Annotated in this window: 43 protein-coding genes (1 of these 43 running past the window's edge); 20 read left to right on the top strand and 23 right to left on the bottom strand. The window is 46.5% G+C overall.

Going from position 1 to position 57,671, the window contains the following annotated elements:
• From QUB26_RS10105 to QUB26_RS10095, 3 genes are all read right to left on the bottom strand, one after another.
• On the bottom strand, positions 1–398 hold the start of the coding sequence (locus tag QUB26_RS10105; protein WP_333241486.1) for an ABC transporter permease. It extends 823 nt beyond the left edge of the window; 398 of the gene's 1,221 nt are visible here — the first part of the coding sequence; the start codon lies at positions 396–398; its stop codon lies off the left edge, out of view.
• A gap of 245 nt (positions 399–643) precedes the next feature.
• The gene (locus QUB26_RS10100) at positions 644–1,861 is read right to left on the bottom strand and encodes an ABC transporter permease (RefSeq protein WP_333056064.1); all 1,218 of its coding nucleotides are present in this window, start codon (positions 1,859–1,861) and stop codon (positions 644–646) included.
• A gap of 386 nt (positions 1,862–2,247) precedes the next feature.
• Positions 2,248–4,134 (bottom strand): efflux RND transporter periplasmic adaptor subunit, encoded by a 1,887-nt coding sequence (locus tag QUB26_RS10095; protein ID WP_333241426.1) that lies wholly within the window; start codon positions 4,132–4,134, stop codon positions 2,248–2,250.
• 518 nt (positions 4,135–4,652) lie between these two features.
• Here QUB26_RS10095 and QUB26_RS10090 point away from each other — a divergent pair.
• A complete protein-coding gene (locus QUB26_RS10090; RefSeq protein ID WP_333241423.1) occupies positions 4,653–5,063 on the top strand; it encodes a hypothetical protein in 411 nt (136 codons plus the stop codon).
• 11 nt (positions 5,064–5,074) lie between these two features.
• Here QUB26_RS10090 and QUB26_RS10085 read toward each other — a convergent pair whose 3' ends face one another.
• The 3 genes from QUB26_RS10085 to QUB26_RS10075 all read right to left on the bottom strand — a co-directional run bounded on the left by QUB26_RS10085 (position 5,075) and on the right by QUB26_RS10075 (position 8,512).
• Positions 5,075–6,085: an ABC transporter permease gene (locus QUB26_RS10085; protein ID WP_333241420.1), complete on the bottom strand. Its 1,011-nt coding sequence runs from the start codon at positions 6,083–6,085 to the stop codon at positions 5,075–5,077.
• 54 nt (positions 6,086–6,139) lie between these two features.
• Positions 6,140–6,751, bottom strand: coding sequence for a Uma2 family endonuclease (locus QUB26_RS10080; RefSeq protein ID WP_333241417.1), 612 nt, complete (start codon positions 6,749–6,751; stop codon positions 6,140–6,142).
• Between the two features lie 105 nt (positions 6,752–6,856).
• Positions 6,857–8,512, bottom strand: a complete 1,656-nt coding sequence (locus QUB26_RS10075; protein WP_333241415.1) for an ABC transporter substrate-binding protein — start codon at positions 8,510–8,512, stop codon at positions 6,857–6,859.
• Positions 8,513–9,160: 648 nt separating this feature from the next.
• Between QUB26_RS10075 and QUB26_RS10065 the strand changes: the two genes are divergently transcribed.
• Positions 9,161–9,334: a hypothetical protein gene (locus QUB26_RS10065; protein ID WP_333241411.1), complete on the top strand. Its 174-nt coding sequence runs from the start codon at positions 9,161–9,163 to the stop codon at positions 9,332–9,334.
• 131 nt (positions 9,335–9,465) lie between these two features.
• Here the strand turns inward: QUB26_RS10065 and QUB26_RS10060 are convergent, their stop codons facing one another.
• A complete protein-coding gene (locus QUB26_RS10060) occupies positions 9,466–10,080 on the bottom strand; it encodes a hypothetical protein (RefSeq protein WP_333042238.1) in 615 nt (204 codons plus the stop codon).
• 759 nt (positions 10,081–10,839) lie between these two features.
• Here QUB26_RS10060 and QUB26_RS10055 point away from each other — a divergent pair.
• From QUB26_RS10055 to QUB26_RS10030, 6 genes are all read left to right on the top strand, one after another.
• Complete coding sequence (locus QUB26_RS10055; RefSeq protein ID WP_333241408.1) at positions 10,840–12,408, top strand: serine/threonine-protein kinase; 1,569 nt, start codon at positions 10,840–10,842, stop codon at positions 12,406–12,408.
• A gap of 885 nt (positions 12,409–13,293) precedes the next feature.
• Positions 13,294–13,626 carry a DUF6825 family protein gene (locus tag QUB26_RS10050; RefSeq protein ID WP_190660406.1) on the top strand — a complete coding sequence of 111 codons (333 nt, stop codon included), beginning with the start codon at positions 13,294–13,296 and terminating at the stop codon, positions 13,624–13,626.
• A gap of 111 nt (positions 13,627–13,737) precedes the next feature.
• A complete protein-coding gene (locus QUB26_RS10045; protein ID WP_333234158.1) occupies positions 13,738–15,504 on the top strand; it encodes an AarF/ABC1/UbiB kinase family protein in 1,767 nt (588 codons plus the stop codon).
• Positions 15,505–16,286: 782 nt separating this feature from the next.
• Complete coding sequence (locus tag QUB26_RS10040; protein ID WP_333224993.1) at positions 16,287–17,018, top strand: PP2C family serine/threonine-protein phosphatase; 732 nt, start codon at positions 16,287–16,289, stop codon at positions 17,016–17,018.
• 90 nt (positions 17,019–17,108) lie between these two features.
• Positions 17,109–18,311 carry an anhydro-N-acetylmuramic acid kinase gene (locus QUB26_RS10035; RefSeq protein WP_333241402.1) on the top strand — a complete coding sequence of 401 codons (1,203 nt, stop codon included), beginning with the start codon at positions 17,109–17,111 and terminating at the stop codon, positions 18,309–18,311.
• A gap of 80 nt (positions 18,312–18,391) precedes the next feature.
• Positions 18,392–18,841, top strand: a complete 450-nt coding sequence (locus QUB26_RS10030) for a hypothetical protein (RefSeq protein ID WP_333056052.1) — start codon at positions 18,392–18,394, stop codon at positions 18,839–18,841.
• Between the two features lie 436 nt (positions 18,842–19,277).
• On the opposite strand, the gene QUB26_RS10025 is transcribed toward QUB26_RS10030, so the two are convergent.
• The 10 genes from QUB26_RS10025 to grpE all read right to left on the bottom strand — a co-directional run bounded on the left by QUB26_RS10025 (position 19,278) and on the right by grpE (position 30,048).
• A complete protein-coding gene (locus QUB26_RS10025; RefSeq protein ID WP_006635253.1) occupies positions 19,278–19,475 on the bottom strand; it encodes an NblA/ycf18 family protein in 198 nt (65 codons plus the stop codon).
• A 542-nt stretch (positions 19,476–20,017) separates the two neighbouring features.
• Positions 20,018–21,094, bottom strand: coding sequence for an RNA-guided endonuclease TnpB family protein (locus QUB26_RS10020; RefSeq protein ID WP_333317759.1), 1,077 nt, complete (start codon positions 21,092–21,094; stop codon positions 20,018–20,020).
• A gap of 9 nt (positions 21,095–21,103) precedes the next feature.
• A complete protein-coding gene (locus QUB26_RS10015) occupies positions 21,104–21,772 on the bottom strand; it encodes an IS607 family transposase (protein ID WP_333246706.1) in 669 nt (222 codons plus the stop codon).
• A gap of 147 nt (positions 21,773–21,919) precedes the next feature.
• Positions 21,920–22,648 carry a biopolymer transporter ExbD gene (locus QUB26_RS10010; protein WP_333246693.1) on the bottom strand — a complete coding sequence of 243 codons (729 nt, stop codon included), beginning with the start codon at positions 22,646–22,648 and terminating at the stop codon, positions 21,920–21,922.
• A 15-nt stretch (positions 22,649–22,663) separates the two neighbouring features.
• The gene (locus tag QUB26_RS10005) at positions 22,664–23,449 is read right to left on the bottom strand and encodes a MotA/TolQ/ExbB proton channel family protein (RefSeq protein WP_333246695.1); all 786 of its coding nucleotides are present in this window, start codon (positions 23,447–23,449) and stop codon (positions 22,664–22,666) included.
• A 241-nt stretch (positions 23,450–23,690) separates the two neighbouring features.
• Positions 23,691–24,941 carry a ribosome small subunit-dependent GTPase A gene (rsgA, locus tag QUB26_RS10000; RefSeq protein WP_333246697.1) on the bottom strand — a complete coding sequence of 417 codons (1,251 nt, stop codon included), beginning with the start codon at positions 24,939–24,941 and terminating at the stop codon, positions 23,691–23,693.
• Complete coding sequence (locus tag QUB26_RS09995) at positions 24,938–25,228, bottom strand: sulfurtransferase TusA family protein (RefSeq protein ID WP_333246699.1); 291 nt, start codon at positions 25,226–25,228, stop codon at positions 24,938–24,940. Before QUB26_RS09995 ends, rsgA begins: the two co-directional genes overlap by 4 nt.
• Positions 25,229–25,519: 291 nt before the next feature.
• A complete protein-coding gene (gene dnaJ, locus QUB26_RS09990) occupies positions 25,520–26,650 on the bottom strand; it encodes a molecular chaperone DnaJ (RefSeq protein ID WP_333212567.1) in 1,131 nt (376 codons plus the stop codon).
• A 132-nt stretch (positions 26,651–26,782) separates the two neighbouring features.
• Complete coding sequence (gene dnaK / locus QUB26_RS09985; RefSeq protein ID WP_333317757.1) at positions 26,783–28,960, bottom strand: molecular chaperone DnaK; 2,178 nt, start codon at positions 28,958–28,960, stop codon at positions 26,783–26,785.
• Positions 28,961–29,253: 293 nt separating this feature from the next.
• Entirely contained in the window at positions 29,254–30,048 is a 795-nt protein-coding gene (gene grpE, locus QUB26_RS09980) for a nucleotide exchange factor GrpE (RefSeq protein ID WP_333153502.1), read from the bottom strand.
• 1,294 nt (positions 30,049–31,342) lie between these two features.
• Here grpE and QUB26_RS09975 point away from each other — a divergent pair.
• The 3 genes from QUB26_RS09975 to QUB26_RS09965 all read left to right on the top strand — a co-directional run bounded on the left by QUB26_RS09975 (position 31,343) and on the right by QUB26_RS09965 (position 35,763).
• Positions 31,343–33,349 (top strand): GspE/PulE family protein, encoded by a 2,007-nt coding sequence (locus QUB26_RS09975; RefSeq protein WP_333212562.1) that lies wholly within the window; start codon positions 31,343–31,345, stop codon positions 33,347–33,349.
• 94 nt (positions 33,350–33,443) lie between these two features.
• On the top strand, positions 33,444–34,541 hold the full coding sequence (locus tag QUB26_RS09970; protein ID WP_333317755.1) for a type IV pilus twitching motility protein PilT: 1,098 nt from the start codon (positions 33,444–33,446) through the stop codon (positions 34,539–34,541).
• Positions 34,542–34,635: 94 nt separating this feature from the next.
• Positions 34,636–35,763 (top strand): type II secretion system F family protein, encoded by a 1,128-nt coding sequence (locus tag QUB26_RS09965; RefSeq protein ID WP_333056038.1) that lies wholly within the window; start codon positions 34,636–34,638, stop codon positions 35,761–35,763.
• Between the two features lie 706 nt (positions 35,764–36,469).
• Here the strand turns inward: QUB26_RS09965 and QUB26_RS31970 are convergent.
• The gene (locus QUB26_RS31970) at positions 36,470–36,628 is read right to left on the bottom strand and encodes a transposase (RefSeq protein ID WP_445243020.1); all 159 of its coding nucleotides are present in this window, start codon (positions 36,626–36,628) and stop codon (positions 36,470–36,472) included.
• A 171-nt stretch (positions 36,629–36,799) separates the two neighbouring features.
• On the opposite strand from QUB26_RS31970, the gene QUB26_RS09960 reads away from it, so the two are divergent.
• Positions 36,800–37,921 carry a glycosyltransferase family 4 protein gene (locus QUB26_RS09960; protein WP_333246337.1) on the top strand — a complete coding sequence of 374 codons (1,122 nt, stop codon included), beginning with the start codon at positions 36,800–36,802 and terminating at the stop codon, positions 37,919–37,921.
• 11 nt (positions 37,922–37,932) lie between these two features.
• Entirely contained in the window at positions 37,933–38,166 is a 234-nt protein-coding gene (locus QUB26_RS09955; protein ID WP_333056036.1) for a hypothetical protein, read from the top strand.
• A 123-nt stretch (positions 38,167–38,289) separates the two neighbouring features.
• On the opposite strand, the gene QUB26_RS09950 is transcribed toward QUB26_RS09955, so the two are convergent.
• Complete coding sequence (locus QUB26_RS09950; protein WP_333246335.1) at positions 38,290–39,225, bottom strand: exopolyphosphatase; 936 nt, start codon at positions 39,223–39,225, stop codon at positions 38,290–38,292.
• Between the two features lie 66 nt (positions 39,226–39,291).
• On the opposite strand from QUB26_RS09950, the gene bioF reads away from it, so the two are divergent.
• Together bioF and pirA are read left to right on the top strand one after the other, a co-directional pair.
• Complete coding sequence (gene bioF, locus QUB26_RS09945) at positions 39,292–40,464, top strand: 8-amino-7-oxononanoate synthase (protein ID WP_333056034.1); 1,173 nt, start codon at positions 39,292–39,294, stop codon at positions 40,462–40,464.
• 284 nt (positions 40,465–40,748) lie between these two features.
• Positions 40,749–40,898 (top strand): arginine synthesis PII-interacting regulator PirA, encoded by a 150-nt coding sequence (gene pirA, locus QUB26_RS09940; protein WP_172185012.1) that lies wholly within the window; start codon positions 40,749–40,751, stop codon positions 40,896–40,898.
• 225 nt (positions 40,899–41,123) lie between these two features.
• On the opposite strand, the gene QUB26_RS09935 is transcribed toward pirA, so the two are convergent.
• Positions 41,124–42,491, bottom strand: coding sequence for a TldD/PmbA family protein (locus tag QUB26_RS09935; RefSeq protein ID WP_333317753.1), 1,368 nt, complete (start codon positions 42,489–42,491; stop codon positions 41,124–41,126).
• A gap of 454 nt (positions 42,492–42,945) precedes the next feature.
• Between QUB26_RS09935 and QUB26_RS09930 the strand changes: the two genes are divergently transcribed.
• The 4 genes from QUB26_RS09930 to QUB26_RS09915 all read left to right on the top strand — a co-directional run bounded on the left by QUB26_RS09930 (position 42,946) and on the right by QUB26_RS09915 (position 52,627).
• Positions 42,946–47,223 (top strand): PAS domain S-box protein, encoded by a 4,278-nt coding sequence (locus QUB26_RS09930; RefSeq protein WP_333317751.1) that lies wholly within the window; start codon positions 42,946–42,948, stop codon positions 47,221–47,223.
• A 260-nt stretch (positions 47,224–47,483) separates the two neighbouring features.
• Positions 47,484–48,323 (top strand): DUF1361 domain-containing protein, encoded by an 840-nt coding sequence (locus QUB26_RS09925; protein WP_333317749.1) that lies wholly within the window; start codon positions 47,484–47,486, stop codon positions 48,321–48,323.
• Positions 48,324–48,544: 221 nt separating this feature from the next.
• A complete protein-coding gene (locus tag QUB26_RS09920; protein WP_333317747.1) occupies positions 48,545–50,518 on the top strand; it encodes an ABC transporter ATP-binding protein/permease in 1,974 nt (657 codons plus the stop codon).
• Positions 50,519–50,962: 444 nt separating this feature from the next.
• Positions 50,963–52,627, top strand: a complete 1,665-nt coding sequence (locus QUB26_RS09915) for an NB-ARC domain-containing protein (protein ID WP_333246326.1) — start codon at positions 50,963–50,965, stop codon at positions 52,625–52,627.
• 67 nt (positions 52,628–52,694) lie between these two features.
• On the opposite strand, the gene QUB26_RS09910 is transcribed toward QUB26_RS09915, so the two are convergent.
• A complete protein-coding gene (locus QUB26_RS09910) occupies positions 52,695–54,425 on the bottom strand; it encodes an NAD(P)H-quinone oxidoreductase subunit 4 (RefSeq protein WP_333246324.1) in 1,731 nt (576 codons plus the stop codon).
• 781 nt (positions 54,426–55,206) lie between these two features.
• On the opposite strand from QUB26_RS09910, the gene QUB26_RS31965 reads away from it, so the two are divergent.
• Positions 55,207–55,974 (top strand): RNA-guided endonuclease InsQ/TnpB family protein, encoded by a 768-nt coding sequence (locus tag QUB26_RS31965; protein ID WP_445299599.1) that lies wholly within the window; start codon positions 55,207–55,209, stop codon positions 55,972–55,974.
• Position 55,975: 1 nt separating this feature from the next.
• Here QUB26_RS31965 and QUB26_RS09900 read toward each other — a convergent pair whose 3' ends face one another.
• Positions 55,976–56,986 (bottom strand): J domain-containing protein, encoded by a 1,011-nt coding sequence (locus QUB26_RS09900; protein ID WP_333057740.1) that lies wholly within the window; start codon positions 56,984–56,986, stop codon positions 55,976–55,978.
• Positions 56,987–57,397: 411 nt separating this feature from the next.
• On the bottom strand, positions 57,398–57,671 hold a 274-nt coding region (locus QUB26_RS09895; RefSeq protein ID WP_333317745.1), incomplete at its 5' end, for a hypothetical protein.

Genomic DNA, 57,671 nt, shown 5'->3' with positions numbered 1-57,671 from the left:
CTTCTAACTTCTAGAAACTCTGGAATTGTGCCAAAAATTAGAGACGAAACATTTTTGTTGCTGTAGCGAACTATTTCGGAACTGTTAAGTTCTGCTGACACGCCTTGAACGGATGGGACTTGAGTTGCGATCGCCTTTGCATCTGGCAGTACGAGAGTTTGAGGCGCACTTGAGATGGTACTTCGCCTCGCGTTGGGAACTCCAGGCCTCACGATTAATACATTTGTACCCAGGGATTGAACTTGTCCTGCTACAAATTTTTGAGCTCCTTCTCCAATTCCAATCATCGCAATTACTGAGGCATTGCCGACAATCATCCCGATCATTGTTAAACTGCTGCGAGTTTTGTTGGCTAGTAGCGTTTGACCGGCCATTTTGACGCTTTCAATAAAATTCATACTTAGTTATGAGTTATGAGTTATTAGTTATTAATTATGAGTTATAGGAATCCTAAATGAGTCGTAAATTTTTTACCCCACCCCAACCCTCCCCTTACTAAGGGGAGGGAGTAAGAAATTCACAAATGATTTAGGATTGCTATATGACTTATTAGTTATTTTTATAACAGTCAACAGTCAACAGTCAACCGTGAACACTCAACCATGAACAGTCAACCGTCAACCGTCAACCGTCAACAAACTAATTAAGCACTTCTCAATGCCACAATCGGGTCTAGTTTAGCCGCTTGTTTTGCAGGTACGATGCCGAAAAATAAGCCGATACTGCCGGAAACACCGACTGCAAGTGCGATCGCCATTGGGGAAACACTAGCTTGCAGAGGAGTAAAAGCAGCTACTAAAAGCACACCGCCGATACCGAATCCAGTGCCGATCGCCCCGCCTGCCGCTGACAAAATCACAGACTCGATCATAAACTGAATCAGGATATCTTGCTGAGAAGCTCCGATCGCCTTTCTCAGCCCAATTTCCTTCGTGCGTTCAGTAACCGAAACCAGCATGATATTCATAATCCCGATGCCGCCGACAAACAGCGAAATTGCCGCCACGAAAGCCAGCATCAACGTCAAAGCACCAGTAATACTGCCCAAAGTATTCATTAAATCTTTCTGGTTGCGAACAGTAAAATCATCTTCTTTTGTAATTTTATGACGCAACCTGAGCAAATTTTCTATTTGAAATTGGGCTGCTTGCATCATACTTTCATCTTTAATGGAAACCGAAATAAATGTTACTTTTGTACCGTATGGAGACGAGCGACCAACAATTCGGTTTGCCATTGTTGTCAGCGGCAAATAAACATTCATATCTTGATTGTCGCCAAAACTTGAGCCTTTAGCCTGCATGACACCAATCACTTGAAAAGTCGAGTTTTTGATGCGGATGTATTGACCAAGTGGCGGTGTATTACCAAACAATTGTTCGGCTGCTTCCGATCCTAAAGCAACCACATTTTCTTGTCTTTCTAAATCTAATTTGTTTAAAAATCGACCTTGGGCAACATCAAAGCTTCTGACTGTCAGAAACTCTGGGGTAGTTCCGACAATGGAAGATGAGACATTTTTGTTGCGGTAGGTAACGAGTTGACTATCATTGAGAGTTGGTGCGACTTCTTCGACAGAAGCAACTTGAGATGCGATCGCCTCTGCATCTTCCACTACTAAAGTCTGGGGCGGAATCACCGGGCGGCTTTGTGCTTCAGGACTTCCGGGAATAATAAATAGCAAGTTTGAACCCAGAGAGTTAACCTGTCCTTCGATAAATGTTTGAGCTCCTTCGCCGATACCGATCATCGAAATGACAGAAGCATTGCCGATGATAATTCCTAACATCGTCAAGGTGCTGCGAAGCTTGTTTGCCATCAAAGTTGTGACAGCCATTTTGACGCTTTCAACAATATCCATAATTCGATTTTAGATTTTAGATTTTAGATTTTCGATTGGGGATTATTCGATTTTAGATTTTAGATTTTAGATTTTCGATTGGGGATTGGATTATTCGATTTTAGATTTTAGATTTGGGATTTGGGATTTGGGATTGGGATTATTGGTGTCAACTTAATATTTAAACCCATAATAAACTCGCTTGTAGCCGAGTCTCGATCCCCCTAAATCCCCCTTAATAAGGGGAGTAGGGGTTGACTTTGAATACTCTTGTCCCCCCTTGTTAAGAGGGACTTTGACTGCTCTTGTCCCCCCCTTCTTAAGGGGGGTTAGGGGGGATCTCCGGGGAAAGAAAACACCCTAGAGCGATCGAGATAAATAATACCCCATGCCCTATGCCCCATGCCCTATTTCTGATTCTTGATAATATCCTCCAGCTTTTTACCTTGAGGAAGTTCGGTAAAAACGCGATCGCCCGCTTTTGCACCCTCCAAAATCTGAATCTTGTTGCCAATAGTCGATCCAACCGTAACAGGCTTAAACTGCGGCTGTTGTTTCTCATCAGGAACCAGCACACCAGTTTGACCTTTATTAGTCACAATTGCCACCGTCGGCACAACTAAAGCATTGCTCAGCTTTTGACCAACAAATCTCAAATCTACATTCATCCCCGATTGCAAGAAATCCTTGCCCGTATCAATGGCAACTCGCACTTGAAATAGCGTCACATCCCGTTCCTTAACAGCTTCCGGCGCAATTAATTTAACGCGACCTTTAAACACTTTATCTGGATAAGCATCAGCCACTATTTCAACTTCTTGACCCGATTTAATTTGACTGATATCAGCCTCCGGGACTTTCGCCAAAACCTCCACATCTCTAGCTAGAGCGACAATCGATGTCGAAGTTGCCGAAGTAGCTTCCGATGCCGAAGTGGCCGGAGTTACAAAAGCTCCTTGAATGGCGTATCTTTGGGTAATAATTCCAGCAAAAGGAGCGCGAACTTTCGTATCTTCTAACTGCACTTCTTGAAAGCGGACTTGAGCTTGAGCTTCCTCTAATTCAGCTTGAGCTTGAGCTATTTCTTCCGGGCGAGAACCGTTTTCTTGTGCCGCCAATTGGCTTTTGGCTTCAGCAACTGCTGCTTCGGCTTTGGCGATTTCTTCTGGACGGTTGCCGTTTTCTAGCTGCGCTAATTTGCTTCTAGCTTCGGCAACTTCTGCTTCGGCTCTCGCAATTTCTTCGGAGCGCGTGCCGTTTTGCAATTGGTTCAATGCTTGCTGCTCGACTTGCACAGCAGCTTGCAGTTGCTTAATTTGCGACTCCCGACTTTCTTGTAGTTGTTGCAGGCGTCTTTGAGATTCTATTAATTTAGCTTGGGCAGTGCGATTTTCTTTAATTAATTCATCCAGTTTATCTTTAGCCAGAGCACCTTCTTCAACTAAAGGTCGGTTGCGTTCCACCCGTTGAGCTGTTAGTTCGGCTTGGGCTTTACTCGAGTCAATTTGCGTTTGTGCTTGGGCAATTTCTTGTTTGACACTACCAGTTTGAGCGTCTGCTAAACGAGCTTGAGCTTGGGCTAAACGAGCTCGCCCTTGGCTGACTTCTTCAACACGGCTGCCGGCTCGCAGTCGTTGCAAGCCAGCTTGAGTTTGCTGCAAGCGGGCTCTGGCTCCTGCCACTTCTTCAACGCGGCTGCCGGCTTGGGCTTGCGCGAGACTGGCTTCGGCTTGATCTAAGCGCGCTCGGGCGCTGGCGATGTCTTCCGATCGATTCCCGGCTTCAATTTTGGCGAGTCTAGCTCGCACGCTAGCTTCGCGGGCTTTAGCTTGAGCGAGTTGAGCTTCTACATCGCGGCTTTCCATGCGGGCCACGATTTGTCCTGCTTCGACTTTATCGCCCTGTTCGACAAATAATTCTGCGATCCGGCCGGAGCCTTTAGGGCTGAGATTCACGCGCTGTACGGGCTGCACGGTGCCGCTCGACGTGATCCGCACCGTGAGGTTTTGCGCCTCCACCGGCACTGTCATAGTGGCGATCGCATCTACTTTCGGCTGCGATCGACTTTTTGCTATATATATTGTGGTCGGTACAGCTAGCAACCCGGCTGCAACCAACCCAATCGCCCACCGCTGCGGTTTGCGCGCGGGTTTCTTCGGAGACTGCTTTTGGGCGGTTTTTTTATCTGCAATTTTGGTCTCTGCGGCCTTGGTGTCTACAGTCTGATTGGTGTCTACAGTCTGAGTATCTTCCACCTTGACCTGAGCAGTTTCCTTTTTAGGGCTAACGATCATACCGACTCACCTAATTTAATCTCAGGATTACCTTAAAGGTAAAATTTTTGCTGATGCTTGGCATCGTCTTTCAGACTCATCCGATCGGGTGATTTATAAAAAGTTCCCCAACCAGCACCTGTAAACAATTATAGCTAATCTTTGCAAGTTATTAAAAAATGTTAAGTTTTTTCAGCCAAAAGAGGTGGATCTAAACAAAATCGCTCCTGGCTGCTGGCAAAAGAAAATATATTTTAATAAATAATATCATTTTTGGGAGATCGGGGCGCGCGCCTGAGCAGCAACAAAGGCGGATCTGGCAGCGGGCGATCGACTACAGTACGTCATTGCGGACTCGTGTTAGCTATCGCAGCGGGATCTGCCAGTGCTAAGCTCGTAACGACACAGTATGGACACACTTAATTCTCATAAACCCGGTTTCACGGTTAGCGGTGCGTAAGTCCTGAATACATATCCGCCCTGTCCCCACAACAGGTTAAAATATTTTTCAAATCCGTTAAAAATGGAAAATAAAAACAATGAATCGTCCTCAAAGCGTAACAGTTTTGGCAATATTGCAGCTAATTAGCGGCGTCTTCAGCCTCCTTGACGGCTTGTTCATCTTACTTTTTGCTGGCATTTTTGGCGGTATCGGTGCGGCTGTCGGCGGGGCGAAAGTTGGCACTGTAATCGGGGGCTTCATTGCAATTTTTGCGGGAATCAGTTTTATTTTAGGCCTCCTCTCCTTACTCTTAACTTGGGGTTTGTTTCAACTCAAAAATTGGGCTTGGACGGGAACGTTAATTGTCCATATCATCGCCACCCTCGCGCAAATTGCCAAAATGTTTGGCAGCGGCGGTACAGCAGTCAATTTTTTAACTCTGGGTTTTGCTGTGGCTAGCATTTACTACCTCTTGCGGCCGGATGTTAAACAAGCATTTCGTGTCTGATTTCCTTTAAATTAACGGTACTGAATTCTCGGATCGAAAAAAGCATAGGAAATATCAACCGCCAGATTAATCAGTACAAAAGTCACAGACACAAAAATTACTCCTCCTTGGACAATTGGGTAATCCCGCGTCAGAATACCGCTATAAATCCAAGAACCAATTCCCGGCCACGAGAAAATCGTTTCAGTCAGAATAGCGCCGCCTAAAAGAGTGCCGAACTGCAAACCGATAGTTGTGACGATCGGCAAAAACGCATTTTTCAAAGCGTGTTTCAAAATCACCCAATATTCCGGCAATCCCTTCGCCCTAGCAGTACGGATGTAATCTTGAGAAAGCACTTCCAGCATCGCAGAACGAGTGATGCGAGCTATAATCGCCAGAGGAATAGTTCCTAAAGTCAAAGCTGGCAAGATTAAATGGGCGATCGCATCCCGCAAAGCCGCCAAATCCCACCTCAGCAAAGAATCCAAAACATAAACACCCGTAATCGACTTAAAACCAAACCCCAAATCTACACTAATTCGCCCGCTAGGAGGCAGCCATTTCAGATAAACAGCAAACAAATAAATCAACATCAATCCCAACCAATACACTGGCAAAGATACGCCAATTAACGAACCACTCATAGCGAGATTGTCCAGCCAGCTATTTTTCCGAACAGCCGCCAAAATCCCCGCCGGAATTCCAATAATAAGTGCCACCAACATCGCCACCACAGACAGTTCAAAAGTAGCAGGCCAGCGACTTGTAATTTCATCAATTATGGGAATACCGCTAATAATACTATTTCCCAAATCCAAGCGCAGCAAACTCCATAAAAACACTAAATATTGCAAAGGCAAAGGCTGATTCAAACCTAATCTCGCTCTCAAAATTTCCACCTGTTCGGGAGTTCCCCGTTCTCCCAAAAGCACTGTAGCTGGATCTCCTGGTATCAAATGCAAAAATATAAATACTAGCAGAGTGATTCCGAAAAGGACTGGCAATAGTCCCAGCAAGCGTTTAGCAATATAATTAATCATTTGTTTTAATTAGACATAGCGCAAGTGGTTCGCTACTTCTTTTAGGAACAGAACTTAAACCTCTCCGACTTCTGGTGTTGTTTCTGCATCTACCTGCTCAAACTTGACTTTGTTGTATATATCTGCTATTGAAATTTGAAACGGTATTGAAGCGAGCGCGAGCGCCTCATCCAATTCATTGTACTCAGCAAACGACCATCGTTTATTATCCCTCTTAGAAAAATGTTCGATATATCTCCGAGTTTGGTCGAGCAATAAGTATTCCTCAACAGTGGGAATTGTGCGGTATCCTTCAAATTTTTTACTGCGATCGTATCCTTTAGTTGAAGCTGACAAAACCTCAATAATTACTCTGGGATTGGTAATCGTATCCGTGCGGTTATTATAATACTCCGGCTTTCCAATCACTACCATCACATCGGGATAGGTATAGATGCGCTTCTTGGGTATCCACAAGCGGACATCACTCATGAAAACATCATAATCCTCTGTTTTGAAAGCAAAATTTAACGCGGCATAGAAATTGCCAGCAATCCGATTATGATTGGTAGAGCCACCTGCCATAGGAAATATTTCACCATCAATGTATTCGCTTTTGCAGTCAGCAGCCTCTTCTAATGCTAGATATTCCTCGATCGAGTAGTATCGCTCTTCAGTAAGTTGCATAGTTCTCTGGGAGCATTTAACTGAGAATTTTGTCTAGTCTAACATTTTTGGGGCGGATTTTACAAATAATATTTAATACAATGACTAATGACTAATGACTGCTGACTAATGACTAACATCCTCAAAAGACTCAGACCCCAAAGGACTCGGAATCCAACCTTGAATATTCTTGCGTTTCCCTAAAAGTGGCTGCGAATGTACGATCGGCAAACGCACAGCTTCCCCATGCAAAATCTGGCTAACTTCCGCATAAATTTTCGCCCTAGCTGCTTTATCCCCACTCGCCCTCCCCCGATCCAAAAGTTCCAGAACTTTCGGATTTTTCCAATTTCCCAAATCCGCCGTCGAACCCGGCCCGAAGTGAGGATAATAAAAATTGTCTGGATCGCCATAATCGCCCGTCCAACCCAACATAAAAGCTTGAAAGCCGGGAGGTTTAAGCCGATCGGCTAAATAAGCAGACCAATCCTTTGTCAGCAATTTTACCCGAATCCCGATCGCGCTCAAATCCGCCGCCAAAGCCTCAGCGATCGGCTTCGGCGTGGGAAAATAGGGACGGCTGACCGGCATATACCACAAATCCAAATCAAAACCGTTCGGATAACCAGCTTTCGCCAGCATTGCTTTAGCTTGCTGCGGGTTAAATTCATAATCTTTAACTTGATCGGACACCGCCCAATTCAGCGCAGGCGGAAGAAATTGCGAATCATGTTTTCCGAGTTCTCCCCAGAAAGCTTGGACTATGGCGGGCTTGTTAATTGTTTGGGCGATCGCCCGCCTGACTTCCGGTTTTGACAAAGGTTCGTAACTCGGATTTAACCCTAAATAACCGACATTAAAAGAAGGTCGCACAACAGCTTCTAAATTAGGATCTCCTTGAACTTCTTGCAGTTGATCCGGCGTTAAATCCACAGTAAAATCAAGTTGTCCTGCTCGCAACTGAGCCAGTCTCGCCGCCGGATCATCAACAAAACGAACTACCAATTGATTGACTTTTGGCGTCCCAGTTTTCCAATAACTCGGATTTTTCTCCAAAACAATGCGATCGCCCGATCGCCATTCCTGAAACACAAAAGGCCCCGTACCCACCGCCAGCGACCCCGGAGTGCCGTACTTAGCACCCGCTTTTTTCACCGCCGCCGGACTCGCCATCCCGAAATAAGCGGAACCTATCGCCGAGGGAAAAGCCGCAAAAGGTCGATTCAAAACAAATTTAATTGTAGACTTATCAACAACCGCCACATCTTTTACTAAAGAATCTTTTTCTCCCTTAAACCCGCCAAATAAATTTTTCCAAATCGGATAAGTCTTGCCCGCTTCTCGAAAACCGTTAGGATTTTTGGCATCCCACCAGCGATCCACATTAAACTTAACAGCTTCCGCGTCAAAATCCGTACCGTCGTGAAACTTTACCCCGGAACGCAACTTAAAAGTCCAAGTTTTACCATCTTTAGAACTTGACCATTCAGTAGCGAGACTCGGCTCAACTTCCACAGTTCCCGGTTTGAAATCAGTCAATCGATTGTAAATTTGGTCGATAACAATCACCGAATTGCCATCAGTAATATTTCCCGGTTCCAGGTTGATCGGCGGCCCGCCCGCACCGTAAACTAAAGCCCCAGCCGGAACCGGAGCAGGAGTTGTCGGAGTTGAAGAATTATTGCTAACCGTGTTTGAGGTGGTGCTGCAATTTGATAAAATTACAGCCATCCCAAAAACTAGACCTAATAAAAATAAACGCCAAGATTTTAACAATCTCATCTCAATAGCTCCCGTTTAATAGTAAATTATACTCATATCAATAAATTCTAATTTGCTCTTTCTCTCCCCTCTGTGGTCTCTGCGTTCTCTGCGGTTCATTTAGTAAATTATATATTAAAATCAAATTCCATTAAATTAACAAACCAAATAGAACACGCTGATGATATCATGTTCCAGGGCAAAATCTCAACTCACACCTTTACTTTAGGTGACGCAACCAGCATGAAAGCCAACGTTTGCTGACCCGCTAGAGGCTATCTCGAAGCCGATGCAATGCTGCACAAAAAAGGCATTCACAATTTATTCACTATCACCGAAATCAGATCGCAATTTTCAGCTAACAGCTAAAATCAAGTCCGCGTCAATAAATACAAAACCTTTACGGCGGGATGGAGGGGGTATTTGTCAACCCGCCGCGACTCAATAGGCAAAAGTCATGCGGCTGCGAATAAACTGAGGCAGCTCAACTTCATGCAGCATTTCGATCAAACCATTCTAAAACGTTTTTAACTGCTAAATCGAGCGTTTCCGGGTCTTTATAAATTAGTACCTATTAGTACAGGTTCGGTGATCCACACCTGCGGTTAGTACCCAAATCCATTTACTAATGCTAGAATCGACTAAGAAAATTATTAAAAAGTATCACCAATGAATGAAAAGGAAAGACAGGAATGGCATGAGAATGTAAAAGAAGAATTGCGAGACTTGAGAGAGAGACTGAAGGATCCCAATCTCAGTGAAGAAAAGTGGAGAATACTTGATCGAAAAGAAGACAAGCTGATTGCACAGGAGCTGAGATTATCTCTAGATTTAGAAGACTGAGAGAGTAATTCAAAATTAGTAAGTCAAGTTAAATAGGATGTCAGTGTAATTTCTGATGCCTTAAAATATTGAAAGTCAGAGCTATTACACTGACTTTCTAGCGGGCTGCCAAAAACGGCTCATTGCGAAGGCTACAAATCAAAACTCTCTTCACCAATACTTCCCAGTTCCCCGCTACCGAGAAACTCTTCCTCCTCTACTTCCTCACTCCCAGACTCGAAACTTTCCACCACAAACGGCAAACCAGCCGCCATCAAACCCCGTTGAATCAGTTCCGGCGTTTCCTCAAACAAAACAAATAGCGGATGAACAGCCTCAGCTTCATCGCTGTAAATATGTCTGTAGCGCTGTGGCATCACCCATTCGTAACCTTTATCCAGCCAAACCTGAGACTGCCGCCAGCGGCCAAGCAACTCAGAAAACTCTTCGCCCGGACGATGAATGAAAATCAAAATTTCCACTCCAATTTTAACTTTCCATTCAGGATCGCACATCAAAATCGCCAAATCGCAGGGCAAACAAACTGCCTGTCCGGGCGATATGCTAGTGCCGCTGCTTCCGGCATAAGAGACCCCGTCCCGCAAGCGCGCAATTGGCAAAGGAATTGTGATTAAACTCTCATGGGCGCGGCGGATACTCGGAATCATTTCCATGTAAACCCGATATTTTTTCAGCAGGGCGATCGCGGCAGAAGATTCGCTGTACTCTGCTAGTAAAGTCTCGTAATGTGATTGTTTAACAGACATTTTCAAACCAAAGAATAAGTAATTACTAATTGCTGCTAATTGCTAATCGATCGCTTCTCGTTACTAGGAAGACCCCATTGGTGACAACTTAAGCTCAAGTTCCCCGAAGGGGGGAACTTGAGCTTGCCTCCAGGCCTTGCTGTGTAACGCGAACAGCGATTGAAGCATTGATGGCTGTGGGCTACAAATGTCGGGAGAATGCTTACAGCCTTTTTATTTACAAGGTTTGAGCCATGTGCAGTCTCAAGATTAAGCCCGATACGATGCCTCTTTGTTATTTTATGCCGCTCGCCTGAACTTCATCTGAGCCAAAAAGGTAATCTGGTCTGTAATGTTTGACTCTGGGAGCAACATCAGACGTGAGAGTGTCAATTCCCCAAGCTCAAGATCGCCATCCGGCAATCTTAGTGCTCATAAGATTGCTCATAAGTCAACATAAAACCTAAATTTTTACAAAAATCGGCTAATTTTAAAGACTTGCTAAAGCAATGAGGGGTTGTACCCCCCATAAGTTAGAGTCTGATCATTATAGATGCACCCTGATGGCTTTCCCGTTCCACAAGAGCGGGATTTTTATTATTGGAAAGCCGGAGCGTGAAGTTTCACGCTACTACAGATAAAATGACGTGGGGATGCCAAGATTAAAGATATAGCAGAGCTAAAGCTCAAACTAGGGTGCCGATCGATCGAACCTCACCCCTAACTCTGCGAAATAACCCAAAGGCGGTAGCATAGTTTGGGAAACGGCATCAACTGAAGATGAACTTAGCGCCAGCAACAGTCCTGCAACAGGGCAAATACACAATTAACGCCACTTTAGGCATAGGAGGGTTCGGCATCACTTACCGAGCTATCCACACCCATTTAAACCAAACCGTCGTACTCAAAACCCTCAACGAAAGTCTGCGCCAACACCCAGAATCTGCCCAATTTCAGCAGCAGTTTATTGCCGAAGCCCAACACCGATCGCGGTGTCAGCATCCCAACATAGTCAGGGTAATCGACTTTTTTGAAGAAGCCGGACAGTCTTTTATTGCAATGGACTACATTCCGGGCCAAACTCTCGCCCAAATAGTCGAAACCGATGGGCCGCTCCCAGAAGCCCAGGCCCTGCACTATATTCGGCAAATAGCCTCAGCCTTAAGTACAGTTCACCACAGCGGATTGCTGCACGGAGATATCAAGCCAGAAAATATTATCCGGCGAGCCGATTCTCACGTAGTAATGTTAATAGATTTCGGAATTGCCCGCGGCTTTACCGCCGGCACCAAGCAAACCCACACCAACTTGCTCTCCCCTGGGTACGCGCCGATCGAACAATACCTCCATGACGGTAAATGTACATCGGCCACTGACATCTACGCGATCTCCGCCACCCTCTACTACTTACTCTCCGGCGTGGCGCCCGTAGCAGCACCCCTGCGCGATCGCATTCCCTTGACTGACTTACGGCAATTTCAGCCCAACCTCAGCCCAGGAATCGAGCGAGCCATCCTTCAGGGACTCGAAATCGACCCCCACAACCGCCCTCAGACAGTGGAAAATTGGCTCACCATGCTGCAAGAAACAGAGCGAGTATCAGTAAAAAGAAAAGGCAAGCAAAGTCTAAGATTGCCCGCACCTCCCCCGCCGCAGTTGACTTTTGTGGCATTTGTGGTAACGGCTGCAATTGCAGGCTGGATGGGTTTTGACCTAGCATCGCACTACAACAGCACCAGTCTCAGTAATAGTCCCAAAATTGAATCCTTCCCATCTCTCGAAGATTTGCTCAAATCCCGCGATTTATCAGAGCCGATGTTCGGACAGCCGTCTGTCGAAAGCACCCCTCTCTACCCCATCGAACTCAACAAGCTCCCCAAACCCCCCTTAGACAGCAGCAACATTCCCGAACAAATCGAGTCCTCAGAAACTAGCGCCGAACTTTCTGAGTCTCCAAACGAGGAAACTCCCGCCCCAGATCCCGAAGCGGAATCTGAGCCATCCCCGGCGCCAGAACCCGCAGAGGAGCCTTCTGAGTCCCTCATTCCAGAGCCTCAAACCGAAATCGAGCCAGAGCCCGAACCAGAAGCCGCACCGGTACCGGAAGTTGCGCCCCTGCCTCCAGAACCGCCCGCCGCACCCGCCCCACCTGCCCCTGAGAGTGCTAGCGCTGAAACCTGGCCGTCGTCGGAATCCCCGTCACCAGTAATAGCCTCGCCGATCGAGCGATCGCCTGAGCCTGCAATACCAAGCGGCAGTGACAACTATTCAGATAGTTCGATCGCACCTGATTCACCACCCCCTGTTGCAGATCCCACAATGCCTTTTCCCGAACCTGCGACAAATTAGTATGGTTTTTGTTGGTTAAAAGTGCGGACAAATACTTGGTTTTATGAGTCAGCAAATATCCGCTCAGTAGTTGAGATAATAAGGCCCTACCTAGCCAACGACTATCTTCCAAAAACTTCCGTCGAATCTGAAAATCCCAACAGTCGCCGTCTGAGTTTATCGAATATTTCCTATTCCCTCGGCAATCTAAATGCCCGCAAAAAATTGCAGGACTGTTTTCTATTTGGATTTAAATTATGTTAGAATATGTGCGCGGCGCTGAGGTGGTGTGATGTCGCGTATTAATACTGCCAAGCTGCAAACATTTTGGTACAAAGCAACCCCAACCTCGAATTTGAGCCAGTGTAAGCGACGCTTTAGGGCTACGCCGTGGCGCGTTAGACTGTTCTAAATCTCAAGAATCCCATCTCCGACACTCGGGGTGGGAGTGTCAATTCCCCCAAAATTCCTTCCTTTGGGAGCAAGCATCATCGGGGACAAGCAAGTTATAATTTGTTGCGGAAGCGCACAGAGATTTTTTGTCAGGAACTCAGGGCTAAAGCCACTGAGCTTGTAAGAAATTACAAGCTGTTCTGACCAGACCCCTCTCAGGAGGAGGCGTTATTCAGGTCACGACACCGGAGAGTGCGACGCCAGTTTTCCGCTCTGTCATCTGCAATTAAACAGTTTTAAAGTCACTGAAACAGTGTTGCAGGTCTAACAAGCCTTTATAACCAGGTCGAGGCGAACATTACCCCGCAAGGGAGGAAGGAGACAACTGTATCTCCATTGGAGGGCAACCATACCCCTCTAACCCCGCAAGGGGATTCAAGGCGGTTGAAACCGCCGAGTCGTTTTCCTCTCAGGTCTAAAGACTCTGAGTTTCCCACTTACCGAATATTTTTTATGAGTAAACCCCCAGTTCATGCTTTTTTTGTAGGCAGAGCACTTGCCGAAGCACTGTACGAGCAATTAGAAAGCGCGGCCACCAACGCTTTCTCTGAACTCGGCAAATTTGACGCAGAACAAAGAGAACGCCTGCGGCAGTTCACCGATCGAGTTGTGGAACGGGCAAATCGAGCTTCGGATGAGGCGATGCAGACCAGAACTGGCACTGCAAGCACCACCACCATTCAAGACATCCATCCTGCAGATTTGCAAGCGACTATTGATGAGCTGCGCGCCGAAGTGGCTCTGGTGCGATCGGAATTGCAGCGTTACCGCAGCAGTTTGCCCTAGCGATCGACTCGACCACAACTATTATTTACAACGTGAGCGCACTGCTTTGCGCTCCTGCGCTCCTACTTTCAATCAAAGCAACAACATAAAATAAGCAATTTGGGAACCCAAGTGTCTGCTCTCCTTGATGACTCTGTTAATCGCCAGCGCTCCCCCAAGCACACTGGCGAAGCCGATGAGCAAAAAACTCCTAGTAAATCCTACAAAAGTAAAGCTTATCGCTGGAATCGCGAAAAATACTCCCGGAAGCGGCGCTTCTTCGACATTTGGGCCTTTGTCTTGCTCTGGCTGGCTTCGCTGTGGCTCGACAGCAAAAATTGGAGCTACTGGGGAGGCGTGACTGAAGAAAAGAAAGTTGCCAGACGGCGCTTTCAAGCTATCTGGGTTCGAGAAACACTCTTGGATTTGGGGCCAACTTTCATTAAAGTCGGCCAATTATTTTCCACCCGCGCCGACTTGTTCCCCGCAGAGTTTGTCGAGGAACTTTCTAAGCTGCAAGATAAAGTGCCTGCTTTCAGCTACGAGCAGTTAGAGGTAATTGTCGAGCAAGACTTGGGCAAGACTGTTCAAGAACTCTACCGCAGCTTTGACCCGGTGCCCCTGGCTGCTGCCAGTCTGGGTCAGGTACACAAAGCTCAACTGCATTCGGGCCCGGAAGTGGTTGTCAAGGTGCAGCGACCTGGACTGCGGAAACTGTTCGAGATCGATTTGCAAATTCTTAAGGGAATTGCCCGCTACTTTCAAAACCATCCTAAGTGGGGCCGCGGTCGAGATTGGATGGGGATTTATGAGGAATGCTGTCGCATTCTGTGGCTGGAAATTGACTATCTCCATGAAGGCCGCAATGCTGATACTTTTCGGCGCAATTTTAGCAACTGTGACTGGGTGCGGGTGCCGAGGGTTTATTGGCGGTACGCGGCTCCGCGAGTCCTGACTTTGGAATACCTGCCGGGGATTAAAATCAGCCACTACGAAGCTTTGGAAGCGGCCGGTATCGATCGTAAATTAATCGCTCAGTTGGGCGCAAAAGCTTATTTGCGCCAGTTGCTCAACGACGGCTTTTTCCACGCTGACCCACACCCCGGCAACATCGCAGTTAGTGCTGACGGTTGTCTGATTTTCTACGATTTTGGCATGATGGGGCAAATCCAGTCGAACGTCCGCGAAGGACTGATGGAGACGCTCTACGGCATTGCTTCCAAGGATGGACAGCGGATTATGGATTCTCTGATCAATTTGGGAGCTTTGGTGCCTACGGGTGATATGAGTCCGGTGCGCCGCAGCATCCAGTATATGCTGGATAACTTCATGGACAAGCCTTTTGAAAATCAGTCTGTGAGCGCGATTACCGACGACCTTTACGATATTGCCTACAATCAACCTTTTCGCTTCCCAGCTACTTTTACTTTTGTAATGCGAGCTTTTTCCACCATCGAAGGGGTGGGCCGAGGTTTAGATCCCGAGTTCAACTTTATGGAGGTGGCACAACCTTTTGCCATGCAGCTTATGACTAATGGAAATGGCCATGATACAAGTAGCAGCATTTTTAACGAAATCGGCCGTCAGGCGGCTCAGGTGAGTTCGAGTGCTTTGGGTTTGCCCCGCCGGATTGAGGAGACTATTGACAAACTCGAACAGGGAGATTTGCGGATTCGCGTCCGTTCTGCGGAAACAGAGCGCTTGCTCCGCCGGATGAGCAGCGCTCAAATGGGTACGAATTATGCTTTGCTGATGAGTGCTTTTACTTTGTCGGCGACAATTTTGTTTGTCAGCAATCAGGTCTGGCCGGCTGTCGCTGTTGCCGTGCTGGCTGCGGGTGCAGGGTTTGCTCTTATGCGTTTGTTCAAGCGGATCGATCGTTTAGACAGAATGTCATAATTGTGCAATTTGCGATTTGAAATTTCAGGTTTGAGATTTCTCGCCAGCCAAAATTTGACATGGAATGTTAAGTTTTGGCTGGCTGACCAGAGATTGCTGAAATTTACAACATTTAGGCCCTTTGAGGCTAAAAACCCGGTTGCTGCCTAGATTTCTCGCCAGCCAAACTTCTAATTTTGGGTAGAAATCCAGTTTTTTTTTGCAGGTGCTGCTGAATTTACTGGATTTACCGAAATTTTAAGATGGGATTACCATCATCAGAAAATTGGGTAGAAACCTCGTCGTTTTAGGACGGCTTTATATTACAATATAATTGGTCAACGACCCACCCGAGACGATGGATCAAACAGCCTATACGAGCGAAGTTCAGCCCGAGGTGCTGGCGGCGAAGCAAAATCGGTAGACCGGTTCAAGAGGATAGGGCAATGGTAAACATCCCTAGAATCAAAACGAAGAAGAATTCCGTTTGGTATTCGACACGTAAAAACCGCCTGGCTTGCGGGGTTAGTCTGTGGAGCGAACATAAGACCAAATCTCTTTTAGGGTGGAGGCAGTTGCGAAGAAGCAGAAATTCAAATCGTGAGGTTTGGGAATCCCCGTCCGCGACGGTCGGGGTGGAAGTCAAACGATCTACAATATGAGGTCAAGGAAGTGCAATTTTTCCAAAACTCGCGATCGCGGGCTGCAGAATTTCAAGCCCGTTCGGGATTTAAGTTTTGGAATAAAAAATCGCACCCCATTAAATTAAGCTTTCAAGTTCGATGAGTCCAATCACCCAATCTATGAAACGCTCTTTCGCAGGTAAGACAGACACAGGGCTAGTTCGTTCCGTAAATCAGGATTCGTACTACATAGACTCTGACGGGCGATTTTTCATAGTGGCCGATGGAATGGGAGGACACGCCGGAGGTCAAGAAGCCAGCCGGATTGCGACTCAGGCGATTCAATCTTATTTGCTCGAACATTGGGAAGGGCCAGAGGATTCTCCGGTGTTGTTGGAAAAGGCTTTTTTAATTGCCAATCAAGCAATTTTGACGGATCAGCTCGACCACCCAGAGCGTGCTGATATGGGAACTACGGCTGTGGTTCTCATGTTTAGGGATGAGGGCCGACCCTGGTGCGCTAATATCGGGGACTCTCGCTTGTACCGACTGCACGGCTCTCGCTTGGAACAGATTACTGAAGACCAGACTTGGGTGGCTCAGGCTGTGAAAAGAAAGGCCCTAACTCCTGACCAAGCTCGCAGTCATCCTTGGCGTCACGTTTTGTCGCAGTGTTTGGGCCGCGATGATTTGCGGGAGATAGATATTTTGCCGGTGGACGTGCAGCCTGGGGATCGCTTGCTGCTCTGCAGCGATGGCTTGACTGAAGAACTTTCCGATCCTTTGATAGCTTCGCCTCTGAAGTCGATTCGCGCCTGCGAGGGCGCTGCAAATGCTTTAATTCAAGCAGCGAAGGATAAAGGTGGACGCGATAATATTACTGTGGTGATCGTGACGATCGACCTCAAATAATATTCATCGCCCGATCGCACCCGACCATCTAAAATCGAAAAATCGAAAAATTGAACAATCTAAAATCTAAAATCTAAAATCTAAAATAGAATGACCCGCGTTATCGGTTTGATCAGCGGCACGTCGGTGGATGGCATTGATGCTGCTTTGGTGGATGTGGTCGGTTCCCAAACAGACTTGAAAGTGCAATTGGTGGCCGGCCACACTTTCCCTTATCCTGCTAATTTGCGATCGCAAATTCTCTCGGTTTGCAGTGGCTCAGCTTTGTCAATGGCTGAACTAGCCCAATTAGATGATGCCATCGCCCAAGAATTTGCGACGGCGGCATTGACAATTCAAGCAGAATATGATAAAGCCGAATTAATCGGCTCTCACGGTCAAACCGTCTACCACCGACCTGCTGGGAAAGCCCAGAAAGACAGCGCCGGTGCGTTAATGGGCTACAGCTTGCAAATCGGGCGGGGCGCGCTAATTGCGGAATTGACAGGAATTACTACGGTGAGTAACTTTCGATCGGCAGACATTGCGGCCGGGGGTCAAGGAGCACCCTTAGTGTCAATAGTTGATGCCTGCCTGCTGGCGGAACCCAACATCAGCCTCTGCATCCAAAATCTAGGGGGAATTGGCAATGTTACCTATCTTCCGGCCAGGGGAAAAGGGGGAAAGAATGACGAGTCTGAGATTTTCAGTCTTGGGGATGGCATATCGGGCTGGGATACAGGCCCGGCGAATTCCCTGTTAGATTTGGCAGTACAGCACTTCTCAGGTGGCACTAAGACGATCGACGAAGGTGGAGCTTGGGCGGCATCGGGCACTCCCTGTCAAGCTTTAGTCGAGGATTGGCTCGCATCAGAGTTCTTCCGCCAAGCACCTCCGAAATCAACGGGGCGAGAGCTATTTGGTGTAGACTATTTTGACAGGTGTTTGGTCGAGGCCGAAGGTTACAACCTCAGTCCTGCTGACGTGCTGGCTACTCTGACAGAACTGACTGTTGCCTCGATCGTTCACAGTTACCAAACTTTTTTACCGGCTATGCCCGATCGAGTTTTACTATGCGGGGGCGGCAGCCACAACCTCTACTTAAAACGCCGATTGCAATCTCAATTGCATCCAGTGCAAGTGTTGACTACTTCTGAGGCAGGCTTGAATGTAGATTTTAAAGAGGCGATCGCGTTCGCGGTTTTAGCCGCATGGCGGGTTCGGGGCATTCCCGGCAATCTGCCTCAAGTTACTGGTGCCCGGACATCGGTACTTTTAGGAGAAATTAACTCTTGTTGGCACAGTTGGGCGTGATAGCATAGAGTCTGAGGGACAACGGCTGTGCGTTGTTGCACCAGCATTGTAGCCAGCAGGAAAAGCATAGGAACAGCACTGTGGCTCACACGTTTTTAATGGAATCTGGCCAATGGACGCTCGAAGGAAGCTGGATTGAGCGCAATGGCGTGCCAATTACGGTTAAAGGCAAAACTTTAGTGAGCTGGAACCGAACAGATTGGTTCAGTATGGTGACAAAGCTCGTATTTCCTGGAGGCGATCGCGAAGAGATTATTTTGCAGTACCGAGGACACCTCAACAGTGATGAACGGCAGTATACTTTTGTACTCCAACACAGCGAACTCGCCCGCGTCGAGGGCGAAGGTTGGATTGCTCCCCAGTCGATCGTCCAGCGTTATTGGGTATTGGGAGACGAACGCCAGCGGCGGACGGGTTTTGATACCCTTCACCGGGTTGATGAGAACCGCTACTACCAATCTAGCGGCATTATGTCAGGTCATTACTTGACCAGTACAATGGAGGCGACTCTGGAACGTCAGCCGGAATAACTCTTTCTAGAGTCCACAGTTGCCAGTTCTAGGGATTGTGATGTGAAAACTGAAGGTTTTGCTAGTCGGAGGTCGCGCTCAGATGTCCGACTAGCGCCATTGTTGTCAAACCTCATCCGCTGCAAATAAACACAAATATATTGAATTTGTTAAAACTTTTAAGTGGTTAAAAAATTAACACTTTTTATTAATAGTTGTCCAATTTTCGAGTTGAGACGCGATAAATTATCTTTGCACTCTCCAGTGGTGTCGATCGACAAAATGCTGAGTTCGACTCCCCAATTCGAGTGAAATCCACAAAGAAACTTTCCAATTTTCCTCAAGTCTCGATACAGGTCTTCTAGCTTCTGCCTTCGAGTGACGCCCCATCACCCCCAACTCCTTTCCGCTTGAGGGAACAGAGTAAGAGACGGAGGTCGCCGACTGCGACTCTTGGTTATTCAACGCCTGGGTTAGGTTCTAAACCCCAGTGGTGTTTCAGAAAATGCCGGTACATGGTTTCTCGTAGCATCATTTGCTCGTAAAGCTTGACCAAAAACTCCTGAGCTTGTTCGCGGCTCATGTCACTTACCTGTGTTTTGAAGGAACACAGGCTAAATTGCTGTTCCAAAGACAATTCTGCTGGTTGGCTCATGACTTTGACTCCTCTGTAAGTAAAGGTGACTTAAAACTGAACACCTGGATTAACCAGATTTGTAAGTTGTTTCAGCGATCGACCATTGGTTTCGGGATGCCCGATTTCCCATCTGGCTTTAGTCTATATTACAAAAGGTAACAATGATTTGACAAAATTACCATATGTCCTAAGAAATAACTTACTTAGGGATAGAGATGCCGAGATGTCTGCAAAAGTTCCTTCCCCAGGCATATACAAGTGTATCTACTTGTCAAGAGAAAAAAGGCTCAGTACGAACCAAAAGAATTGAAGCCCTTTATACCAAATCCGGCGGAGATTCTCTCCGCGAGGGGGATAGCGGGAGATGAGGAGAGCGGGAGATGAGGAGAGCGGGAGATGAGGAGATTGAAAGATGAGGAGATGAGGAGCGGAAGAGCGGGAGAGCGGGAGATGAGGAGATTGGGAAAATTTCTATTTCTGCTACACAAATACTAGACAAGTCTAGACATTTGCTTCTTACTTCATCGGGAGCATGGGAGCGGTTATCCCTCAGTAAGCTTTCACGGTTTAGCCAACCGCGATAACATAATTGCTGCGTTTAAATCTCTGTCCATCGAATGACCACAACTTCCACAGTTATAAGTCCTTTCTTTGAGTGGCATATCTTGGATGTGTCCACAGTTTGAACAGGTCTTGCTCGACGGGAACCATCGGTCGGCAACGATTATTTCACAGCCAAACTTTTTAGCCTTGTACTCTAACTGGCGTTTGAATTCATGGAATCCACAATCAGCTATTACTTGAGCTAGTTTATAATTTGCCAACATCCCGGAAACGTTCAAATTTTCTACTACTATTTTTGCGTGGTTTTTGCATAAGTAAGTAGTGATTTGATGCCGAGTATTTTTTCTAAGATTTGCTACCTTAGCGTGATGCTTTGCTAATTGAATTTTGGCTTTGTATCTATTCTCGGAACCCTTGACTTTTCTGGCAAGAACCCTTGACAACCTCTTGAGTTTTGCGAGATGTGCTTTGTAGTGCTTTGGGTTCGGAAATACTACGCCAGTTGAAAGTGTAGCTAACTCTTTGACTCCCAAATCAACTCCTACAACATCATGACTTTTGATTGTAGGTTCATGATGTTGTTCGTAGGCAAATGCGATAAACCAACTATCGGCAGTGCGCGAAATGGTAATTGACTTGCAAGTTGTATGAGGCAATCCCTCGTGAGTTTTTACCCAGCCGATTGTCGGCAACTTTATAGATGTACCGCCCACAGGGATAGGCTTACCACTCGCATCAATAGTGAAAGAATCGTGATGCCCCTTCTTCTTGAATTTGGGATAGCCACCTTTTTTTGAGAAGAATCTAGAGAAAGAATCCCCAAGGTTATCAAACGCATACTGGGTAATTTTTTGGCAAATACCTGCCTCTTTAATCCACGTAAACTCAGGTTTTACATGGTTGTTAAAGAATTTCTTGAGGAGGTATTTATTTGGCTTCAGTCCATCTTGATAAAGATTACTCCAAGTAGCCAAGCCCCAATTATAAGTAAACCTTGCTATTCCAGCGTGCTTGCTCATTATTGTGGCTTGACTTTTGCTTAGCTTTAGCTTTGTTTTGATGGACAGAAGCATTGTTCGACCTCAACACTGTATTTCTTGATTGCTCAATTTTGCCAGTTCTTGTACGGGCTTGTCAATAGCATTTTTTAGGTTTTCTTTGAGCTCTTTGGAGTAATTTCGTAGACCGTATAGACGGCAAGAGAAGCAGTGGATTATCGCCATCAAATCTTCTACTAATTCATGCTGGGGGGACAACGATAATTGATTGGCGACTACAATTTCGCATCCAACCGACGTGGCAAGCTCTTGGATGAATTCAAAAGCAAAGCGACACATTCTGTCTTTGTGTGCAATTACAATTATTGATATTTCACCTTTGAGCATTGACAGCATGATTGCTAGAAACTTTTTCCTTTTAAAATTTAGTCCGCCCCCAATTTCTGACACCCAATCATCGACTGTTAATCCTCGACAAGGGCAGAAAGCTTCCATTGCCAGCATCTGATTTTTGAGTTCCGGTTTCTGTCCACTGGACGAAACTCGACAGTAGACGACCGTTTTTCGGTTGGCTTCTATGGGCTTCAATCCGTTGGCTATCAAGAGATCATCTTCGGTGTAGAACCGATGACCTGACAGGGTGCGCTTGGCTGGCAACTTCCCTGAAACGTCCCAACGTTGGAGTGTTTTTACTGACAATCCCAGCTTTTTTGCGAAAACGCGCGAGCTTAAACAAAATGGTACACCGCATATTTGTCTATAAGTGTATCATTTTGTCTATTTATTCGCTACCTAGGGACTAGCTCTGTTCTCCCTTCTTCCTTCTCCCTTCTTCCGACGGACATCGGACTGACATCCGTTACATCCCTTACACAATCCGTTGCCGAACCTTCTTCCTAACTAATTGGAGGGCCCGCCATCTTGCGGTGGAGTGGCGACTCCAGGACTGAAATTGGGAGCAGCGGGTGCAGGCGAAACAGGAGGAATGCCCTGATTTGCCCCAGAGTTGCTAGGCTGCCCAGGAGCCGGGAGAGGGGATTGAAACTGATTCGGATTGAACTGCTGCTGCCCGGGAGCGGGGAGAGGGGATTGAAACTGATTGGGGTTGAACTGTTGCTGCCCCGGAGGCACAGGAGACGGCAGAGGTTGACCTGAATTGCCGATCGCAGGTGATCCAGGAATGCCAGAATTGGGAAGCGAGGGATTGGGCAATGGGGAGGAAGCCGAACTAGGAAGAGTTGCCAGGGCAACTCGATCGCCCCCTACCTCTCTCAATTTGTCTAAAACCTCGACAACCTTGGCATATCTAGCATTTTGAGGAGCGTACAGCACCATCAACCCCGTAGGATTTTGGCTTTGGAAACTCTTTAAAACTCGATCTAGCTGTTGGTAATTAACAGGCAATTGGTCGATATAAGTTTGCCCGAAATCGTCAATGCTGACAATCAGCATCTCTCGCATCTGCGTTTGTCCAGTCTTCGCTTTAGGCAAATCGACATTAATGGCTTGCTGGCGAGTCAGTTGCAAAGCCGCCAGGAGAAAAAACGTCAGAATGCAAAATATCACGTCAATTAAAGGCACCAGTTCAATCCGAGCCTCTTCAGCAGGAGTATCTAGATTAATCTTCATTAGTTCTCAGGAGTTTTAATTATTAGAAGGAGAATCTTCAGCCGGATCGGAACCTTTCAATTTCGGCTCCCGATTCCGTTCTCCCGGTTCTTGAGAATTGAGAGAACGCCTGTTCAAACCATCTGCACCAAAAGAAGAATTGCTGTATTCTGCACCGGGTGCTCGACCTTTAGCATTAGCAGCCGGCCAGTATTGCCTGTAAAGCAATTCCAGTTCATTTCCAGCTTTGCGAAATATTTTTGCCTGGTTGAACAAAAAAGCTTGAAATATCCGATAAAACACCAAGGTAAAAATTGCTACTACCATCCCAGTAGCAGTCGTAATCAGCGATTCGCCAATGCCCGATGTCACGCCACTCGTGGCCGCCGTGCCGATGTCGCCCAGACGGATGGAACTGAGCGAGTTAATCAAGCCCAGAACTGTTCCCAGCAAGCCCAGCAAAGGCGCCAGAGCGATCGTAGCTTCTAAGATTTTGTCACCGCGACGCATCGAAGCCAACTCTTCATCGGCTGCAGCTTCGAGTGCGAGTCGAAATAAATCTGGTTCGGGATTGTAGAGCCGCAGGGGTGCAGAAAGAAATCGCCCGATCGGCTGTCTGTTAGCTTGTCTGGCCATCTCGTTAGCCACCCCCCAATCGCTGCGAGCGGCTTCCAGAATGCGGTTAACTATCTGCTTTTCTTTGCTCAGGAGGCTTGCCCAAAACCACAAGCGCTCGATAATTGTACTCAAAGATAAAATCGATAACACCAACAGGGGCCACATGGCGGGGCCGCCTTTTTGAAACAGTTCTTGAATATTCACAATATTTTTGCTCCTGCAGTACCCGCTAACTTTTGCTTCTGTTCTACTTTTTTTAACAAATCTAAGGCCATTTAATTTTAGCTATTAATGTACTCAGGACTTACGCACTTGCGAGTAAAGAAAGTCGGTTTTGCGAAGGCAGCCTTGGGGTGCAACTAAGTATTTTCGTTGAGGAAACCCGGTTTCTGGGTAAGTCTTGGTACGGTTTTCTAGTGCCTACGGGCGATGGGCGGCGACTTCCTCACAATTCCTCTAAGTCTTGACACATATCTTGGAGTGACTGGTGTTGAAGGCGGCGGGAAGAGCGGCGATATTTTTTAGTTTGCAGCTTCGGTTCGTAATGTTGCGTACCATCAGACTTGGTTTGCTGTTTCAAACTCGATTCGGCGCTACTAGAGTTTTGCTCTTGTTGCTGGCGGACGATCGCCTCTTCGAGAAACTGCAAGTAATACTCATAGCGCTCCCAACCCCCCCGCACGACACAGTTAGGCTCGTCTCGGTGCGAACAGTCGCTAAACTGGCAGCTACCCAAAGCCAGCCTCTGGCGCGCTTCTGGGAAATATTCCGCTAACTCGGACGGATCGCATTCGAGAGCCGGTTGATTAAAGCCCGGAGTATCGGCCAAAAGTCCGCCGCCGGGAAGTTCAAATAGTTCTACGTGGCGTGTCGTGTGGCGCCCGCGGCCGAGTTTGCCGGAAACAGCGTTCACTCGCAGATTCAGGGCCGGGATCAGTTGGTTGATTAAGCTGGACTTGCCAACCCCAGAAGGGCCACAAATTACCGTTATTTTTCCTTGCAAATGGCTCAGAAGGAAGTTCGGCAACGGGCTATGTACGGGCTTTAACGGATTTAACGGATTGACCGAATTTGGCAATTGGGGGTTATCCTCAGAACTCAGCATAGATGGTTCTATTTTCTCCACTAAGTCATGGAAAGCTGGTTCCGATGCAGAAACTTGATTTTTGTCATTAGCGGGGGCTTCATGAACTCCTAAACCGCTGCGGACGCTAATAAACATTGGTTCGTAGCCCCAGCCTGAAAGCCGATCGCGCCACTGTTCCAACTCATCGGGCGTGACCAAATCGCATTTGTTCAGGCACAAACTCACCTCTAAACCTGTAGATTCTGCCTTGACTAAAAACCGAGTTAATGATGCGGGATCTAAGTCTGGTTCGGCGAGGGCAAAAACCAGGAGAATGCGATCGGCATTAGCTACAGGCGGGCGGTTGAGTTCTGTTTGGCGGGGGAAGACTTCAGAAATTGCACCCCGGCGGTCAGTCCAGTCCGGTTCGTCTACCACCACGCGATCGCCCACCATCACCTGTTGGCCAATTTTTTTTAGTCGAGTGCGACGCGTGCACAGGAGAATCGGAGAATCAGCGAGGGGAGCCTTTTTCCCGTCAATGGAGACTTCGGGATCTAACCTCACTTGGTAGAAGTTAGCCTGAACAGCAATTACAGTACCGACGATCGAGGGTGAATTCAGGCTCATCCTGCTTCCTGGTGTTCGGGGCGCTGCACTTTCATGGAAAAATAGCCCGACTCCGGCCCATCCGCGACAAATTGCGTTTCCAGAATCTGGTACCCTTCCATTTTCAGACTATCGGGCACTTGTTCGATCGGCTCCCCAGCATCCAGCCACACCTCCAAAACTGCTCCCGGTGCCATTTGCTCCAAGCGCAGTTTAGTGCGGACAAAATTCAGAGGACACGGAGTACCACGCAGATCGATTTTGGCATCTGGGGATTTGGGACTTTCAATTTTCGATGTTGAATTCATAATGTTTTTGGCAATCTCAAATCCTGAAAGCCTTAGTTTTTTAAACAAGTTGCCTGGAAACTGGAAAATCTAAAATTTTGTGTCCAATTGGACACAGACTATTATTCTTTCTCAAAAAAATGAGCGCAATTGCGCTCACTTTTTTGAGCGCTGCTGAAACCGAATGCCTAGAAACCGTCCCACCTGAGATTTTTGTGAGCAATTGCAAACAATTTTTTGACAGATACTAAAACAAATTGCCGGGGAATCCTCAAAGAGGAAAATTTGACACCCATGGGTGTCAAATTTTGCTTATTTCTGAAACAAATTGCCCAAAAATCCTTCCAAACCGCCTTTACCAGTACGATCGCCCTTCAGCTTAGCAAGCTGCATCAGCAATTCCCGTTCCTCAGCCGTCACCTTAGTCGGAATGTCAATAGACACCGTAATCAAATGATCGCCGCGACTGACTGGATTTCCCAACCGAGGCACCCCTTTTTTCTCCAAAGTCAAAACAGTATTGGCCTGAGTTCCGCTAGGAATCAACAATTCCGTCGGCCCGTCTACGGTTTCCACTTCCAACCGGCACCCTAAAATTGCTTGCAAATAACTAATTTTAACTTCCGAGCTAACGTTAGTGCCGTCGCGCTTAAATAGCGGGTCTTCATTCACCGCCAAGAACACGTAAAGATCCCCGGGCGGCCCGCCCAGTTTGCCGGCATCCCCTTCATTGGAAACCCGCAAGCGAGTACCGTTGTCAACCCCAGCCGGAATTGTGATTTTCAGCTTTTTCATCACTTCTTTCTGGCCCCGGCCGCCGCAAGTTTCGCACTTATCCTCAATCACTTGCCCGGTGCCGCTGCAAGTGGGGCAAACTGAAACTTGAGTAAAGCTGCCGAAAGGAGTGCGGGTAGCGCGTCGGACTTGACCACTGCCGGTACAAGTCGAGCAGGTTTGTGGTCTGGTTCCCGGTTTCGCGCCAGTCCCGGTGCAAGTTTCGCAGGTTTCTAGATGCTTGATGCGGAGTTCTTTTTCCCCACCAAACACTGCTTCTCGAAAATCCAGCCGCAAATCGAGGCGCAAATCGTCTCCGCGCACCGGCCCGCTGCGCCTACGACCTTGCTGTTGTGGCCCACCGACGCCTCCCTGAAAGCCCTGAAAGAAGCTTTCAAAAATATCGGCAAAGCTGTCACCAAAGTCTTGGAACCCAGGCGCGCCTGCACCGCTGACGCCTGCTTCGCCGAAACGGTCGAAACGGGCGCGGGTTTCTGGTTCTGAGAGTACCTCGTAGGCGCGGTTAATTTCTTTAAACCGCTCCTCGGCACCGGATTCTTTGTTGACATCTGGATGGTACTTGCGAGCTAGGCGGCGGTAAGCACGCTTAATTTCTTCTTTGTCTGCGCTGCGAGAAACGCCTAATATTTCATAGTAATCACCGGCCATAGAGCTGCTTGCCTGGAGGTAAATAACAAAAAGTGTACGAAAAAGAAACGGGCTACCTTTCCTGAAATTACAGATTAAAAATCAAAAATTCTCATTGTTAATTTTTAACTTTTAATTTTTAGCTTTTCTGTTTTAAAGGAAAGGATTCATATCATCAACTTCTGGTTCGGGAACCTTCTGTTTTTGTTTTGACTGTGGATTTGACTGTGGACTTGGCTGTGGACTTGGCTGTGGACTTGGCTGTGGATTTGACTGTCGTTTTGACTGTCGCTCCGGCTTTGATTCCGGCTTTGATTCCAGCTTTGGTTCCGGCTTTGGTTCCGGCTTTGGTTCTGGCTTTGGTTCCGGCTTTGGTTCCGGCTTTGGTTCCGGCGCCACCAGCAACTCTTCTTTCAGCAAAATGCTGTCGTCGTCAGCTTTAACCTCTTCTGGTTCTGATGATTCTACTTCTGACATCATCTCGCTTTCAACAACAGCTCCTGACGGGGCTACCCCGCTGCGGGCTTGGTCGTAGACTGCTGTCCCCAGCGAGTATAGCAGTTGCTTGAAAGATTCGATTGCGGGGGTGAGTTCCTCGATTGTGATGTCGGGGTTACTCATCGCTGCCCGCAAGGCTGCTGCGGCTGTTTCCGCTTCGGCCTTAAGCTCGTCACTCAGCAGTTGCGCGTTGGTTTTTAAAGTTACACCACAATTATAGACGAGGGAGTCAGCTTGATTTTTGAGTTCGACGAGTAGAGCGCGCTTGATGTCCTCGTCGGCGTAAAGTTCGGCTTCTTGTCGCATCCGCTCGACTTCGGTTTCGCTCAATCCCCCTGTATTGGAAATTTGGATGCTTTGTTCTTTTCCGGTTCCCTTGTCTTCAGCAGCGACTTTGAGAATCCCGTTGGCATCGATTTCAAAGGTAACTTCGATTTGAGGTACGCCACGGGGGGCTGGGGGAATGCCTTTGAGCAGGAACTTGCCGAGACTTTTATTGTCTTTAACCAATGCCCGCTCGCCTTGGAGGACGTGAATTTCTACCGAGGTTTGCCCGTCTGTCGCCGTGCTGTACATTTGCGATCGGCTCGTGGGAATAGTTGTATTGCGCTCGATTACTTTGGTAAACACCCCGCCCAAGGTTTCGAGTCCCAGGGAAAGTGGAGTCACATCGAGCAGCAGCAAGTCTTTGACTTCACCACCCAACACTCCGGCTTGAATTGCCGCGCCTACCGCTACAGCTTCGTCGGGATTGACGGATTTATCGGGAGAAACGCCCCCAAAATACTTGCTAATTGCCTGTTGAACTGCCGGAATCCGGGTTGAGCCTCCCACTAAAATAATTCTGTCTATGTCTTTGGGGGTCAAACTTGCGTCTTTGAGGGCTTGAGTCACCGGATCGATCGTCGCTTGCACCAAATGAGCCACCAGTTTTTCAAACTGAGCTTTGGAGAGTTCCATTTCCAAATGCTTCGGCCCTTTCTCGTCAGAAGAGATGAAGGGCAAATTGATTGAGGTGGATTCCCGGTTGGAGAGTTCGATTTTTGCTTTTTCAGCAGCTTCTCGGAGGCGCTGCAAGGCCATTTTGTCTTGTGAAAGGTCACTGCCTTCTTGAGTGCGGAAAGCTTCTACCAGCCACTGTACAATGCAGTCGTCAAAGTCATCTCCTCCGAGATGGTTGTTACCGGAGGTAGCGTTGACTTCAAAAATTCCGTCTCCCAGTTGCAGGATCGAAACGTCGAAAGTACCGCCGCCGAGGTCAAAGACCAAGATTTTCTGTTCTATATTTTGCTTGTCCAGCCCGTAGGAAAGGGCTGCCGCTGTCGGTTCGTTGACGATCCGCAGGACTTCTAGGCCGGCGATCGTACCGGCGTCTTTAGTAGCTTGCCGTTGGGCGTCTGTGAAGTAAGCTGGCACTGTAATCACGGCTTGGGTAACAGTTTGTCCCAAATAAGCTTCAGCATCTTGCTTGAGCTTTTGGAGTACCATTGCCGAGATTTCTTGGGGAGTGTGAACCTTATTCCGAATTTGGACGTTAACGGTATCGTCTTTGCCTTTTATGCAGGTATAGGGAGTCCGCGCTCGTTCTTCTTCCGTGTCGTCCCACCGCCGTCCGATAAATCGTTTGATACTGTATACAGTATTTACAGCATTAGTTACAGCTTGCCGCTTGGCTAGTTGACCTACTAAGCGATCGCCCGCCTTGCCGAATCCTACTATACTCGGAGTTGTGCGACCGCCCTCGGAATTGGCGATCACGACGGGTTTACCGCCCTCTAACACAGCTACGCAACTGTTAGTTGTGCCTAAGTCAATTCCAATAATTTTTCCCATAGCGCCTCATAAAACTTTGTGGGATGTTTGGAAACCTCCAACTACAGGTTGGGGGAAGAAAAACGACTCAGCTTGTTTAAACAAGCATTACCAGACTAGATTTGTAGGAAATAAACTTGATGTCCTAAAGCAATATCAAAGACCGGTAAAAACATTTTTCAGAATTTTTGGATAAAGCGCTGACGTGCTTTTAGTCATCTTTAATTAATAAGTTGGTGAGTCTGCCACCTGGGAACCCCCGAATTCTATTCGGGGGTAAGTGACTTTAAGGAATGCAGTAGCTTGTATCCCGCTTAACCTTCCGAACTATCGGGATTTTCATCTGAGGCTACCACAGATAGCCCAGCCGCTGCAACTTTCACTTTGGCGTGCCGCAAGACGCGATCGCCCAGAATGTAGCCGCGTTCTAGTTCTTGGATAATTGTTCCTTCCTCGTGTTCGTCAGTTGGCTCGCTCAGCAGAGCTTCGTGGAGGTTGGGGTCAAACTGTTCGCCTTCGGGCCGCATCGGAGAAACCCCGATTTGCTTGAGGCCGTCTACCATTTGCTTGTAAACGCTTTGGTAGCTTTTGTGAATGTTCATTTCGCCATCGGTTTGCGGCTTGATGTGCGATCGAGCGCGCTCGAAATTGTCAATTACCGGCAACAGGGGTTTAATCGTGAGACACCTTGCCTGTAAATCTAGCTCTTCTTTTTCCTTTTGGGTACGCCTGCGGAAGTTCTCAAAATCTGCTGCTAGGCGGAGATTTTGATTTTTCAGTTCTTCTAGTTGAGCGGATGTGGCTTGCAACTGAGTTTTTAAAGCCTCTTTTTCATCGTTGGCCTGGGCCAGTTCCTTCTTCCAAGGCTCCGCCGCGTCTGCAGTCGGACTGTTGGTTGAACTGCCGGTGACGGTAGGCCCCGATGCGTTTGCTGGGGTGCGATCGCCCTGAGCACTTTGATAAGCTCGAGCAAGTTCGAGTTCCCAATCCGCCGATTCGTTCGAGTTTCCTGATGCCGCCGGATTTTCGCTTGCCATTGGCGAACCCTCTGGGGTGGTTTCCCCAGTTGAGTTAGGATCTTGATCTTGCTGTTTTTCCTCGTCAATCATAAAAGCTGCGCGACAGAACCCTATCAATTCTAGCAGATACAGTTAACCCGGTAAATCTATACGACTCGAATTTACTGTGTATGGCACAATGTGAAAAGAGGAAGTCTCGCCCGATCGGGAGACATTGCTCAAAGCTTTCCATAAAATATTCAAAGCCCCGTTTAAATATTGAGGTATAATTTATGGCATTAATGGGGCAAACCCAAGGTTTGTTGGTTCCTCATTTTTAATTAAAGCGATCGCATTTACAACAATTTTTATAAGTATATTTTGCGGTTAAGTCTACTACAATATTTCCCAATTAGGAGGCTTGATGTTTCAAGGTTTACTTAAAAGGATAGAAACTTAAAGTTATCATCGATCAGGCTGTTTTAGTCGCAAGCTGACGCTGCCATTTTTTACCATTTGCTGAGTTTGCCAAGTGGGGAGAAAAAGAAATTTGTATTGAGGAACTAAATAGTTAGCTGTGTGCTTGTGTAACTCAGACACTAGGTTTTTAATCTTGATGCGAATTGGGGGCGTGGTTTTTCAGAGTCAATAACGCCGAAGTTTCTTGAAGTCTGGAATTTTTGCCATTCAAATGATAGATATTAGCGGGTATGGCGACGCTACTCATCTGTAGATAATATGGATATCTAATGGGCATCTTTCCAACATTTCTGAACCGTAAAACTTAGATCACAAAGGTTCGGAAACCAGGGTATAATCAAAGTAATATTTACTGACCCAAAACTAGAGTTGCTCAAAATTGGCCCAGGGGGCTCATGCAGCCGACGATCGGGCAGTGACCGATCGCAGATAATTAATCAAAATATATTTCAAAAGGGCGATCGAGGCTTTCGTAAAAGCTATCATCACAGAACATAGCTCATATTTAATTTAGTAAAGCTAACCGCGCCACCACGGGCGCTGTAATTTGAGCAAACAATTTGGGAAAATAGAATTAGTCTGGGAGGGGGACACACCCCGCCCCGCTTTTCTCTCCCGGTACGGGGAACCCCCAAGTGATGTGCCCTGACGCTATAACGAGAGTATCCCGCAAGTTAATCAGGTAAATAAGCAACTTAGCACTCAACGAACAAGATTTGATTGCAAGCACCCGCAAATCCCTCCAACATCTCGTCAATTTGTGGACGCAGCTTAGAGGGGACTGCGAGCTTAAACTTGAGAGATAGGGATTGAGCCAGAAAATGATAGCTGATCCATAAGCAAAGAATACGGGGGTTAAAACCCCACGTTGGTTTTCCTCTCAGCACTTTTTGTGACTGAGTTTCCCACCTATTGAGTGTTTTTTATGACTAGCACATCCCCGCTTCGCTCCACATCCCTAGTTTCTGTGAGTCAATTTACTCCGGCTATCACCAAGATGATTCAGTCGGGTTACGTCAACGGCGAGCAAGTAAAACAAGCTCTAGTTGATAGCCGGAACTCCGGCAAGCGGTTGACGGAGGTATTAGAAGCACTTACTGGGCAACCGTTGCCTCCAGAATTGCTGCGACTTTACAAGAAGCAGCAGATGTTTGAACGGAAGATAGTCTACGGCGTTGAAGCATTTGACCCGGAGATGAGCGAAATGTCTAACGAGCAACTCGGAGTTATGCTCGATGCGTTGAAGATTTCGATCGACATTTGTCACCAAGGTCGGTTTTTACCCGTAGCGAAGACTGAAACTGAGCCTGCGGCGGTTTTAGTGGCAATGGTAGATCCCGACAACCTCAACGCCATAGAAGATTTGCGGCGGATTTTACAGCCTCACGGCTTGGCTTTGCAGCGGCGAGTGATTACGCCGGACGACTACCAGGACATTACTTCTGCTTATCAAGACGAACAAGTTAAGAGGGAAGCTAAAAAAGCTGAAATCGAAAAGCAGAGAAAGATGGATTTAGGGGAGGGAGATTTTGGCGAGCTCTCCCTAGTAGAGGAGAGCACCGACCAAGAAGACCTCGCTAACACCTTGGACGATGCAGAGGCTGCTCCCGTAATTAAGGCCGTCAATATCATTTTGGCTAAAGCTTTGTCGGAAAAAGTGTCTGACATCCACGTAGAACCTCAAGAAGAGTTCATGCGGATTCGGATGCGGAAAGACGGAGTGCTGCAAGAGTATTTCCGGTTTCCCAAGCAGGTAGTCCAATCGATTACCGCTCGTTTCAAGATTATTGCCAACCTGGATATTGCCGAACGCCGACAAGCTCAAGACGGGCGCATCCGCCGGGTGTTTGAGGGACGCACGGTGGATTTCCGGGTCAACAGCTTGCCTTCCCGGTACGGTGAAAAAATCGTGCTGCGGATTTTGGACAGTTCCAGCACTCAGTTGGGTTTGGGTTTGTTAATCTCCGACGAAGAAACTCTGGCTTTAGTGCGAGAGAGTGCTAGCCGTCCGTTCGGACTGATTTTGGTGACGGGGCCGACGGGTTCGGGCAAGTCAACTACTCTGTACTCGATTCTGGCGGAACGGAACGATCCGGGGGTTAATATCAGTACGGCGGAAGACCCGATCGAATATGCTTTGCCAGGAATTACCCAATGTCAAGTAATTCGGGAAAAAGACTTGACTTTTTCCAACATTCTGCGGGCTTTTTTGCGGCAAGACCCTGACGTGATGCTGGTGGGGGAAACGCGGGACAAGGAAACGGCAAAAACTGCTCTGGAAGCTGCTTTGACGGGACACTTGGTGCTGACGACGCTGCACACGAACGACGCGGCCGGGGCAGTGGCGCGTTTGGCCGAAATGGGCGTAGAACCGTTCATGGTTTCGGCCGCTCTGTTGGGCGTGTTGGCTCAACGTCTGATGCGGCGCGTTTGCGACAAATGCTGCATTCCTTACCAGCCTACTGCAGCAGAACTCGGCAAGTACGGTCTGTCGGCTTCTCAAGAAATTGATCTAACTGTTTACAGAGCCAACACTATACCCGTGGAGGAAAGGAAGGAACTCGCAGACAACGAGCAACTTTGTCGGAAGTGTGGCGGCCTAGGCTACAAAGGACGGGTAGGGGTTTACGAGTTCCTGAAAAATACTGAGCGGCTTCAAACTCTGATCACTCAAGGAGCTCCCACAGAGCAAATTAAGGAAGCAGCAGTAGAAGAAGGGATGAAAACGCTGCTTGCTTACAGCTTGCAGTTGGTGCGGGAAGGCGCGACTACCTTTGAAGAAGTCGAGCGGGTGACGTTTACAGACTCTGGGCTGGAGGCTGAAATGAAAGCCAAACGCAAGCAGGGACTTACCTGCAAGACTTGTCAGGCGGAATTGAAGCCGGAGATGCTGGATTGTCCGTACTGTTTGACTCCGCGCTTTTTGGATTGATTCAGCAGTTAACTGTTGACTATTAACTGTTGACTCTTAACTGAGCTAGATTGGTCAATAACTATCATATCAATTCGATCGAGGAGAGGTATCTATGGGTCTGATGATTGAAGACGTACTGGAGTCCCTGGTAGAGCAAGGGGGTTCGGACATACACATCCAAGCGGGCGCGCCTATATTCTTCCGAGTCAGCGGTAAACTAACTCCTCAGACGCAATACGGAGACATTCTGTCTGCTGAGGAAGTGCAGATCCTAATTTTCCAAATGCTCAACAATATGCAGCGCAAGCAGTTGGAAATGGAGTGGGAACTCGACTGCGCTTACGGCGTTCGGGGATTGGCTCGGTTCCGGGTAAATGTCTACCGGGAACGGGGTGCTTGGGCTGCTTGTATGCGGGCTCTGGCTTCTAAGATTCCTAACGCAGATGCTTTAGGCGTGCCGCAGGTTTTGCGGGATATGACGGAAAGACCCAGGGGTATGCTGTTGGTGACGGGACAAACGGGTTCCGGGAAAACTACTACGATGGCGGCTTTGTTGGATCTGGTCAACCGGACGCGGGCGGAACACATTCTAACCGTTGAAGACCCGATCGAATACGTGTTTCCCAATGTCAAGAGTTTGTTTCACCAGCGCCAAAAGGGCGAAGATACTAAGAGCTTTGCTAATGCTCTGAAAGCTGCTTTGCGCGAAGATCCTGATGTAATTCTCGTGGGGGAAATGCGGGACTTGGAAACGATCGGTCTGGCAATTTCGGCGGCAGAAACGGGTCACATGGTGATGGGAACGCTGCACACTAATTCGGCGGCTGCAACTATCGATCGGATTTTGGACGTGTTCCCGCCCATTCAACAACCCCAGGTTCGCGCCCAGGTGTCTAACTCTTTGGTGGGAATAGCCAGCCAAAATTTGGTAATAAAAATTGGCGGCGGCCGTTGCTGTGCTATGGAAATCATGGTGAATACTCCTGCTATGTCTAACTTGATCCGGGAGGGCAAAACTCCCATGATTTACTCCCAAATCCAAATGGGGGCAAAATTGGGTATGAGGACGATGGAAATGGCCCTCGCTGAACTTTACAAGAGCGGTAAAGTCACTTGGGAATCGGCAATGGCCAAGGCTTCTAAGGCTGACGAACTCGAACGCTTGATCGGCCCGGCACCTGTGGGTAGCGCCCCGGTAAAAGCTCATTAATTCCGTCAGCAGTCATTAGTCAGGAGTTCGCAGGCTGAATTAATGACTGATGACTGATGAGTCATAACTTTTAATAAATTTTCAGAGGTGAGCTGTGGCTACCAACGTTATCCGCCAAAAACCGAAAGGTGGCTTTGATTTCAGTAAGATTCAGGAGCAAATTGAATATAACCTTACCAGCCTTACTGTTAAGGATATGGCTATTTTTGCTCGTCAGTTTGCGGCTATGTTTAATGCAGGGGTGGCGATCGTGAGATGCCTTTCTGTGCTGCACGAGCAGTGTTCTAATGCTAAGCTGAAGCGAGCGCTCAGGAGCATGAATGCTGACGTGCAGGAGGGGATAAACTTGGCAGAGGCGATGGCTAAGTTTCCTGATGTGTTTGACCAACTGTTTATCAGTATGGTGGCGGCGGGAGAAGTCGGGGGGGTGCTAGATGAAACCCTAGACCGTCTGGCGGTGATGATGGAAAAAAATCACAAGACGGAATCCGAAATTAATTCGGCTATGTCTTATCCGAAGACGGTGCTTTCCATCGCGATCGTGATTTTTTTCGCAATGACCATATTCTTGCTACCAACTTTCGCTAAAATCTTTAAGGATATTGGTGCAGATTTGCCGGCTTTTACGGTGATGATGTTGGCAATTAGTTCATTTTGTACCGCTTGGCCTCCGATTCAACAGGTGACAGTTATTGGGGTAATTATAGCGCTAAAAATTGCCTTCGATATGTACTACAAAACTCCCATAGGTCGCCTACAAATTGATAGAATTGCGATGAAATTGCCGGTGTTTGGCGATTTGATCGAAAAATCTGCGGTGGCTAGGTTTTGCGTGATATTTGGGTCGCTGACGCGATCGGGCGTGCCGATTCTCAATTCTTTGGAAATTGTGCGAGATGTGGCGGGGAATCAGGCGATATCTAATGCGATCGAATATGCGAGACAGGAAATTCAAGGCGGCGGCATGATCAGTATTGCTTTGCAAGAACAAGCTGTTTTTCCGTCTTTGGCCATACAAATGATGGCAATTGGCGAGGAAACAGGGGAACTTGACAAGATGCTGATGAAAGTTGGCGCTTTCTACGAAACGGAAGTGGAAGAAGCAGTAAAAGGACTTACCAGTATGCTAGAACCTCTGATGATTGTGGTCGTCGGTGGTATCGTAGGTTCAATTTTGCTGTCGATGTATCTGCCGATGTTCGCAGTGTTCCAGAAGCTGTAAAAAAGTGCTAATTAGTTATTAGTTATTAGTTAGTAACAATTAACGCCTGACCAATGACTATTTCAATCTTTCCCAGGCTCTGCCTGGGCAGACTTTTGGAGGAGGCACATCCTCTATTAAAAGGAGAAAACAATTTGGAGGCTCTGCCTCCAAATCTTCATTACCAGGGTCTTCCCATTGGTGACAAATTACCAAAATGTCACAAAAGTAAAGTAGGATAGGTAGACCGATTTAACTGCTGCCTAATCCTGGCTTTACGCTCCAGGGTAAACGCATCTTAATTGGAACCCCAAATATGCTACAGTTAAATCCGAATAAATTTCAATGTAGTTATTGTAAGTTTATGGGTGCTATCAATGGCAAAAGGTTTTACTCAAACTTTAAATCACCAACCAAAACAAACAGATTCATTGGCTTCGGTGAATATATTAAATGCCAGTTTTTTAGAATATTTGGCCAATTTGAAGGCTCCCAGAAGATAAAGAATAAAAAAATATTCCGAGATATTACAGGGGAATCGCATCTTAATTAAGGTATAATGGTGAGGGAATTTTTTTAAACATTTGACAGCATCTTTCAAGCGCAGCTCGTAAACTAAGGAATGAAAATTGAGTGTGATGCTGATAGGCAGCTAAGCACGCTCGCTGGGGTTCTACCTAGTTGATTTATCTGCATCACGTAGTCTTACCTAGGGCGTGTTTTCAAACTATAACCACAACAGAATGCAGGCGATCGCGATCGTGGCTGTATAATTGGCAGGCAGCTTCTCATATCGAATAGCGCTCCGACTCCATTGCTTGAGTCGCTTGATAGCACGTTCAACAATGTTCCGTTGCCGATAGATTTCACGGCAGCCTTTTTCCATCTGCCTCAGTGAGAGATACCTGCCGGGAGTCCATTCCCAGTTTAACTACTTGTTGGTGGCCCATCCCGTCTCCACCGCAGCCCTGCCTCTGGCAGGTGCATTTTATGTCATTTGTCAAGTACAATTTATACCAAATTAGATGCGATCGCCCTGCACTAATAACCCATAAATATGGTTCACTTTAACGTTGCCTTTCAACACTTTAACTCCTTCACCGACATTACCCTATCCCTGGCCAAAACTTTAGACCAAATGGGAATTCCTATTTCGGTCGAACCTTCAACAATAGCCTCTCATCTCAGCCGCCATTCCACAGCAGAAGAAAACGACCTGCTAGAGAAGTGGATGAACACCACACCCTCAGATTTATTTCAGATCAAATGGTCTCATTATTGGAAACCTTATTTTTTAAAAGAACTCAACGGACATCTCAACTTAGAACTTTTTGCTATCAATTACGAATTCGCCAAAAACCATGATGATTATGATTACTGGATTTACGATGCTGTTAACACTTCATCTCACAAACTAGCCGTCAGCCAATATTCTAAAAACGTTTTAATAAAAGCTGGATGTCCGCCGGCTAACGTATCAGTCATGCCTCTAGGTTTCAATCCTTTAATCTCGCAACTCTATTTGCCCAGACCGCAAAAAACCCAAAAAGATGTAAAGTATATTCTGCACATGACCAATTCTTTTGATTGGTATAGATTTGGCACGGATCTGGCAATTCAAGCTTTTTGTGAAGAGTTTAAAGATGATTCTAACGTAGAGTTAATTATCAAAGATGGTGGCAAAAATCCTGATGTTATAGTGGAACACCTCGTAAATATCGAAAAACAATTCGGCAAGTTCAAGTCAAAAGTTCAGGTAAAGCCTAAATTTTGTACTAAAGCAGAACTAGCTGATTTATACTTGTCAGCAGATGCTTTTTTAGCACCGTTTCGCGGCGAGGGTTTTGCGATTAAAATTTTGGATGCCTTTGCAGCAGGTTTGCCCGTTGCTATGACTATGTACGGCGGCCCGACTGAGTACGCCAATGCTGATAACTGCTATCCCATTGCTTACGATCTAATTCCCGTGGGAAAGTGTTACGATACTGAGTATCTAAAAATCAGAAATGCTCCTCATTGGGCCGAGCCAAATGTTCAGTCGGTTCGCGAACAGTTGCGAAAAATTGTTGAAGACCCGATGCGTTTTCAGGTAGCTCAAAAAGCTAAAGAGACGGCAGATTTATTTAATTGGGAAGCTGCTGCTCAAAAATTGCTAGGATTAATGCGAAAGTTGTTTTAAGAGCAGAAATTATGGGACTCGAACGCAAAATGTTTAGGGGAATGTTTTCACCCGGGGAAGTGGTACGATTAAAACAGCCTTGTTTTACTCCCGGCCGATTGTTTGAGCCAGGAAAATATAACGCTGATGAGTTGCCGGATATCGCTTTTGATATGGGTTTGGTAGACCATTTGCCACCAGTCAAAGGTAAAAGTTCAGAAAATCTCAATGTTCAGAACCCGCCAGATCAAAACCTTGAGGAATAAACTCTCGTTGGCAGTAAGGACTTCAGTCCTAAAAATCCCTGTTGGTAGTAAGGACTTTAGTGCTGAAAATTAAAATAAATAATCAAAGACTCAAGTCCTGACTGCAAAAAAGATAAAGCCAAATTAACCATTTTGCTCTATCTGGGCAATTAACTGTTTCAAAACTTGACTAGCTTTATCGTTCTCAATCTGACAAGTTCCGGCATTCTGGTGTCCACCGCCGCCATACCTCAACATTAACTCCCCAATATTAGTTTTAGAAGTTTTGTTAAAGATTGACTTGCCAACTGCGAAAACAGTATTTTGTTGTTTCAGTCCCCAAAGTACGTGAATCGATATATTGCACTGAGGGAACAAAGCATAAATTACAAAACGATTTCCCGCATAAATCACATCTTCGTTACGCAAATCCAAAACAACTAAATTATTATAAACTTGGGCGCATCGCTGTATTTGCTCTTTAAATTTTTCTTCTTGCTCGAAGTAGAGGTCTACTCTTTCTTTTACATCAGGAAGCTGCAATATTTCATCGATAGTATGATATTTGCAGTAATCGATTAACTGCATCATTAACTGATAATTGGAAACGGTAAACTCTTTAAACCTTCCCAACCCGGTTCGTGCGTCCATTATGAAGTTTAACAGCACCCATTCTTGCGGATGCAGAACCTCTTCTTGGGCAAATTGAGCGGAATCTGATTTGTCAACTGCAGCCATCATTGCCTCAGAAATATCAGGAAACTTTGCTGCACCTCCATAATATTTGTACAGTACCCTAGCTGCAGAAGCTGCATAGGGATCGATGATGTGGTTGATTTTGATTTTCTCGTGTCTAAGAGTTTCGCTGAAATGGTGATCGAAAGCTAGATGAACTCCCTCAACATAGGGTAAATTGGTGCTAATATCGTTATTTGTTATTTCGATTTTCCCATCCTGCATATCTTTAGGATGCACGAATTTAATCTCGTCGATCATATCGAGTTCTTTGAGCAAAACTGCACAGACTAGACCGTCAAAATCGCTGCGGGTGACTAATCTGTATTTTTTAGTGAGTGGCATATGCTTCTGTGATAGGGAGGAACTGATCACCAGCTAATATAACGTATTACCCGATCGCTTTCCAATATGAACACAGACCCTTACGCTTGGATAGAGAAGGCCCTGGACACAGTTCGCCGTGCCAATTGGTATAGATCGCCAGAATCGATCGAAAGTTCCCCTGGGCCTGTGGTAAAGTTAGCAGGCCACAGCCTGATTAACTTTGCCAGCAACGATTATCTGGGACTTGCGGGCGATGACAGGTTAATTGAAGCTGCTATAGCTGCAACTAAGGAATTTGGTACGGGTGCGACGGGTTCGAGGTTGGTCAGCGGACACCGCGATTTGCACCGACAGTTAGAACAAGCTATTGCTAATTTAAAACAAACTGAAGATGCTTTAGTATTCAGTTCGGGATATTTGGCGAATCTAGGGGCGATCGCATCCGTTGTCGGCAAGCGCGATTTGATATTATCTGACAAGTACAACCATTCGAGCCTGAAAAACGGAGCCACACTCAGCGGTGCAACTGCCCTAGAGTACAGTCACTGCAATCTTGAGGATTTAAAAGCCAAGCTAGAGCAAAATCGCGCAAGGTATCGCAAGTGTTTAATTATTACCGATAGCGTCTTTAGTATGGATGGGGACTTGTGTCCGCTACCACAGTTGTTGGCTGTGGCCGAAACCTTTAACTGCATGGTATTAGTAGATGAAGCTCATGCTACGGGAGTTTTCGGTGCTAGCGGTGCCGGTTGTGCAGAACATTTCGGGTGTACGGGAACACCACTGATTCAAGTGGGGACACTCAGCAAAGCTTTGGGAAGTTTAGGTGGTTACGTTGCGGGCTCTGCTGCTTTAATTGATTTTCTGCGTAATCGAGCTGCGAGTTGGATTTATACTACAGCATTGACGCCTGCTGACGCGGCGGCTGCTTTAGAAGCTGTGAGGATTGTACAGCAAGAACCAGAACGCCGAGTTCGGTTGCGACAAAATATCGAAACTTTCAAATATTGCGCGATTACCAATTACCAATTACCAATTAGTAATTCCCTCTCCCCAATTTTCACTCTTCCGTTAAAAGATGCAGCCTCCGCTTTAACAGTCGGCAGCAAACTCAAGGAAATGGGTATTTTTGCTCCAGCGATTCGGCCTCCGACTGTCAGCGTGAGTCGAATTCGGATTTCGCTGATGGCAACTCACGAGCTCGCACACCTTCAGCAGTTGGTAGAGGCGCTGAAGCAAGTTTTGAGTTTTGACTAAATGTTGAGTGCGTACCGCGCACCGCTTGACTAAATGTAAATGTTGGGCATCGGGCATCGGGCATCGGGCATCGGGCATCAGCCTAATGACTAATGACTACTGACTAATGACTAATGACTTCTGATTGTCAAGATATCGCTATTGACTTATGACCAATCTTATACAGGAGTTTGGTCGATCGGTCAACAACTGTAAATTTTTTGTAAATTTAGATACTTTTTGGAATTTAGCGCTATATTAGAGAAGTAGCAGGTACACCAAATTTAATATAAGGAACGTCCACCATGAACACAAATCGTCAAAACGTAAAAAAAGTAGCAGAAACCCACCGCGCTAACATTCACAAGCAACTGATGCACCGCATAGAAGTAGCGAGATCCAGTGGCAATCAAGATTTGGTTCGGGTGCTTGAAGAGGAAATGAGACAGCTTTAAAGAAGCTGGAACTAGAATTTGCCGTAGTTTGGTTTAGAGGGTTGTGCGAGAAATGCAGAATTCCGGCAACCGCTACCTGTGAAGTTTTGACTCCTCTCTTAGTTGGTAGGAAAAACCCCGGTTTCTTGAAGAAACCGGGGTTTTTATTGAACTTTTGGGTGCGCCGCAGCGCACATTACCCAGGATAAAAAAGTGTTGAGTTCAAAACTCAAAACTCAACACTTTTTATCTTCCTCCGACTACAACATTTTTAATCCGCAAATGGGGGCCGCCGACACTTACCGGCAAGCCACTCTGGCCACCTTTACCGCAACCGCCGTAGGCATAAACCGAGTCATTTCCTATCGACTCAATATCCTTTAAAGTCTGAAATACATTGCCGCTTAAAGTGACATCGCTCACGGGTTCGGCTAATTTGCCGTCGCGAATCATAAAACCTTGAGCCGCCGCAAAGGTAAACATTTCGCCGTTGGTTTGTCCTCCCAACATCCGCACTGCATAAACTCCTTCGTCAATGTCGGCAACCATTTCGTCAAAGGAATGTTCGCCAGACTCGATCGCAGTATTAGTCATCCGCACCAAAGGCATAAAAGTAGCGCTCAAAGCCCGGGCATTTCCCGTCGGACTTTCGCCCATTTTGCCCGCAGTCTCGCGATTGTGCATCCGAGCGGCTAAAACTCCATTTTTAATTAAATGCTTGCACTGAGCCGGCACGCCTTCGTCGTCGTATTTCAAGGTTCCGGGTAATCCCGGCACAGTTGCGTCGTCAATTACATTCAATTGTTCGATCGCCACAGACTTGCCCAAAGTCAACAATTCCTGCATTTTCGGGTTTTCGTAAATGCCGTCTGCTTCCGACAAATGCCCGAAAGCTTCGTGAATAAAAACCCCCGACAAATAAGGGTCTAAAATCACCGGATACTGACCACCTTTCACCGATTTTGCCTCTAATTGGCCTACAGCTCGAACGGCAGCACTCTTAACACGATCTTCAATATTTGTCAAGACATCGTAATCCGATCGCGAGTGAATCGACTCAAACCCTTGGCGGACGACACCGCCCTCGCCGCGGGCGATCGCTCCGAAACGTCCGGTCACGTCCAAGCGCTCTTGAGCGATGCAAGTCCCTTGAGAATTCACAAAATAAGTAATCCCAAATCTGTCGCTGTAACCTGCCATTGTCGTCTGAATTCGCGGGTCATGATCTAACAGCAACTGATTGTAAGATTCGAGCAATTTCCGCTTTTCGGCTAGAGTAATAGAGCGCGGATCGCGGCCCAATTCCACCGCTACATAATCTTGAATCGGGGTGACATCTGCTAGTAGAGTTTTTTCACTACCAACCAAACGAGATTGCACTACAGCTTCTTCAATGCGGTCTTTTAATTCATCTAAACCGTTAAAAGTTACAAAACTCCAGCCACCTTTGTGACAGGCGCGGATGCCGCCGGCGAGACTAAAACTGCGGTTGACAGCATCTAACTGAGGGCCGCGAAAACTAATCGCAGTTGACTCGCTTTGTTCGAGGCGAACTTCTAGATAATCTACGCGATTGCGGTAAGGTGCGATCGCTTCCATCAACTGTTCTTGCATCAAATTGCCCCTATGAATGATTAGCCGTAGCGCTGAAAAAAATTATTGCTAAACCTATTTTAGCTAATAACTCCCGTCTTTCGGGTGCGCGTTCCCCCACCGGTGTGGTGCGGGAGCATGGCGCGTCCTACCCCATCGAGGGCGAGTCAGTCGATTTGAGATTTTAGATTTCAGATTTTAGATTGATCCCGTCCTGAGCCTGCGCGTTGGAATGAATCCGGGGGCTTATGACGACATTACTTTCGGTCAGTCGATTGTAGATTTAAAACTTTTTCCATAGAATTAATGATGAGAGGCTTGCCGATCGCCCGCGTTAGGCGGGTGTCCTAGAACACCACAAACTCGCGCCCGCTTGCGAAAAGCCCGCTATGCCGAAAATCGTGGATTTGCTTAAAGAAATCGAACTAAACTAAATCTATCTAAAGACGTAAAAAAATACCTTAACCCCCGGCAGATGGAATACTTTAAGGTTAAAAAATTCCAAATTTCACCGTATTTAGCAGCAATTTCGGCATCAATAGCAATTTTGGTCGGAGTTGGCATTTTAGATCGATCGGAACAGCGGCGGTTTTTTCACTACAACCGCGCTAGCACCCTCGATCGCCTCAGCACAGTCCGCTCTAAGCTGGAAGGCTCTTTGAATTCCCGCCTGTTTTTGATGCGGGGTTTGGGGGCTTACATTTCCAACAACCCAAACATCACCGAAGCCGAGTTTGCAGCGACGGCGAGAATTCTGGTGGCACAGCAACCGGGCATTCGCGCCATAACTTTAGTTAAAGGCACGACGGTCGCTTACATTTATCCGCGGGAGGGAAATGAATCGGCGATCGGAGTTGACTTGACGACGCTACCCGAACAGCGGGAAATGGTCAAAGAGGTCATCCGAACCAGAAAAACTTTGCTAGCCGGGCCCGTGAAATTATTGGAGGGGGACGAGACTTTCATCAGCCGATCGCCGATTTTTCTCACACCCTCCGGCGCCGAGGCAGAAAAAGGAGTTTACTGGGGCTTGACAGGCCTGATCATCGACAAAAATACCCTCATTGAGGAAGCAGGACTCAACGACTCCTCAGCGAAGCTGCAATACGCTCTGCGGGGCAAAGACGGTTCGGGAGCCTCCGGCCCTGTGTTTTTCGGTGACGGGTCAATTTTTGAGCAGAATCCCGTGGTGCTGGAAGTGACTTTGCCCAACGGTTCCTGGCAGTTGGCAGCAATTCCGGCGGGAGGATGGCCTGCGAATTCGCCGTTTCGGGGCTGGCTGCTTTTTGGAGGTGGCTTGCTGGCACTTTTGAGCGGGGCGGCGGTTTTTAACTGGGTGTACGGCCGTGCGAAACTGCGGGAGAGCGAAGTTAAGTACCGGCAATTAGTTGAGAATGCTAACAGCATGATTGTGCAGTTAGACAGTGAAGGTAATATTACTTTTTTTAACGAGTTTGCTGAAGATTTTTTCGGGTATTCAGAAGCAGAAATCATCGGCCAAAGTGCGATCGGCACAATTATACCGAAAACAGAGTTATTTGAAAGTGACTTCGCGACAAAGATTCGAGACTGTTTGACACAGCCGGAAAAATACTTCCAAAACGAAAATGAAAACATCCGCCACAATGGAGAAAGGGTGTGGATAGCGTGGACAAATAAACCTTTACTAGATGCGAAGGGAAATGTGGCAGGACTGCTTTGTATCGGGACGGATATTAGCGATCGCAAACAAGCTGAAATCGCCCTGCAAGGTTCTGAAGCGGAACTTCGAGCTTTGTTCGCTGCCATGAACGACGTAATTTTCGAGATTGATATTGAGGGACGCTTGCTGAAAATTGCCCCGACAAATCCAGAATTATTGTACAAGCCACCGGCGGAATTTTCCGGGAAAAAAATCAGCGAATTATTCGAGCCAGAAATGGCAGATATTTTTCACGATAAAATTCGCACCGCCCTTGCTACAAATCAAACCTGTACTTTTGAATATAACCTGGAACTTGCCAGCGTACAAACGTGGTTTGCCGCTACCATTTCGCCAATGAAAGAAAACACGGCTCTGTGGGTAGCCCGCAACATTACGGAGCGCAAGCAAGCTGAAAATTGGTTAACGGGTCAAAAACAAATTTTAGAAATGATTGCTAAGGGTGCTTCTCTGGGCGATACTTTAAATACTTTAGTTAAAATTATCGAGCAGCAATCTAGAGATGTCATCGGTTCGATATTGCTTCTAGCTCCAGACGGAAAACATTTGCTGCACGGAGCCGCGCCCAGTTTGCCCGACAGTTACAATGCTGCTATTCATGGCATAGCCATCGGGCCGGATGTCGGTTCCTGCGGCTCTGCTACCTTTAGCCGCCAACAGGTAATCGTTACAGATATTGCCAGCGATCCTTTGTGGGAAAATTATCGAGATTTAGCCTTGAGTTTTGGACTGAGAGCTTGCTTGTCTACTCCTATTTTCTCATCTCAGGGTCAAGTTTTGGGGACTTTTGGAATGTATTATTCCCAACCGCGCTACCCCAAAAACTTTGATCTGCAATTGATAGAAGCGTCGATTAATTTAGCAGGAATTGCGATCGAACGCAACCAGGCAGAAGAAAGTCTCAAACAGCTCAATCAAGAACTCGAAAATAGAGTGAAACAGAGAACTGCTCAATTGATGCAAACTGAAGAACGCTGGCAGTTAGCACTCAAAGGCAACAATGACGGCATTTGGGACTGGAACTTGCAAACCGGTGAACTTTTTGTTTCCGATCGCTTTAAGGAAATCACTGGTTACGAAGATAGTGACATTAGCGATTACAATAATACATGGAATACGAGTTTACATCCCGATGATTTAGTGAGTTCTCAGCAACTTCTTCAAGAACACTTGGAGAGAAAAACGCCGCATTACATCACCGAATACCGCTTGTGGTGCTATAACCGCGCTTACAAATGGATATTGAGTCGGGGACAAGCTTTGTGGGACGCATCTGGAAAAGCAGTCCGCATGGTTGGTTCAATTACTGACATTACGGAACGCAAACAAGCAGAGGAAGCACTGCGGGAAAGCGAGGCAAAATTCCAAAAGCTGTCTGCTAATGTGCCGGGAATAATTTATCAATTTTTGTTGCGTGCAGATGGCTCTTCCAGTTTTCCTTACATAAGTCCTGCTTGCCGAGAAGTTTTTGAGTTAGAACCCGAAGATGTTATGCAAAATGCGGCTTTGATAGGAAATTTGATTCATCCCGACGACCGCCAAAGTCATGACGAATCAGTTGCTATTTCTGCCCAGACTTTGCAACCTTGGCAGTGGGAAGGACGGATGGTGCTACCTTCAGGCAAGATTCGCTGGTTGCAGATAATGTCGCGTCCTGAAGCTAGAGAAAACGGCGCTTGTTTTTGGGACGGCATCGCCGTTGATGTTACGGATCGCAAACAAGCTGAATTAGAATTGCAAGAAAGCCAGCAGTTTATTCAAAAAGTAGCCGAGGCTACTCCCGGTATTTTGTATCTATACGACTTGGAAGAACAGCGAAATATTTACAGCAATACTTCACTGTTCGGGCTTTTGGGATATACCCTTGACGACATTACAGCGATGGATTCGTCACTCATGCCTCAGTTGATCTACCCCGAAGATTTGCCGAAAATTGTGGAACATCACGCGAGCTTTGCAGAAGTTGAAGATGGCGAAACTAGGGAAATTGAGTACCGGGTACAGGGAGCATACGGTCAATTGTTGTGGCTGCAAAGCCGGGATACTATTTTTAGTAGGAATGCGGAGGGTCATGCTAAGGTAATAATTGGAGTTTCCCAGGATATTACGACTCGCAAGCAAGCAGAGGAAGCACTGCGGCAAAGCGAGGAACGAGAAAGAGAAAAAGCCAGAGATTTAGAGTCAGCGCTGCGGTCATTGCGCTCTACTCAAACTCAACTCATTCAAACAGAAAAAATGTCTTCTTTGGGGCAATTAGTGGCTGGGATAGCTCACGAAATTAATAATCCCGTTAATTTCATTCACGCTAACATTGATTATCTCAACCAGTATACTACACAGTTGCTGGATCTTGTTACTCTTTACGAACAGGAGTATCCCGATCCTAATTCAAAAATTGTCGATCGCATTGAAGAGATTGATTTGGATTTCATGGCTGAGGATTTAAGAAAAGTTATGGGTTCGATGCAGGTAGGAAGCGAGCGCATCCGGCAAATTGTATTGTCCCTCAGAAATTTTTCGCGACTGGACGAATCGGCAATGAAGCCGGTGGATATTCACGAGGGAATTGAGAGCACTTTGTTAATTTTGCAGCACCGCTTGAAGAGTCGGGACAGCCGCCCGGAAATTGAAGTAATTAAGGAGTTCGGGAAACTGCCGCTGGTGGAGTGCTATGCCAGCCAACTGAATCAGGTGTTTATGAATATTATTGCTAATGCAATTGATGCTATTGAAGAGCGATATCACCAGTTATCGGTTCCACAATCAGAGACAAAGAGTGGTCGCATTACTATTTCCACTGGTGTAACCCCCCAGAACACTGTGAGGGTAGAAATTTCGGACAACGGTACGGGTATTCCCGATGGGATAGTCGATCGCATTTTTAACCCGTTTTTTACTACGAAAGCTGTGGGGAAAGGTACGGGGTTGGGAATGTCTATCGCGCACTCGATTGTGGTGGAAAAGCACAAGGGTAAGATTGAGTGCATTTCTTCCATAGGATGCGGAACAACTTTTCAGATTGAGATTCCGATCGACAAAGTGTATAAATAGTAGGGCGTCAGTCGATTTTAGATTTTAGATTTGAGATTTTAGATTTGAGATTGACTCCGCAGTGGTAGGGTGCGTCAGTCGATTTGAGATTTTAGATTTGAGATTGACTCCGCAGTGGTAGGATTCGTCAGCAGAGCCTGATTTTCAGGCGCGCAGCCAGGGGCCATAAGCTGACTCACCCTACAATTTAAAGACTAAAATAGACGGAAGCTGCTAACGAAGCGGTGCTGCATCAAACCTTTAATTGTATAAAAATTGACATGATGGGATTAATCCTGGAAGCGCTGCAAGCAATGGGACACAATGTCCGCTGGATGTCTTGGAATTTGTTTTTGGGTTTAGTACCGCTGGGCCTGAGTTTTTGGCTGTTCCGCAAACCTCGATCGCGCTGGCTGCTGTGGGGTACGGGCTTTCTCCTAGGCGCTACTTTTTTGTCCAGTACGCGCCCTGTTTTTGCGTATCTGAGGCACATAGTGCAAGATGTGGGCAAAACTTACGTTTTGGGGGCGATCGCGATTACACTGGCACTGATGGCTGTAGACATCTGGGTACTGCGGCAGCGCGGAGTTCGCTCTCTCCGGTGGTGGGGCGGTTTTTTCTGGTTTATCGCATTTTTACCCAATGCGCCCTACGTTTTAACTGATATCATTCACCTGATCCGCCAGATTAAAGAGGGGAACTCGGTGTGGATTGTGACTCTGGCTTTGATTCCCCAATATCTCGCGTTTATGCTGGCCGGGTTTGGAGCTTACGTGCTGTCGGTGATGAATTTGGGTTACTATTTGAAGCAACAGGGTTTGAGTAGATTTATCCTGGTAACGGAGATAACTATACACGCACTTTCGGCGATCGGCATTTATTTAGGGCGATTTATCCGCTTCAACACTTGGGACATTCTGACTAACCCCGATGCGCTGGTTAACAGTGTAATGAACGATTTGATAGGCAAGCGTCCGGTTTTAGTAATGGCTGTCACTTTTGTAGTAATTGCTGTTTTGTATTGGCTAATGAAACAAGTAATTTTAGGGATTAGCCAACGATTTTACAGCAGTAAATTGCAGTCGGACTTGGCCGGCGATAGCGCAACTTCTTCCAGCTAGAGCGATTTGAGATTTGAGATTAAAGAATTGATTTAACAGATGAATATAAGAGCTTGAACAAAGCTCCCAAATTTTTGGTCTCCACCAGTTAACTCGGAAAACCAGTTTCCGTCTCTGGGTGAGACAAATTTTTTCGCAAAACTCCGACATAAATTACTGCTGCCGTTTGTCACAATAGTTGATATGTTAGAACAGTCAAAGTAGTTTTGTAAACAGCAAAGATGAATCGATTTGACCGTCAGTTGTGGCAGAGATTTATTGCGATCGCTCAACCTTACTTTTATCCTTTAGAGCCTGGGAGTGGCAGAATATTTTTAGGATTAGTAGCGCTGTTGTTGATATTTCTCTTCGCTGCGATGTTTGTACTCGTCAGCGCTGTATGTTTGGGTACTCAAGTCTTATTTCCCGAATTTGTCAATAGTATTGCAGCAGGCTTAGTTACTTTGTTGAAAGGAATTATTAATTCGCCCGCAATTGCGATCGTGGCTTTAATGTTAATTCTTCCTTTCAGCGCTTTTGTCTGGTTCAAAGACAGATTGACACCGCACTGGCAGCCCTGGGCTTTATTGACTTTGCTGCTTTTTTTGTCGCTGTCAGTCAGCGGTATGAATGTAATAATTAGTTACGTCGGTAACTTTTTTAACACAGCACTAGCTAAGAAAGACCAGCTCAATTACTGGAAGTATCTGTTTGTGTATGCAGGGGTTTTTATAGTCGGCACTCCCATTGTGGTAATTTACCGGTATACCGAAGATAAATTGGGTATCTACTGGCGGGAGTGGATGACTAATAAGTTCCTCGATAAGTATTTTCAGAATCGGGCTTATTACGAAATAAATTTACACAAGGAAATCGACAATCCAGACCAGCGAATTTCCGAAGATGTCCGCTCTTTTACCCGGACAAGTTTGTCATTTATGCTGCTCATCCTTGGTTCAATAGTTAATATTATATCTTTTACTGGTATCCTGTGGTCTATCTCAAAACAACTTTCGATTTTTCTGATTATCTATGCTATTGTGGGCACGACAGCTACTCTAGTTTTTGGTCAAAGATTAGTACCTCTGAATTTCGAGCAACTTAAAAAAGAAGCAAATTTTCGCTACGGACTGGTTCACATTCGCGACAACGCCGAATCTATTGCTTTTTATGGAGGCGAGGAGCAAGAATCATTTCAAATAAAGCAGCGATTTGTGGAAGTATTCCGCAATTTTAATTTGCTAATTGGTTGGCAGCGAAACTTGGATTATTTCACAACTGGATACGGATATGCTGTTGTGATTATTCCGGCTTTGTTTCTAGCTCCAACTTATTTTGCAGATCAAAGTGGTACAATCGAGTTTGGAGATATCACTCAAGCTGGTTTTGCTTTCACTCAGGTTTTGCGCGCTTTTTCTGTGATTGTAACTCAGATTGAGCCGCTGAGTTCTTTTGCAGCTAGTATCAATCGTTTGACTGTATTTACAGATACTCTGGAAGCGAAAAAAGCGGTATCTCGTCCTGGAGGAACTGCTATAGATGTAGTAGTAGATTCTCAGTTGACACTGGAGCACGTTACTTTAGATACTCCGCAGCATCAAAAGACTTTAATTAAGGATTTGTCGGTAGCAGTGCAGCCCGGTGAAGGACTGTTAATTGTCGGACAAAGCGGTGCTGGAAAGAGTTCCTTGCTGCGGGCAATTGCGGGTTTGTGGGACGCGGGAACGGGGCGTTTGGCGCGGCCAGAATTGGGGGAAATGCTGTTTTTGCCGCAGCGTCCTTATATGATTTTGGGTAGTTTGCGATCGCAACTTTTGTATCCCCATACCAGTAGCGAGGTTGATGAGGAAAAATTGCGCCGCGTTTTGGCATCAGTAAACTTAGCAGATTTGCCGGACAGATTGGGCGGTTTTGATGCGAATTTAGATTGGGGCGAGATTTTGTCGCTGGGAGAACAGCAACGTTTAGCTTTTGCTAGATTGTTATTGACGGAACCGAGATACGCTATTTTGGATGAGGCGACAAGTGCTTTGGATTTGAAGAACGAGCAACATTTATACGAGCAGTTGCAAGCCACTAAAACTACGTTTGTGAGTGTCGGCCACCGAGTGAGTTTAGTGAAATATCACCAGCAGGTTTTGGAACTTATGGGCGATGGGAGTTGGCGGGTGCTTTCTGCCCAAGAATACCGCGCTACTGCGACAATTTTTGGCTGATACAGCGCTGCTTTCAAAAATTGTAATATTTACCCGGTTTTTGATAGGCTGTGGGTTGGGGTGCGGTTGGATATTTATGGTTTAGTGCTATAAATTAAGCGCCGCGCCTCCACTATACAATAGGTTTTACGGATGAGGAGACAGCAACAATTTAGGGCGATAAACTCCCCGTTTCTCATAGCATCTTTGATTAAAGAATTGAAGAATTGAATAATTGAAGAATTGAATAATTTGGAATGACTGATTGTGTATTGGTTTGGAGTACGAGCCTAGAGGTGTATTTTTTTAACTGGTATCACAATCGATAATTGGGTATAAATATCTAAAACTACCCAAACAACAAAAAGCAAGCTGAACGTTGGTAGATTCGATTCAATTGCTCGCCCGCGAGAACTCACACAATATAATAGAAGATAGATTTTTAGTATAGACGAGATTCCTACCTTGACTACTCCGATTCCTCAAAACTTTGTGCAAACGATCGCCAAACAACGCGGTGTCACAGATGCCGAGTTAGAAACTGTGTTTATGGCTCTCGACGGTCAATCTACGGCGACGATCGCAACCAAGCTTGGCATTAGCGACATCGCCGTTCGCAAAAGACTAGGCGAAGTTTACAAAAAGTTTCAGATCGGGGGGAATGGCCCTGGAAAGCTTTCGGAATTGAGGCATCAGTTGCTGTTTTCATACCACATCGATCAGGGAACGAGCGATTTTAGTGGAGGTAAAGGCTCTCTATTGAAGATGGCCATCGGACACCGAGAGGAAGATTGGGGCCAAGCACCGGATGTTTCGGTTTTTTACGGACGGACTGAAGAATTAACTACTTTAAAGCAGTGGATTGTATCAGATAATTGTCGCCTGGTAGCGCTGCTTGGTTTGGCTGGTAGCGGCAAAACAACTCTGTCGGTGCAGTTGGCAAAACAGGTACAGAATGAGTTTGATTTTGTGATTTGGCGATCGCTGCGATCGACACCCGCACCATCCGACTTCCTAGGAAGCTTAATTCAACTTTTTTCTAACCAACAAAAACCCGATGTGCCGTTAGGGGATCTCGCCCCTACGGGGGCTACGCCAACGAATAGGATCGACCTCAACAGCAAAATTTCGCGCTTGGTCGAGTATCTGCGAAAACACCGCTGTCTGGTAATTTTAGACGATTTTGAAGCGGTTCTCAAACCCGAAGAATTAGCGGGACACTATCGCGAAGGCTACGAAGGATATCGAGATTTAATTGTGCGGCTCGGTGAGGTCAATCACAATAGCTGTTTACTGCTAGTTAGTTGGGAAGAGCCTACGGAACTGGCTTTGCTGGCGGGAGAAAAAGTGCGGTCTTTAAAACCTGCTATTTCCGAGGAAATAGCGCGGGAAATTTTCCAAGAAAAAGGTTTGTCGCCTCAAGATCGAGAGTTGGAAATCTTGTTATCCCGGTACGGAGGCAATCTGTTAGCCTTAAAGATTGTAGCGACAACAATTAACGAGTTTTTCGAGGGGAATGTTTTAAAGCTTTTGGAAGCTACGGCGTTATTTATTGAAGAACATATCAGCAATTTGCTGGCGCAACAGTTCGATCGAATGTCGAGTTCAGAACAAGAGATTGCCTACTGGATTGCTATTGCTCAAATCCCGATTTCCCTGGCGACTTTGCGAGAGCAGATGTTGGTCAATTCATCGCTTTCGGATTTGCTAAAAAATCTCGATTCTCTAGGTCGTCGCTCGCTGATTGACAAAATTAGTGAGGGCGGGGAAACTGTTTTTATGCTTCAGCCTTTGATCGTGCAATATGTGACGGATAGATTAGTCGATCAGATTCGAGCGGAGGTTTTGGAGACGGTTAAGACCCAAGGAATAGAAAGAATGCGGCTGTTGAAAACTCACAAATTGAGCATCAACATTGCTAAACGGAAAGGGGATAAAGGCGAACCAAGTCGCTCTATTTTAGCATTAGTAAAAAATCGGTTGCAAGTGTTGTTTGTGAAGACGACAGGCTTTGAAGAACCGCTAAATATCTTGAAAAAAGTAGCCTCTGATCTCGATGATAAATCGATTCTTGAGGTGGGATATGCTAGGGAGAATCTGGCGCAGATTATTTCAGAAATTCAGCGATAAGAAAAAAGCGATCGCCCTTTGACAAAAGCGATCGCCCAATTTTCAACAAAAACAGAGTTCGAGAAAATTATTTGACAATGCCAAAAACCGATGCAGATTCAGCCCCTGTAATTTTGTCCAAAGCAGGCGATTTTTGAGCTTGGGCAATTTTGGGAACCAAAAGTTGATTCGCATAAATCCGAGGATTTTGTTGAGCAATTTGGATGTAAGATTGGCGGACTTCTGCGTTGACTGCGACAGTCTTGGCATCGTAGACTTGCATCGCCATGTTGGGATAAAAACCAATGCCGACAATCGGTATCAAAAAGCAAAATGCGATCGCCACTTCCCGAGGTTTAGCATCAATAAACGGTGCATCACCAGGCAAAACGCAACTATTACCAAAACAAACCGCTTCATCCAGATTGTTTCTTTGATTCTGCAGATTTAGATCCTCAAGGTCGCAAGCAGCTAGGGTGCCACAGTTGTAAAATAACTGTCGCAGCATCGAGAGCAAATAAATCGGCGTCAAAATCAGTCCTACAGCAGCCAGGAACACTGTCACCGCGCGGAAAGAACCGCTGTACATATCGCTAGTTGCGACGCCCACAAACACGGACAATTCGCTAGCAAAACCGCTCATTCCGGGGAGTGCCAAAGATGCCATCGCGCCTACGGTAAACAAGGCAAACACTTTCGGCATGACTTTTCCAATCTCGCCCATCTCGTCCATGATCATTGTATGGGTGCGATCGTAAGTAACGCCAGCCAGGAAGAACAATACTGAGGCGATTAAACCGTGAGAAATCATTTGCAACAGCGCCCCGTTGATTCCCAAATCCGTGAAGGAAGCAATACCCAACAACACGAATCCCATGTGAGAAATCGACGAATTCGCTAAGCGGCGCTTCATGTTCGATTGGCCGAAGGAATTCAGCGCGCCGTAGATAATATTGACTACGCCGAGCACCGCCATAATCGGTGCAAAGTAAACGTGTGCTTGGGGAAGAAGTTCCAAATTCAGGCGAATCAGTCCGTATCCGCCCATTTTCAGCAATACACCGGCCAGAATCATCGAAACAGGAGAAGATGCTTCACCGTGGGCATCAGGTAGCCAAGTGTGGAAGGGGAAAATCGCCAGTTTCACACCGAAGGCAATCAGCAGTCCCGCATAAAGCAGGAGTTCTAAGCCCAGTGGGTAGTCCTTCAAGCCTAGTTCTACCATGTCGAAGGTGGGAGTGCCTCCGCCGTAGAATGCCATTGCCAAGGCAGCTATCAAAATAAAGATGGAAGCGCCTGCGGTGTAAATCAAGAATTTGGTAGCTGCGTAGCGGCGGTTTTGTCCGCCCCAAATCGAGATTAACAGGTACACCGGAATTAGTTCTAGTTCCCAGACAATGAACAGCAGCATGATGTCTTGGGCGACGAAAACTCCTATTTGTGCGGAGTACATCACCAGCATCAGGAAGTAGAATAGTCGTGGCTTGCGATCGACTTCCCAGGCTGCAAAGATTGATAGCGTCGTCACCAATCCCGCCAACAGTACCAACGGCACTGACAGTCCGTCAACGGAAACAGACCAGTTGAGACCTAAAGAAGGTATCCAGGAATATTGCTCTACGATTTGGAAAGTAGAGATGCTTGGATCGTAATGAGTCCAAAACACCCAGCACATTAATACAAAATCTGCAATACCTACGCCTAGGGCATACCAGCGAATGGTTTTGCCGTCTGTATCGGGCAGAAAAGGGATGGCGAGGGAAGCTAGGAGGGGTAGGATGACAATTGCGGTCAGCCAAGGAAATTGATCCGCTATCATATTGAGAATAAATACTTAGTTGGAAGTTACCAAAATTATAATACTAAATTTAATTAAAACTTAAGATTTATTCATAAATATTTTTTATATCCCGATAAACGCGGATAAAAATATCACGAATTGCTACACACGTCAAGGGTTATTCGATTTTTGATTTTCGATTCAGGACTTACGAACAACAAAATATAGCGTTTTGTAGGCGCAATCTGCCTGTGGTTGCGCCTATTCTGGTAGAGGGTTGGTTAAAAGTGGAGTTTTTCATAGGGCGGAGTTGCTCTGACCGATAGTTCTGGTAGTTTCTCGATGGGATGGGGCGGGTTTATCTGATTTGTCGGTGGGTGTCATATATTTCGGTGAACCCGCCCCTTGCAAGCTCCAAGTAACGCCTGAGCATTCCATCAAAATTGATGCAACCCTTCAGGCATTCGCTAATGCTTGTGAATACGTGAATCAAACTGTGCCGCCAACTCTGACAAATGAATTGGCGATGCAATCTGCAGGTATATCACAATGTCAGAGAGATGTTTGGACTTTCGGCGCAGTTGGCAATCCATGCTATTAGACGGGTTTCTGGTAACAGAAAAACAGCTAAAAAAGATGGGAAGCCTGTTAACAAATTTGCTCCTACTAGCGTCACTTACGATACCCGTATCTTTTCTTTTAGGGAAAAAGATTGGACAGTAAGTTTGACTACTACTGGTGGTAGGGAACGGTTTGTACTGGCTATCGGAAACTACCAACTTGGATTGCTGAAAGGTCAAAACCCCAAGACTGCTACTTTGTGCAAACGCAAAATGGCAGTTACTATCTTAATATTCAGCTTGAATCTCAGCCAGCCGAGCCTCCACCTTGCAATCAAGTTTTGGGTTGTGACTTGGGTAGGACTGATATTGCGGTCACTTCTGATGGAGATACATTTAGCGGCAAACAAATTACCAAAGTTAAAAACCATTATGCCAAGTTGAGAGCAAATATCCAGCGAAAAGCCACGAAAGGCACGCGCAGCACTCGGCGTAGATGTCGAGAATTGTTGAAACGGTTGTCGGGCAAGGAAAAGCGCTTTCAGACTTTGGTAAATCACACTATCAGTCACCGTATCGTAACCAAGGCTAAGAACAAAAATCAAGTTATCGCTTTGGAAGATTTGACGGGAATTAGGGAACGCACAAATCAGCAGCCACGCTCGCAGAAAGAGCGGAGACTTAGTAATAGCTGGGCGTTCTTTCAGTTGCGTCAATTCCTCATCTACAAAGCTATAAAGCATAGCGTAAAGATTCTGTTTGTTGAGCCTAGATACACCAGCAAAATGTGCCACAAGTGCAATCACATTCATCCTGTAAAGGGTGAGTCTTATAGGAATGGCAAAAAGTTCGCTTGTGGTCATTGTGGATGGAAAGGTGATGCCGACTTAAACGGCAGTAAGAATATTGCTGCTATTGAGGCTTTCGTAAATAAGCCCGAAGGTTCGAGATTGTTTTGCAAGGTGCAAGATCATTTCAGGGCTATTGAAAGCCCACACTGTAGCTGTACTCAGGTCCGTGCTGGGTAATTTACAGCACCATCTGATTGAGATTACTGCGAGGATTAAAAGTGCGATTTGCTTTGATTTTTTCATAGCATTCGCGTTCTACACTGCTAATTTCTTTCGGTGGCACGATCGCAATTTTGACCAACAAATCAGTCCGCTCGTTTTTCTTCGGTTTCGGCCATCCCTTGCCCCGCAACCGCAAAGACTGACCCGAACGAATCCCGGCTGGAAATTTCACAGTGATCATACCTTCAGGCGCCGGCACTTCAATTGAAGATCCCAACACCGCTTCGTCGGGAGTTATCGGCACTTCGCAGACCAAATTCTCTCCCTCAAACTGGAAGAAAGCGTGAGGCAAAACTTCTAATTTTAGGTACAAATCTCCCTGTTGCTTCGTGTACGGGTCAACTTGACCTTTGCCTTTTATCCGAATTTTGCTGCCGGTTTTCACTCCTGCTGGAATCGAAACTTCCCCCGTGGCGACTCGCTTAGAAGTTCCCCGAAATGCTTCCCCCAAAGTCAGGGAAATGGCGACCTCGGTGTCGAGAGAGCTTCCTGCGGTGCGATTTTCGTACCCCGCGAAATCTTCAAATCCGCCAAAACCTGTGGGCCCGCCGCTGGTGCTGCGGTAGTTGCTGTAATTCCACTTGGCGTTGCGGGCACTACCAGGACTACTACCTGCGCGACCTAACAAGGCATTGATAAATTCGTCAAAACTGCCGTACTCGCTGAAGTCAACCCCGCCAAAGTCTACATTCGTACTGCCCCCGCCCGGCCATCCGCCTGGAGTTGTGGCAGCTTGCTTCCAGTATTGACCGTATTGGTCGTATTTTTTGCGTTTTTCAGGGTCTGAGAGCACTTCGTAAGCTTCGTTTACTTCTTTAAAACGAGCTTCTGCTTCTTTGTTGCCGGGGTTCATGTCCGGGTGATATTTGCGGGCTAGTTTGCGGAAAGTTTTTTTAATTTCGTCAGAACTGGCAGTTTTGTTGAGTCCCAAAATAGCGTAATAGTCTTTAAAATCTGTTGCAGCCATTAAGCAATCCCCTCTTTATTAGTTGTTATTTGTTAGTTGTTAGTTGTTAGAAAGAATAAATCCCAAATTAGCCGCAGGATGGCGCATTAGTATAATGCCAGTAGCAGAAGTGCCTGCGGCATCTCATTCAAATTATAGGTTATCAAAGGTTTGGACTCGATCGAGTTCGGTTGTTGCTTGGCGTTCGATCGCAATTTCCGCACTCCCCTGCTGTTTAAGATTTTATAGCATTCGCCTCTCTCGTGCACAAGGGAGCCAGAGCAGCAGCCTCTAGAAATGCTTTTGGCATTCGACAGTAAAAACAATGCTTTCATCAATTAAGAACGTCCTTACCCTATCGGCCGTTGCTATACCTGTGAGCTTGGAGACTGTGAAACTCCTGTGGCGAAAACTTTTGGGGAGTTATGAGGCTTAGGGCTTTCGGCAGGCGGCAGCCCGATTGAGGTGAGGGGGGAAAGCTGCTGCTGTTGCGGGTGCGAGCCCAGGAGGGTTGACTTGCGCGGACGATCGATCTTTTTTTGGTCTTTTTTTCCGGAGCGCTGTGCGATGGCTACGCCCCGCCTTACGCCTACAAACTTTTCGATCGAAGCTCGATCGCCCACTCCAAATCTTAGGATCGCGAATTAAATAACTTACAATTTTAATTGTTATTGTGGGATGGGCGTCCCGCCCGTCCAAAAAGGAC

This window comes from Microcoleus sp. B4-C1 (assembly GCF_036705285.1).
Lineage (GTDB): Bacteria > Cyanobacteriota > Cyanobacteriia > Cyanobacteriales > Microcoleaceae > Microcoleus.
Note: the sequence above shows the minus strand (reverse complement) of the source record. Positions and strands in the feature narration are given on the sequence as shown.

Coding starts and splice junctions, on each gene's coding strand:
- QUB26_RS09950 (WP_333246335.1), bottom strand. CDS start 39,225: ATGCCACTCACTAAAAAATACAGATTAGTCACCCGCAGCGATTTTGAC.
- QUB26_RS10080 (WP_333241417.1), bottom strand. CDS start 6,751: ATGCAACTTACTGAAGAGCGATACTACTCGATCGAGGAATATCTAGCA.
- QUB26_RS09925 (WP_333317749.1), top strand. CDS start 47,484: ATGATGGGATTAATCCTGGAAGCGCTGCAAGCAATGGGACACAATGTC.
- QUB26_RS09935 (WP_333317753.1), bottom strand. CDS start 42,491: ATGCAAGAACAGTTGATGGAAGCGATCGCACCTTACCGCAATCGCGTA.
- QUB26_RS09930 (WP_333317751.1), top strand. CDS start 42,946: ATGGAATACTTTAAGGTTAAAAAATTCCAAATTTCACCGTATTTAGCA.
- QUB26_RS09995 (WP_333246699.1), bottom strand. CDS start 25,228: ATGAATTCAACATCGAAAATTGAAAGTCCCAAATCCCCAGATGCCAAA.
- QUB26_RS09960 (WP_333246337.1), top strand. CDS start 36,800: ATGGTTCACTTTAACGTTGCCTTTCAACACTTTAACTCCTTCACCGAC.
- QUB26_RS09920 (WP_333317747.1), top strand. CDS start 48,545: ATGAATCGATTTGACCGTCAGTTGTGGCAGAGATTTATTGCGATCGCT.
- QUB26_RS09910 (WP_333246324.1), bottom strand. CDS start 54,425: ATGATAGCGGATCAATTTCCTTGGCTGACCGCAATTGTCATCCTACCC.
- QUB26_RS09970 (WP_333317755.1), top strand. CDS start 33,444: ATGGGTCTGATGATTGAAGACGTACTGGAGTCCCTGGTAGAGCAAGGG.
- QUB26_RS10025 (WP_006635253.1), bottom strand. CDS start 19,475: ATGAGCCAACCAGCAGAATTGTCTTTGGAACAGCAATTTAGCCTGTGT.
- dnaJ (WP_333212567.1), bottom strand. CDS start 26,650: ATGGCCGGTGATTACTATGAAATATTAGGCGTTTCTCGCAGCGCAGAC.
- QUB26_RS10090 (WP_333241423.1), top strand. CDS start 4,653: ATGAATCGTCCTCAAAGCGTAACAGTTTTGGCAATATTGCAGCTAATT.
- QUB26_RS10040 (WP_333224993.1), top strand. CDS start 16,287: ATGAAACGCTCTTTCGCAGGTAAGACAGACACAGGGCTAGTTCGTTCC.
- dnaK (WP_333317757.1), bottom strand. CDS start 28,960: ATGGGAAAAATTATTGGAATTGACTTAGGCACAACTAACAGTTGCGTA.
- QUB26_RS10035 (WP_333241402.1), top strand. CDS start 17,109: ATGACCCGCGTTATCGGTTTGATCAGCGGCACGTCGGTGGATGGCATT.
- QUB26_RS10060 (WP_333042238.1), bottom strand. CDS start 10,080: ATGTCTGTTAAACAATCACATTACGAGACTTTACTAGCAGAGTACAGC.
- QUB26_RS10085 (WP_333241420.1), bottom strand. CDS start 6,085: ATGATTAATTATATTGCTAAACGCTTGCTGGGACTATTGCCAGTCCTT.
- QUB26_RS31970 (WP_445243020.1), bottom strand. CDS start 36,628: ATGGAAAAAGGCTGCCGTGAAATCTATCGGCAACGGAACATTGTTGAA.
- QUB26_RS09975 (WP_333212562.1), top strand. CDS start 31,343: ATGACTAGCACATCCCCGCTTCGCTCCACATCCCTAGTTTCTGTGAGT.
- pirA (WP_172185012.1), top strand. CDS start 40,749: ATGAACACAAATCGTCAAAACGTAAAAAAAGTAGCAGAAACCCACCGC.
- bioF (WP_333056034.1), top strand. CDS start 39,292: ATGAACACAGACCCTTACGCTTGGATAGAGAAGGCCCTGGACACAGTT.
- QUB26_RS10055 (WP_333241408.1), top strand. CDS start 10,840: ATGAACTTAGCGCCAGCAACAGTCCTGCAACAGGGCAAATACACAATT.
- QUB26_RS10020 (WP_333317759.1), bottom strand. CDS start 21,094: ATGCTTCTGTCCATCAAAACAAAGCTAAAGCTAAGCAAAAGTCAAGCC.
- QUB26_RS10075 (WP_333241415.1), bottom strand. CDS start 8,512: ATGAGATTGTTAAAATCTTGGCGTTTATTTTTATTAGGTCTAGTTTTT.
- grpE (WP_333153502.1), bottom strand. CDS start 30,048: ATGATTGACGAGGAAAAACAGCAAGATCAAGATCCTAACTCAACTGGG.
- QUB26_RS09900 (WP_333057740.1), bottom strand. CDS start 56,986: ATGGCTGCAACAGATTTTAAAGACTATTACGCTATTTTGGGACTCAAC.
- QUB26_RS10065 (WP_333241411.1), top strand. CDS start 9,161: ATGAATGAAAAGGAAAGACAGGAATGGCATGAGAATGTAAAAGAAGAA.
- QUB26_RS10050 (WP_190660406.1), top strand. CDS start 13,294: ATGAGTAAACCCCCAGTTCATGCTTTTTTTGTAGGCAGAGCACTTGCC.
- QUB26_RS10010 (WP_333246693.1), bottom strand. CDS start 22,648: ATGAAGATTAATCTAGATACTCCTGCTGAAGAGGCTCGGATTGAACTG.
- QUB26_RS10095 (WP_333241426.1), bottom strand. CDS start 4,134: ATGATCGTTAGCCCTAAAAAGGAAACTGCTCAGGTCAAGGTGGAAGAT.
- QUB26_RS10100 (WP_333056064.1), bottom strand. CDS start 1,861: ATGGATATTGTTGAAAGCGTCAAAATGGCTGTCACAACTTTGATGGCA.
- rsgA (WP_333246697.1), bottom strand. CDS start 24,941: ATGAGCCTGAATTCACCCTCGATCGTCGGTACTGTAATTGCTGTTCAG.
- QUB26_RS09955 (WP_333056036.1), top strand. CDS start 37,933: ATGGGACTCGAACGCAAAATGTTTAGGGGAATGTTTTCACCCGGGGAA.